The 55,551-nt window shown below is 70.5% G+C and carries 52 protein-coding genes (1 of these 52 only partly in view); 28 read left to right on the forward strand and 24 right to left on the reverse strand.

What is annotated here, in order from left to right; all coding sequences use genetic code 11:
• On the reverse strand, positions 1–265 hold a 265-nt coding region (locus C9F13_RS16910; protein ID WP_114446922.1), incomplete at its 3' end, for an aldehyde dehydrogenase family protein.
• 15 nt (positions 266–280) lie between these two features.
• Positions 281–1,519, reverse strand: coding sequence for a M20 family metallo-hydrolase (locus tag C9F13_RS16915; RefSeq protein WP_108447423.1), 1,239 nt, complete (start codon positions 1,517–1,519; stop codon positions 281–283).
• Between the two features lie 358 nt (positions 1,520–1,877).
• On the opposite strand from C9F13_RS16915, the gene C9F13_RS16920 reads away from it, so the two are divergent.
• The 3 genes from C9F13_RS16920 to aguA all read left to right on the forward strand — a co-directional run bounded on the left by C9F13_RS16920 (position 1,878) and on the right by aguA (position 6,013).
• On the forward strand, positions 1,878–3,302 hold the full coding sequence (locus tag C9F13_RS16920) for an aminotransferase (RefSeq protein WP_108447424.1): 1,425 nt from the start codon (positions 1,878–1,880) through the stop codon (positions 3,300–3,302).
• A 114-nt stretch (positions 3,303–3,416) separates the two neighbouring features.
• On the forward strand, positions 3,417–4,883 hold the full coding sequence (locus C9F13_RS16925) for a Na+/H+ antiporter NhaC family protein (RefSeq protein WP_108447488.1): 1,467 nt from the start codon (positions 3,417–3,419) through the stop codon (positions 4,881–4,883).
• A gap of 8 nt (positions 4,884–4,891) precedes the next feature.
• Positions 4,892–6,013: an agmatine deiminase gene (aguA, locus tag C9F13_RS16930; protein ID WP_108447425.1), complete on the forward strand. Its 1,122-nt coding sequence runs from the start codon at positions 4,892–4,894 to the stop codon at positions 6,011–6,013.
• Positions 6,014–6,176: 163 nt separating this feature from the next.
• Here aguA and C9F13_RS16935 read toward each other — a convergent pair whose 3' ends face one another.
• Positions 6,177–6,884 carry an extensin-like domain-containing protein gene (locus C9F13_RS16935; protein ID WP_108447426.1) on the reverse strand — a complete coding sequence of 236 codons (708 nt, stop codon included), beginning with the start codon at positions 6,882–6,884 and terminating at the stop codon, positions 6,177–6,179.
• Between the two features lie 43 nt (positions 6,885–6,927).
• Positions 6,928–7,104: a hypothetical protein gene (locus C9F13_RS17605; RefSeq protein ID WP_170121163.1), complete on the reverse strand. Its 177-nt coding sequence runs from the start codon at positions 7,102–7,104 to the stop codon at positions 6,928–6,930.
• Positions 7,105–7,236: 132 nt separating this feature from the next.
• Between C9F13_RS17605 and C9F13_RS16940 the strand changes: the two genes are divergently transcribed.
• Positions 7,237–8,232: an LLM class flavin-dependent oxidoreductase gene (locus tag C9F13_RS16940; protein WP_108447427.1), complete on the forward strand. Its 996-nt coding sequence runs from the start codon at positions 7,237–7,239 to the stop codon at positions 8,230–8,232.
• 150 nt (positions 8,233–8,382) lie between these two features.
• Positions 8,383–8,796, forward strand: a complete 414-nt coding sequence (locus C9F13_RS16945) for a hypothetical protein (RefSeq protein WP_108447428.1) — start codon at positions 8,383–8,385, stop codon at positions 8,794–8,796.
• 14 nt (positions 8,797–8,810) lie between these two features.
• Here C9F13_RS16945 and C9F13_RS16950 read toward each other — a convergent pair whose 3' ends face one another.
• The 7 genes from C9F13_RS16950 to C9F13_RS16980 all read right to left on the reverse strand — a co-directional run bounded on the left by C9F13_RS16950 (position 8,811) and on the right by C9F13_RS16980 (position 15,788).
• Positions 8,811–9,608 (reverse strand): M48 family metallopeptidase, encoded by a 798-nt coding sequence (locus C9F13_RS16950; protein WP_108447429.1) that lies wholly within the window; start codon positions 9,606–9,608, stop codon positions 8,811–8,813.
• 14 nt (positions 9,609–9,622) lie between these two features.
• Positions 9,623–10,054, reverse strand: coding sequence for a type II 3-dehydroquinate dehydratase (aroQ, locus tag C9F13_RS16955; protein WP_108447430.1), 432 nt, complete (start codon positions 10,052–10,054; stop codon positions 9,623–9,625).
• A 62-nt stretch (positions 10,055–10,116) separates the two neighbouring features.
• Positions 10,117–13,095 carry a bifunctional [glutamate--ammonia ligase]-adenylyl-L-tyrosine phosphorylase/[glutamate--ammonia-ligase] adenylyltransferase gene (gene glnE / locus C9F13_RS16960; RefSeq protein ID WP_108447431.1) on the reverse strand — a complete coding sequence of 993 codons (2,979 nt, stop codon included), beginning with the start codon at positions 13,093–13,095 and terminating at the stop codon, positions 10,117–10,119.
• Between the two features lie 76 nt (positions 13,096–13,171).
• Positions 13,172–13,543, reverse strand: a complete 372-nt coding sequence (locus C9F13_RS16965) for a diacylglycerol kinase (protein ID WP_108447432.1) — start codon at positions 13,541–13,543, stop codon at positions 13,172–13,174.
• 19 nt (positions 13,544–13,562) lie between these two features.
• Complete coding sequence (gene dacB / locus C9F13_RS16970; protein ID WP_108447433.1) at positions 13,563–15,011, reverse strand: D-alanyl-D-alanine carboxypeptidase/D-alanyl-D-alanine endopeptidase; 1,449 nt, start codon at positions 15,009–15,011, stop codon at positions 13,563–13,565.
• A 31-nt stretch (positions 15,012–15,042) separates the two neighbouring features.
• Entirely contained in the window at positions 15,043–15,372 is a 330-nt protein-coding gene (locus C9F13_RS16975; RefSeq protein WP_108447434.1) for a DMT family transporter, read from the reverse strand.
• Positions 15,369–15,788 (reverse strand): PACE efflux transporter, encoded by a 420-nt coding sequence (locus C9F13_RS16980; protein ID WP_108447435.1) that lies wholly within the window; start codon positions 15,786–15,788, stop codon positions 15,369–15,371. The genes C9F13_RS16975 and C9F13_RS16980 overlap by 4 nt, the downstream gene beginning before the upstream one ends.
• Before the next feature lie 117 nt (positions 15,789–15,905).
• On the opposite strand from C9F13_RS16980, the gene C9F13_RS16985 reads away from it, so the two are divergent.
• Positions 15,906–16,799, forward strand: a complete 894-nt coding sequence (locus C9F13_RS16985) for a LysR family transcriptional regulator (RefSeq protein ID WP_108447436.1) — start codon at positions 15,906–15,908, stop codon at positions 16,797–16,799.
• 5 nt (positions 16,800–16,804) lie between these two features.
• Here C9F13_RS16985 and trmB read toward each other — a convergent pair whose 3' ends face one another.
• Positions 16,805–17,494, reverse strand: a complete 690-nt coding sequence (gene trmB, locus C9F13_RS16990) for a tRNA (guanine(46)-N(7))-methyltransferase TrmB (protein ID WP_108447437.1) — start codon at positions 17,492–17,494, stop codon at positions 16,805–16,807.
• 201 nt (positions 17,495–17,695) lie between these two features.
• Between trmB and C9F13_RS16995 the strand changes: the two genes are divergently transcribed.
• From C9F13_RS16995 to C9F13_RS17035, 9 genes are all read left to right on the forward strand, one after another.
• Entirely contained in the window at positions 17,696–19,588 is a 1,893-nt protein-coding gene (locus C9F13_RS16995) for a beta-ketoacyl synthase (protein WP_108447489.1), read from the forward strand.
• Complete coding sequence (gene coaD, locus C9F13_RS17000; RefSeq protein ID WP_108447438.1) at positions 19,585–20,064, forward strand: pantetheine-phosphate adenylyltransferase; 480 nt, start codon at positions 19,585–19,587, stop codon at positions 20,062–20,064. Before C9F13_RS16995 ends, coaD begins: the two co-directional genes overlap by 4 nt.
• A 62-nt stretch (positions 20,065–20,126) precedes the next feature.
• Complete coding sequence (locus C9F13_RS17005) at positions 20,127–20,375, forward strand: YfhL family 4Fe-4S dicluster ferredoxin (RefSeq protein WP_108447439.1); 249 nt, start codon at positions 20,127–20,129, stop codon at positions 20,373–20,375.
• Between the two features lie 984 nt (positions 20,376–21,359).
• Positions 21,360–24,131, forward strand: a complete 2,772-nt coding sequence (gene clrA, locus C9F13_RS17010) for a chlorate reductase subunit alpha (RefSeq protein ID WP_245888820.1) — start codon at positions 21,360–21,362, stop codon at positions 24,129–24,131.
• Between the two features lie 12 nt (positions 24,132–24,143).
• Complete coding sequence (clrB, locus tag C9F13_RS17015; protein WP_108447441.1) at positions 24,144–25,124, forward strand: chlorate reductase subunit beta; 981 nt, start codon at positions 24,144–24,146, stop codon at positions 25,122–25,124.
• Positions 25,125–25,140: 16 nt separating this feature from the next.
• The gene (locus C9F13_RS17020; RefSeq protein ID WP_108447442.1) at positions 25,141–25,878 is read left to right on the forward strand and encodes a molecular chaperone TorD family protein; all 738 of its coding nucleotides are present in this window, start codon (positions 25,141–25,143) and stop codon (positions 25,876–25,878) included.
• A 29-nt stretch (positions 25,879–25,907) separates the two neighbouring features.
• Positions 25,908–26,702 (forward strand): DOMON domain-containing protein, encoded by a 795-nt coding sequence (locus C9F13_RS17025; protein WP_108447443.1) that lies wholly within the window; start codon positions 25,908–25,910, stop codon positions 26,700–26,702.
• A 12-nt stretch (positions 26,703–26,714) separates the two neighbouring features.
• Positions 26,715–27,839 carry an Mrp/NBP35 family ATP-binding protein gene (locus C9F13_RS17030; protein ID WP_108447444.1) on the forward strand — a complete coding sequence of 375 codons (1,125 nt, stop codon included), beginning with the start codon at positions 26,715–26,717 and terminating at the stop codon, positions 27,837–27,839.
• Positions 27,840–27,880: 41 nt separating this feature from the next.
• Positions 27,881–29,764, forward strand: a complete 1,884-nt coding sequence (locus C9F13_RS17035) for a WD40/YVTN/BNR-like repeat-containing protein (RefSeq protein ID WP_211310994.1) — start codon at positions 27,881–27,883, stop codon at positions 29,762–29,764.
• Between the two features lie 36 nt (positions 29,765–29,800).
• Here the strand turns inward: C9F13_RS17035 and C9F13_RS17040 are convergent, their stop codons facing one another.
• Positions 29,801–30,124, reverse strand: a complete 324-nt coding sequence (locus tag C9F13_RS17040) for a hypothetical protein (RefSeq protein WP_245888821.1) — start codon at positions 30,122–30,124, stop codon at positions 29,801–29,803.
• A gap of 200 nt (positions 30,125–30,324) precedes the next feature.
• Here C9F13_RS17040 and C9F13_RS17045 point away from each other — a divergent pair, with 200 nt between their 5' ends.
• From C9F13_RS17045 to C9F13_RS17060, 4 genes are all read left to right on the forward strand, one after another.
• Complete coding sequence (locus C9F13_RS17045) at positions 30,325–30,936, forward strand: porin family protein (protein ID WP_157955219.1); 612 nt, start codon at positions 30,325–30,327, stop codon at positions 30,934–30,936.
• A gap of 101 nt (positions 30,937–31,037) precedes the next feature.
• Complete coding sequence (locus C9F13_RS17050; RefSeq protein ID WP_108447492.1) at positions 31,038–32,402, forward strand: MATE family efflux transporter; 1,365 nt, start codon at positions 31,038–31,040, stop codon at positions 32,400–32,402.
• A gap of 70 nt (positions 32,403–32,472) precedes the next feature.
• Positions 32,473–33,783, forward strand: coding sequence for a short-chain fatty acid transporter (locus C9F13_RS17055; protein WP_108447446.1), 1,311 nt, complete (start codon positions 32,473–32,475; stop codon positions 33,781–33,783).
• Positions 33,784–33,875: 92 nt separating this feature from the next.
• On the forward strand, positions 33,876–34,379 hold the full coding sequence (locus tag C9F13_RS17060) for an acyl-CoA thioesterase (RefSeq protein ID WP_108447447.1): 504 nt from the start codon (positions 33,876–33,878) through the stop codon (positions 34,377–34,379).
• A 17-nt stretch (positions 34,380–34,396) separates the two neighbouring features.
• Here the strand turns inward: C9F13_RS17060 and C9F13_RS17065 are convergent, their stop codons facing one another.
• The 3 genes from C9F13_RS17065 to C9F13_RS17075 form a co-directional block, all read right to left on the reverse strand.
• Entirely contained in the window at positions 34,397–34,717 is a 321-nt protein-coding gene (locus tag C9F13_RS17065) for an I78 family peptidase inhibitor (protein WP_108447448.1), read from the reverse strand.
• A gap of 75 nt (positions 34,718–34,792) precedes the next feature.
• On the reverse strand, positions 34,793–34,924 hold the full coding sequence (locus C9F13_RS17070; protein ID WP_108447449.1) for an entericidin A/B family lipoprotein: 132 nt from the start codon (positions 34,922–34,924) through the stop codon (positions 34,793–34,795).
• Between the two features lie 84 nt (positions 34,925–35,008).
• On the reverse strand, positions 35,009–35,755 hold the full coding sequence (locus C9F13_RS17075) for a sulfite exporter TauE/SafE family protein (RefSeq protein ID WP_108447450.1): 747 nt from the start codon (positions 35,753–35,755) through the stop codon (positions 35,009–35,011).
• Between the two features lie 132 nt (positions 35,756–35,887).
• Here C9F13_RS17075 and C9F13_RS17080 point away from each other — a divergent pair, with 132 nt between their 5' ends.
• A complete protein-coding gene (locus tag C9F13_RS17080; RefSeq protein ID WP_108447451.1) occupies positions 35,888–36,325 on the forward strand; it encodes an HIT domain-containing protein in 438 nt (145 codons plus the stop codon).
• A 39-nt stretch (positions 36,326–36,364) separates the two neighbouring features.
• Here C9F13_RS17080 and C9F13_RS17085 read toward each other — a convergent pair whose 3' ends face one another.
• A complete protein-coding gene (locus C9F13_RS17085; RefSeq protein ID WP_245888822.1) occupies positions 36,365–36,721 on the reverse strand; it encodes a hypothetical protein in 357 nt (118 codons plus the stop codon).
• Positions 36,721–37,257 carry a hypothetical protein gene (locus tag C9F13_RS17090; protein WP_108447453.1) on the reverse strand — a complete coding sequence of 179 codons (537 nt, stop codon included), beginning with the start codon at positions 37,255–37,257 and terminating at the stop codon, positions 36,721–36,723. Before C9F13_RS17090 ends, C9F13_RS17085 begins: the two co-directional genes overlap by 1 nt.
• A 187-nt stretch (positions 37,258–37,444) precedes the next feature.
• Here C9F13_RS17090 and C9F13_RS17095 point away from each other — a divergent pair, with 187 nt between their 5' ends.
• Positions 37,445–37,918: a Dps family protein gene (locus C9F13_RS17095; RefSeq protein WP_108447454.1), complete on the forward strand. Its 474-nt coding sequence runs from the start codon at positions 37,445–37,447 to the stop codon at positions 37,916–37,918.
• Between the two features lie 86 nt (positions 37,919–38,004).
• On the opposite strand, the gene C9F13_RS17100 is transcribed toward C9F13_RS17095, so the two are convergent.
• From C9F13_RS17100 to C9F13_RS17110, 3 genes are read right to left on the reverse strand one after another with little or no spacing between them, the layout of a single operon-like run.
• A complete protein-coding gene (locus C9F13_RS17100) occupies positions 38,005–39,471 on the reverse strand; it encodes a DNA recombination protein RmuC (protein ID WP_108447455.1) in 1,467 nt (488 codons plus the stop codon).
• A complete protein-coding gene (locus tag C9F13_RS17105; protein WP_108447456.1) occupies positions 39,468–40,973 on the reverse strand; it encodes an aminoacyl-histidine dipeptidase in 1,506 nt (501 codons plus the stop codon). The genes C9F13_RS17100 and C9F13_RS17105 overlap by 4 nt, the downstream gene beginning before the upstream one ends.
• Positions 40,974–41,005: 32 nt before the next feature.
• Positions 41,006–43,261, reverse strand: a complete 2,256-nt coding sequence (locus tag C9F13_RS17110; RefSeq protein ID WP_108447457.1) for a tRNA(Met) cytidine acetyltransferase TmcA — start codon at positions 43,259–43,261, stop codon at positions 41,006–41,008.
• A gap of 388 nt (positions 43,262–43,649) precedes the next feature.
• On the opposite strand from C9F13_RS17110, the gene dctP reads away from it, so the two are divergent.
• The 4 genes from dctP to C9F13_RS17130 all read left to right on the forward strand — a co-directional run bounded on the left by dctP (position 43,650) and on the right by C9F13_RS17130 (position 48,536).
• Positions 43,650–44,759 carry a TRAP transporter substrate-binding protein DctP gene (gene dctP, locus C9F13_RS17115; RefSeq protein WP_108447458.1) on the forward strand — a complete coding sequence of 370 codons (1,110 nt, stop codon included), beginning with the start codon at positions 43,650–43,652 and terminating at the stop codon, positions 44,757–44,759.
• A 93-nt stretch (positions 44,760–44,852) separates the two neighbouring features.
• The gene (locus C9F13_RS17120) at positions 44,853–45,356 is read left to right on the forward strand and encodes a TRAP transporter small permease subunit (RefSeq protein ID WP_108447459.1); all 504 of its coding nucleotides are present in this window, start codon (positions 44,853–44,855) and stop codon (positions 45,354–45,356) included.
• Positions 45,353–46,681 (forward strand): TRAP transporter large permease, encoded by a 1,329-nt coding sequence (locus C9F13_RS17125; protein WP_108447460.1) that lies wholly within the window; start codon positions 45,353–45,355, stop codon positions 46,679–46,681. Before C9F13_RS17120 ends, C9F13_RS17125 begins: the two co-directional genes overlap by 4 nt.
• Before the next feature lie 220 nt (positions 46,682–46,901).
• The gene (locus C9F13_RS17130; RefSeq protein WP_425432897.1) at positions 46,902–48,536 is read left to right on the forward strand and encodes an ABC transporter permease; all 1,635 of its coding nucleotides are present in this window, start codon (positions 46,902–46,904) and stop codon (positions 48,534–48,536) included.
• Here C9F13_RS17130 and C9F13_RS17135 read toward each other — a convergent pair.
• Positions 48,456–49,640, reverse strand: coding sequence for an ABC transporter ATP-binding protein (locus tag C9F13_RS17135; RefSeq protein ID WP_108447462.1), 1,185 nt, complete (start codon positions 49,638–49,640; stop codon positions 48,456–48,458). The genes C9F13_RS17130 and C9F13_RS17135 overlap by 81 nt on opposite strands.
• A gap of 235 nt (positions 49,641–49,875) precedes the next feature.
• On the opposite strand from C9F13_RS17135, the gene C9F13_RS17140 reads away from it, so the two are divergent.
• Positions 49,876–50,907, forward strand: a complete 1,032-nt coding sequence (locus C9F13_RS17140) for a Fe(3+) ABC transporter substrate-binding protein (RefSeq protein WP_108447463.1) — start codon at positions 49,876–49,878, stop codon at positions 50,905–50,907.
• A 106-nt stretch (positions 50,908–51,013) separates the two neighbouring features.
• Here C9F13_RS17140 and C9F13_RS17145 read toward each other — a convergent pair whose 3' ends face one another.
• Together C9F13_RS17145 and polA are read right to left on the reverse strand one after the other, a co-directional pair.
• Complete coding sequence (locus C9F13_RS17145; protein WP_157955220.1) at positions 51,014–51,523, reverse strand: hypothetical protein; 510 nt, start codon at positions 51,521–51,523, stop codon at positions 51,014–51,016.
• Positions 51,524–51,638: 115 nt separating this feature from the next.
• Positions 51,639–54,431 (reverse strand): DNA polymerase I, encoded by a 2,793-nt coding sequence (polA, locus tag C9F13_RS17150; RefSeq protein ID WP_108447465.1) that lies wholly within the window; start codon positions 54,429–54,431, stop codon positions 51,639–51,641.
• Between the two features lie 185 nt (positions 54,432–54,616).
• Between polA and C9F13_RS17155 the strand changes: the two genes are divergently transcribed.
• Both C9F13_RS17155 and C9F13_RS17160 read left to right on the forward strand, forming a co-directional pair.
• Positions 54,617–54,928, forward strand: a complete 312-nt coding sequence (locus C9F13_RS17155; RefSeq protein WP_108447493.1) for a DUF2782 domain-containing protein — start codon at positions 54,617–54,619, stop codon at positions 54,926–54,928.
• A 122-nt stretch (positions 54,929–55,050) separates the two neighbouring features.
• Positions 55,051–55,551: the 5' portion of a homoserine kinase gene (locus C9F13_RS17160; protein WP_108447466.1), read on the forward strand. 459 nt of this gene lie beyond the right edge of the window; only the first 501 of its 960 coding nucleotides appear in the window; its start codon is at positions 55,051–55,053; its stop codon lies beyond the right edge, outside the window.

Genomic DNA, 55,551 nt, shown 5'->3' on the forward strand with positions numbered 1-55,551 from the left:
GGGCGAGGCGCGACCAGGCGCCGCCGTCGACGGCGGCCCGGGCGGCCGCCACGGCGACCTCGGCATCGGCGGCGTCGCAGCTCGCCACCTCGGCCAGTGTCTCGCCGGTGGCCGGGTTGACGGTGGCCAGGGTCGCACCGCTCCGGGCCTCGACGAAGGCGTCGTCGATATAGGCGCGGGTCTCGAGGCCGCGCTTGCCGCACAGCTCGGCGGCCAGCGCCTGCCAGTCGTCGCGGGTGCGGGGGAATTTGTGGTGTTCGGTCATCGGGGGCTCCTGGGGTCAGGCCGGACGGTTCGCGCGGGCGAGCAGGGCATCGCAGAGCACCTGGGCGCCCAGGGCGCAGTGCTCCGGCGTGGCGTACTCGGCCTCGTTGTGACTGATGCCGTCGCGGCAGGGGACGAAGATCATCGCGGTGGGGGCGACGCGGGCGACATAGACGGCGTCGTGGCCGGCGCCGCTCATCATGCGCCGATGGGCCACGCCCTGGGCCCGGGTCGCGCCCTCCACCGCGGCGATGCACTCGGCATCGAAGGCCACCACCGGCGAGGCCCAGAGCTGCTCCGATGACACGGCCACGCCGAAGGCTTCGCCGGCGGCGGCGAGCTCACGCTCGAAGCGCGCCTGGAGGGCGTCGAGCTCGGCCTCCGCCAAGTGGCGCAGGTCGACGGTGAGGCGTACCTCGCCGGGGATGACGTTGCGCGAGGCCGCCGCGATCTCCAGGCAGCCGCAGGTCACCTTGGTGTCGCCGCTCTCGTCGGCCAGGGCATGGGCCTGCAGGCGGTCGATCAGGCGCGCCGCCGCGGCCAGGGCGTCGTGGCGCAGCCGCATCGGGGTGGGGCCGGCATGGGCCGAGCGGCCGGTGAAGGTGACGTCGAACCAGCGCATGCCCTGCACGCCGGTGACCACGCCGATGGCCTCCCGGGCGTCCTCGAGGACCGGCCCCTGCTCGATATGCAGCTCCAGGTAGCCGTCGAGCCGCGGCTCGCCCACCGGCAGGTCCCCGGCGAAGCCGCAGGCCGTCAGGGCCTCGCCGAGGGTCACGCCGTCGGCGTCCCGGCGGCCCAGGGTCTCGTCGACGGTGAAGGCGCCGGCATAGGTGCCCGAGGCGACCATCGCCGGGGCGAAGCGGCTGCCCTCCTCGTTGGTCCAGACCACCAGCTCCAGGGGACGCTCGGTGACGATGCCCGCCTCGTGCAGGGTGCGGAACACCTCGAGCCCGGCCAGCACGCCGAGGATGCCGTCGAAGCGCCCGCCCTTGGGCTGGGTATCCAGGTGGCTGCCGGTGGCCACGGGCTCGAGGTCGTCGCGCTTGCCGGCACGGCGAATGAACAGGTTGCCGACCCGGTCGACGCGCCAGGTGCAGCCGAGCGTCTCGCACCAGTCGAGCAGCAGGCGCCGGCCGGCGGCGTCCTCGGGGGTCAGGGCCAGGCGGCAGCTGCCGCCGTTGGCGGTGGGGCCGATCTCGGCCATGGCCATCAGGGTGTTCCACAGCCGCTGGCCGTCGATGGGAGTCGTCATGGTGCGCCTCGTTGGTCGTTGTTCGTGGGTCGTTGTTCGGGCAGGGCAGTCACCGCTGTAGGTGCCGGGGCGCCAGGGACGGGGCGAAGAGGAGATCTTTTGCCAGGGATGGCAAAAGTAGCGCCCAGGGAAGGGTTCACAGCGCCTCCTCGCAGCCCCGTCGACGGATCAGCCCCGGGCGACCTGTCCCCGGCGCCCCTCGATGCGTTGCCCGCCACGGGCCTCGGTCATTCGGGCGTTGTCTGCCGTGAGATCACCTTACGAGGGCGGCGCGAGCCCCCGATATACCCCAATCAGGATATGTCGCGGCGCTACCGGGGCTGGCTAGGCTGACCTCCACTCGACAGGAGGGAATGCCATGACCACAACGACAACCACCGCCCGCCCCACCGCCACGCCGCCCGTCCTCGATGCCCAGGCGCTGTGGCAGAAGGACAAGGATCACTTCATCCACCCCTTCACCGACTTCAGCGTCTTCCACGAGCAGGGCTGCGACCTGATCACCGACAGCGACGGCATCTACGTCCAGGACGCCAAGGGCAACCGCTTCATCGACGGCATCGCCGGCCTGTGGTGCGTCAACGTCGGCCACGGCCGCGCCGAGATCGGCCAGGCGATGGCCGACCAGGCCACCCGCATGGCCTACTTCTCGACCTTCAACAACCTCTCCAACGCGCCGGCCGCGGAGCTCGCCGCCAAGCTCGCCGAACTGGCGCCCGCGCACCTCAATCACGTCTTCTACACCTGTGGCGGTTCAACGGCCAACGACGCCACCGTTCGCCTGGTGCACTACTACTTCAACCGCCTGGGCAAGCCGGCCAAGAAGCGCATCCTCTCGCGCAACAATGCCTACCATGGCACCACCTACCTGGCCGCCAGCCTGACCGGCATCGCGAGCAACAACTGGGACTTCGACACCCTCGACCACCTGGTCACCCACCTCGACGAGGCCAACTGCTATCGCCGTCCCGAGGGCATGAGCGAGGCCGAGTACTGCGATCATCTGGTGCAGGAGTTCGAGGACACCGTCGCGGAGATCGGCGCCGATAACATCGCCGCCTTCATCGCCGAGCCGATCATGGGCGCCGGCGGCGTGCTGGTCGCGCCGGCGGGCTACCACAAGCGCATGCAGGCGGTGTGCCGCGCCCACGAGATCCTCTTCATCGCCGACGAGGTGGTCACCGGTTTCGGCCGCCTGGGGCACTTCTTCGCCTCCGAGGCGGTGTTCGAGACCCAACCGGACATCATCAACTGCGCCAAGGGACTCTCCTCGGGCTATGCGCCGCTGGGCGCGACCCTGATCTCCGACGAGATCTACGAGGTGCTCGGCACCCCGCAGCGCAAGGGCGGGGTGCTGAGCACCGGCTTCACCTACTCCGGGCATCCGGTGAGCTGCGCGGCGGCGCTCAAGAACATCGAGATCCTCGAGCGCGAGCGCATCTGCGAGAACGTCCGCGAGGTGGGTCCCTACCTGGAGCAGCGGCTCAAGACCCTGTCCCGCCATGAAACCGTCGGTGACGTGCGCGGCAGCCACTTCATGATGTGTCTGGAGAACGTGGCCGACAAGGCGACCAAGGCGCTGCTGCCGGTGGAGGCCCGGGTCGGCGACCGGGTCGCCGCCGAGGCCCAGAAGCGCGGCCTGATCATCCGTCCGGTGGGCCACCTGAACATCGTCTCGCCGCCGCTGATCTGGACCCGCGAGACCGTCGACCGGGTGGTCGCCATCCTCGATGAGGCCTTCACCGCCACCACGGCATCGCTACGCCAGGACGGTTACCTGTAAGCGGTTACCGCCAACCCGCCGGCAACCGCCGCCTGCGTCACTCGGCATTTCCCGGCGGGTCGAGCCACGGCGCAATGATCAACCACAACAATTCAACAACAAAGGTTAATGACCATGTCACACTCTCCTTTGGGCTCGAAGGCCCGCCCCATAGGCGTCGGTAGCGCCACCAAGGGTGGCCTGATCGTTCTCGTTGTCGTGCTGATTGCCAGCCTCAGCAACGTCGCGCTCGTCGACGGCGACGACTATGGCCTCTACAGCCTGCTACCCACCGCCGTGGTACTGGGCATGGCCATCCTCACCCGACGCACCATCGAATCGCTGCTGGCCGGCACCCTGGTCGGCCTGCTGATGATCGACCCGACCTCGGTCATCACCCAGGGCTCGGACATCTTGCTGGGCGTGCTCGGCAACGACACCGTCACCTGGATCATCCTGGTCTGCGGCCTGTTCGGTAGCCTGATCGCCCTGCTGGTCAAGACCGGCGGCGTGCTCAGCTTCGGCGACACCATGACCAAACGCATCCACACCAAGCAGCAGAGCCTGCTGACCACCTGGCTGCTGGGCCTGATCATCTTCGTCGACGACTACCTGAATGCCCTGACCATCAGCGCCTCGATGAAGAAGATCACCGACCGCTTCAACATCTCCCGGGAGAAGCTCGCCTACATCGTCGACTCCACCGCGGCACCGATCTGCATCCTGGTGCCCTTCTCCACCTGGGCGGTGTTCTTCGGCGGCCTGCTGGAGGAGAACGACGTCACCGGCAACGGCATGAGCCTCTACATCGAGGCCATCCCCTACATGTTCTATGCCTGGGTGGCGGCGGCCATCGTGCCGCTGGTGGCGCTGGGCTGGATGCCCGACATCGGCCCGATGCGCACCGCCGAGGCCCGGGCCGCGGGCGGCCAGAGTATGCCTGCGGGGGTCGACGACGGCGCCCTGGAGGTGGACGAGGAGCAGCCGCGCCCCCACCTGCTGAACTTCCTGCTGCCCATCGCCACCCTGATCTTCTTCACCTGGTACTTCGAGATCGACATCCTGCGCGGCGTGATCGTGGCGCTGGCCGTGACCCTGGTGCTGATCGGTGCCCAGCGACTGCTGAGCTTCCACGACACCTTCGACACGGCCCTGGACGGCTTCAAGGCCATGATCATGCCCCTCGGCACCCTGGTGGCCGGCTTCACCCTGAAGGAGGTCAACGACCTGCTGGGGCTGACCGACTTCGTCATCGCCACGGTGCAGCCGCTGATGACCGCGGGGATGCTGCCGGCGGTGGTCTTCGTGACCATGGCCTTCCTGGCCTTCGCCACCGCCTCGTTCTGGGGGCTGTTCGCCGTGGCCATGCCCATCGTGCTGCCGCTCGCCGTGAGCATCGACGCCAACATGCCGCTGGTGATAGGCGCGCTGATCTCCGCCAGCGCCTTCGGCAGCCACGCCTGCTTCTACGGCGACTCCACGGTGCTGTCGGCCCAGGGCAGTGGCTGCACCCCCATGGCCCATGCCCTGACCCAGCTGCCCTACGTGCTGATTGCCGCGGCCATCGCCACTGTTGTATTCCTGACCGTCGGCCACCTGTGAGAACTGCCATGACGACCCACCATCACCCCGGCGCCCCGACGGGCGCCTCCCCCGGGACCCCGGCCGCCCAGGGCTTCGCCATGCCGGCCGAGTTCGCCCCCCACGACGCCTGCTGGATGCTCTGGCCGCAGCGCCCCGACACCTGGCGTTACGGCGCCAAGCCCGCCCAGCAGGCCTTCGTCGAGGTGGCGACGGCAATCGCCGAGAGCGAGACGGTGTTCGTCGGCGTCAACGACGACCAGTACGAGAACGCCCGCGTCCAGCTGCCCGACCAGGTGCGGGTGGTGGAGCTCTCCAGCAACGACGCCTGGATGCGTGACGTGGGGCCCACCTTCCTGACGCACCCGGACGGCCGCCTGGCCATGGTGGACTGGGAGTTCAATGCCTGGGGGGGCCTCGACGGCGGCCTCTACTTTCCCTGGGACAAGGATCGGCGGATCCGCGCCAAGATCGCCGAGATGCTCGGCGTGACGCGCTTCACGGTGCCGGTCATGCTCGAGGGCGGCGCCATCCACGTGGACGGCGAGGGCACGCTGATCACCACCGAGGAGTGCCTGCTCAACCCCAACCGCAACCCCGACCTGACCCGGGCCGACATGGAGCGGGTCCTGCGCGACACCCTGGGGGTCACGACCGTCGTCTGGCTGCCGCGGGGCTGCTACCGGGACGAGACCGACGGCCACGTCGACAACCTCTGCTGCTTCGTGGCCCCCGGCGAGGTGGCCCTGAGCTGGTGCGACGACCCGCAAGACCCCCAGTACGCCATCTCCCGGGAGGCGCTGGCGGTGCTGGAGACGGCGGTGGACGCCCGGGGCCGGAGGCTCAAGGTGCACAAGCTGCTCCAGCCGGGGCCGCTCCATATCGCCGAGGACGAGGCCAACGGCATCGATCGCCTGCGCCATTCGCACCCGCGCCGGCCGGGCGACCGCATGGCCGCCTCCTACGTCAACTTCTACATCGGCAATGCCGTGGTGGTGATGCCGCTGCTCGACCCGGCCCGCGACGAGGCGGCCCGGCAGACCCTGCAGGCCCTCTTCCCGACGCGGCGCGTGATCGGCGTGCCGGCCCGGGAGATCCTGCTCGGGGGCGGCAACATCCACTGCATAACCCAGCAGCAGCCCCGTCCCTGAACCGAGCCCACGCCACGCTTGCGACGCGGCGTGGGGCTCTAGCGCGGCTCATGGCGTCCCGGTCGCGTGAGGGGCACTGACACTCGAGGGCGAGAGCGCCCTCCCATGCAAGGAAGTCGACGGCTCGCGACGGGACGACATCAGCGTCGCGCGCTGAACGCGCTCAGCGGCAGACCCGATGGCCGCGCATGCCGAGATGGAAGTGATCGGCGTGGGCGGCGTTATAGTCCGGGCCCAGCACGGTGCCGAAGAGATCACAGGCTCCCTGCCGGGCCCGTTTCAGAAATTCGCCCTCGACATCGTCATCGCCCCAGTCGCCGGACAGCGCGATGCGCTGGCCGCTGGCGAGCCGATAGGCGGCCACGTCCAGCGCCTCCGCCGTGGCATGCTGGCTGCGGCGGGCGTCCTCGCGGCCGTAGACGTTGCGGCAGGCGAAGCTGCCGTAGTGTTCCACCGAGGCGACGGGCTCGCCGAACAGCGCGCGGGCGGCGGGCTGCAGGCGATGGCGCTCGTAGCGTAGCCAAGCCACCGTCCAGGGACAGGTGGCCACGAAGCTCGAGCTGAACGTCACGCCCGCGCGCTCGAGCCGCACCACGTTCTCGAGCGGGCAGCCCGCCACCGGCTCATGATCGGCCAGCGGCGTGTAGGCCAGCGCCGGTTCGGCGCTGCGCTCCAGCACCTCCCGGCACGCCTCGGGATCGTCCTGGAGACGGCCGAGCTTCCAGCGGGTCACCGGCGTCGGCGGGTCCGACACCGACAGCGGCCCCCAGGGATTCCAGCCGGCGGGAAGCGTCAACGCGCCCTTGTCGAAGGCGATGCCGACGCCCACCAAGACCATCCCCAGCAGCAGGATCAGGGTCCGTCCGCGCATGCCGCTCTCTCTCGTCGTGCTCCCGCCATGGCCGGGGCTAGGCTCAGAGGATCAGGCTGAGGATCAGCGCCGAGCCCCCCACTACCAGGGCGGTGAGCACGGCCAGGATGACCAGGCGATCCAGCCAGCGATCGAAGACCGCCCAGTCGATGCGGCGCGACCGGCGATGCGGAGTGGCTCCGCGCCGGCGTGACGGGGAGCCCGAGGTCCTGGGCGACATGAGCAAGCATCCTTGTGCATCCTGTCCTCTGAGCTTAAGGGGAGCCAGGAAGCGAAGCCAGCGGCGGCCGCCATTGTGACGCGCGGCGAACGCCCCCATATAACGTTGAGCAAGCTAACGACTGGAGTCCCTATGCCCCGCCTCAACGAGATTCCGCTCTCCGTGCTCGACCTGGCCCCGATCCGCGAGGGTGGCAGCATCGCCGACACCTTCCGCGAGAGCGTGGCCCTGGCCCGGCACGTCGAGGGGCTCGGCTACACCCGCTACTGGCTCGCCGAGCACCACGGCATCGAGGGGATCGCCAGCGCGGCCACCGCGGTGCTGATCGGCCATGTCGCCGGGGCGACCCACAGCATCCGGGTAGGCAGCGGCGGCATCATGCTGCCCAACCATCCGCCGCTGGTGATTGCCGAACAGTTCAGCACCCTGGAGACCCTCTATCCCGGCCGCATCGACCTGGGGCTGGGGCGTGCGCCGGGCTCCGACGGCCCCACCATGGCCGCGCTGCGTCGCGATCCCCACGCCGGGATCGACGACTTCCCTCAGCGGCTGGCCGAGCTCGAAGGCTTCCTCGACGAGGCGCGGCCGGACCAGCGCGTGCGCGCCGTGCCCGGCCAGGGCTCTCGCGTGCCGCGCTGGCTGCTCGGCTCCAGCGATTTCAGTGCGCGATTGGCCGCCCGCGAGGGGCTGCCCTTCGCCTTCGCCGCCCAGTTCGCTCCGGCCCGGCTGCAGGAGGCGCTGAGGCTCTATCGCGACAATTTCCGGCCCTCGGCGGTGCTGGAACGGCCCTACGCCATGGTCGGCCTGCCGGTGATCGCCGCCGACAACGACCTGCATGCCGAGTACCTCGCCTCCACGGCGCGCCAGAAGTTCCTGGCACTGATTCGCGGCGCGCCCACCCGCGCCCTGCCGCCCATCGAGACGCTGGACTGGTCACCCAGGGAGCAGGCCCAGGTGGAGCAGTTCCTGGGGGCCGCGGTGATCGGCGGTCCCGAAACGGTTCGCGACGGCCTGGAACGCGTCCTGGCCGAGACCGGCGCCGACGAACTGATGCTCCACACCGACGTCTATGCCGCCGAGGACCGCCTGCGCAGCTACGAACTGGTGGCCGAGGCGTGGCGCGCATAATCTACACCGAATGCCCAACCGCGCCCTTTCCCACGCACCTCCGTGCACGGCGGGCGCGGCGGGAACGATTGCCCCGCCCCGACCTCCAAGGGGCAGCCATTCACGACGTGCCGGCATCGCCGGCACGCGTCATCGATGCCGGAGCCCCGCATGCCCGATTCCCGTGACCCCCGCCAAAACCCCGCCTGGCGCGCCGCCCAGCAGTGGCAGGAACGTGCCCGTCAGACCCGCCCGGGCGGTCCCCTGGGAGGCCTGAAGCTGCTGTTCACTTGGCTGCTGTTCGGCGTGATGATGATCGTCGCCATGGTGCTGGGGCTGTTCTTCCTGCTCGTGGGCTGGGCGATGATGCCCTTCCTGCGCCACCGCATGAAGAAGCGCATGGAGCAGATGCGCGCCGACCAGGCCGAGGACGTGGGCGGCGGCACCCACTATCGCGAGACGGTCTACCGCGAGACGCGCTATCGCGAGAGCCGCCGCGGCCAGGGCGGCGCCCACGAGCAGCAGGTGCTCGAGGGCGACTACGAGGTCAGGGACGACGAGCGCGCGGAGCGCTCCCGCGACTAGGGACGCGACGCCGACTAGCCGGCGCAGCGTGCCCGGGAGGCGTCGCGGTAGGCCGTAAGGGCCTCGTCCATGCGCCCCTCGAGGGCTTCGATGCGCGAGCCGTGGGCCGGGTGGGTCGAGAGGAACTCCGGCGGCTGATCGCCGCCCGCCTTCGCCATGTTGCGCCACAGGGCCACGCTCTGGCGCGGGTCGAAGCCGGCCGTCGCCATGAGGGCGAGCCCCATCTGGTCGGCCTCCTCCTCGTGGGCGCGACTGAACGGCAGGGCGATGCCGAGGCGCGCCCCGATGCCCAGCGCCTGCCGGAGCCCCTCCCCGGCCAGCTCCCCCTCGCCGACGAGCCCCACCACCAGCAGCACGGCCTTGATGCCGAGCTGTTGGGTGACGCGCTCGTTACCGTGGTCGGCCAGCACGTGGGCGACCTCGTGGCCGATCACCGCGGCCAGCTGGGCGGGGGTCTCGGCGACCCGCAGAAGGCCGGTGTGCACGCCGATGCGCCCGCCCGGCAGGGCGAAGGCGTTGGGGCTGGGGTCGTCGAACACCACCACCTCCCACGCCTCGGGCATCTCCACCTCGGGATAGCGCGCCTCGGCGGCGGCGACCAGCTCCCGCGCCACGCACTGCACCAGCCGGTTGGCGGCGGGGTCGCGGGCGATGGGGCGCGTGCGGCGCATCTCGGCGAAGGCGTCGCCGCCCATCTCGGCCATCAGCCCCTCGGGCACCAGCGCCAGCTGGGAGCGGCCGGTGGGCGTCTCGCCGCAGCCGGCCAGCGCCAGCAGGGTCACCAGGGCGGCGAGGCCGAAGCGTCTCTTCATGCGCCACATCGGTCCTACCCCGCCATCACCGCGTCCAGGGCGGCCCGGTAGCCCTGGCTGCCGAGCCCGGCGATCACCCCGTCGGCGCGCAGCGAGACGTAGGAGTGATGGCGGAAGGCCTCGCGCTTGTGGACGTTGGAGAGGTGCACCTCGATCACCCGCCCGTCGAAGGCGTTCAGGGCGTCGAGGATCGCCACCGAGGTGTGGGTGTAGGCGGCGGGATTGATGATGATGGCCGCCGTGCCGTCGAGGCGCGCGGCCTGGATGAGGTCGATCAGCTCGCCCTCGTGGTTGCTCTGCCGGCAGGTGATCTCCCAGCCGCCCAGGGCCGCCTGCTCGTAGAGGCCGTTGTCGATGTCCTCCAGGGTCTCGTGGCCGTAGACCTCGGGCTGCCGGGTGCCGAGCAGGTTGAGGTTGGGGCCGTGCAGGACCAGTACCTTGTGCATGTCGTCGCCTTCCTTGAGGGTGATGTCGGCTTGAGGGGGAATGTCGGCGTTTGGGGTCGCGATCACGCCGGCTCGAGCAGGCGCCGCCAGAGCGCGATGACGGCGTCGCGGTGCGCCTGGAAGTCGGCGTTGCGCCCGCGCGCGGGCTCGCCGGTCAGGGCCGCGCGATGGGCGGCGGTACGGCAGGCCAGGTAGGCCTCGCGCAGGCGCCGGCACTCCTCGGCAGGCAGCCGTCCGGTCGCCTCGAGGGTCTCGAGGATGCGCATGTTGTCGCTGTAGGCCAGCAGGTCGGGGGTCTCATGGCCCATGGAGAGCACCGCGAACTGGCAGAGGAACTCGATATCCACCATCCCGCCGGGGTCGTGCTTGAGATCGAAGTCGTCGCCCTGGCCCTTGCTGCCCAGGTGGTCGCGCATCTTGTGGCGCATCTTCACCACCTCCTCGCGCAGGGCCGCGAGGTCGCGCTCGCGGCCGAGGATCTCGCGGCGCAACGCGTCGAAGCGCTCGGCGAGCGCCTGGTCGCCGGCCACCACCCGGGCGCGCACCAGCGCCTGGTGCTCCCAGGTCCAGGCCTGCTCGCGCTGGTAGTCGGCGAAGGCGTCCAGGGTCGAGACCAAAAGCCCCGAGTTGCCCGAGGGCCGCAGGCGCATGTCGACCTCGTAGAGGCTGCCCGCCGGGGTCACGGCGGTGAGCAGGTGGATGATGCGCTGGCCCAGCCGCGTGAAGAAGACGGCGTTGTCGATGGGCCGGGCCCCGTCGGTGCTGCCCTGGGTGGCGCCGTCGTGGAGGAACACCAGGTCCAGGTCGGAGCCGTAGCCGAGCTCGATGCCGCCGAGCTTGCCGTAGCCGACCACCAGGAACTCCGGCGCGCGGCCGCAGCGCCCCTCGCCGCGGCGCTCCGGGAAGCCGTGCTTGCGGGTCAGGTGCTGCCAGGCCATGGCCACCACCGCCTCCAGCACCACCTCGGCGATGTAGGTGAGGTAGTCGCTGACCTTCATCAGGTGGCGGGTGCCGGCGATGTCGGAGGCCGCCACGTGCAGCACCTGGGCGTGCTTGAAGACCCGCAGGGCCTCGAGCTGGGCCTCCTCGTCGTCCTCGGGAAGCCGCCCCAGGGCCTGGCGCAGCTCGTCGGCCAGGCGCGCCTTGTCGGCGGGAGTGTAGAGGGTCTCGGGGGTCAGCAGCTCGTCGAGCAGGATGGGGTGGCGCGCCAGCTGGTCGGCGATCCAGGGGCTGGCGCTGCACAGCTTCATCAGGTGGCCGAGGGCCTCCGGATTCTCGCGCAAGAGCGCCAGGTAGGCGGTGCGGCGCAGCACCGCCTCGACCAGCGGCAGCACCCGCTCCAGGGCGATATCCGGGGCGTCGCTTTCGGCCACGGCATCGAGCAGCAGCGGCATCAGGGCGTCGAGGCGCTCGAAGCCGATGCGCTGCATGGCCTTCACCGGGCGGGCGTGGCGCAGGGTGCGCAGCCGTCGCACGGCGACCTCGGGCTCGGCGAGGCCGGCCTCCTCGAGCAGCGTCCGGGCCTCGTCGTCGTCCAGCTCGCCGCGCCACAGCGCCCGCCACTCCTCGAGGCTCGCGACGTCCGTGGCCGCGGGCGCGTCGGGCTCCTCGACCTCCTCCTCGGGCTCGGCGATGACGGCGTCGAAGTGGCGGCGCACCCGCTCGCGCACCTCGTCGAGCCGCGCCATCAGCGCCGGCCAGTCCTCCATGTCCAGCGCCAGGGCGACCCGCTCGCGGTCGACGTCGCCCTCGGGCAGGGTCTGGGTCTGGCGATCCTCCAGGGCCTGCAGCACGTGCTCCAGGTCGCGCAGGAAGACGTAGTCGGGGGTCAGCTCGTCGACCACCTCGCGGGGCAGCAGGCCGAGCTCGGGCAGACGCGCCAGGGCGGTCTGGAGCGAGGTGACCTGCAGCTCGGTGTCGCGGCCGCCGCGGATCAGCTGGAAGGCCTGGACCACGAACTCCACCTCGCGGATGCCGCCGGGACCAAGCTTGATGTTGCCCTGCATGCCGCGGCGGCGCACCTCGCGGTTGATCATCGCCTTGAGCTCGCGCAGCGACTCGATGGCGCCGAAGTCGAGGTACTTGCGGTAGACGAAGGGGCGCAGGCTCGCCAGCAGCTCGGCGCCGGCCTCCAGGTCGCCGGCCACCGGGCGCGCCTTGAGCATGGCGTAGCGCTCCCACTCGCGACCCTGGTCCTGGTAGTAGCCGGAAAGCGAGGCGAAGCCGCCCACCAGCGGCCCGCCGTCGCCCAGCGGGCGCAGGCGCATGTCGACGCGGAAGGCGAAGCCGTCGGCGGTCACGGCGTCCAGGGCGGCGATCAGCTTCTGGCCGAGCTTGGTGAAGTACTCCTGGTGCTCCAGGGACTTGCGCCCGCCCTCGGTCTCGCCCTTCTCGGGGAAGGCGAAGATCAGGTCGATGTCGGAGGAGAGATTGAGCTCGCCGGCGCCGAGCTTGCCCATGCCCAGCACCACCAGGCGCTGCTCGCTGCCGTCGCGGCGCGGGGCGGGACGCCCCCAGCGCGGCGCAAAATGGGCCTCCAGCCAGCCGAGTGCTCCCTCCAGGCAGGTCTCGGCGAGACGCGACACGATCGCCGCGGTGCCCCACATGTCCAGACCCGCCGGGCGGGTCAGGTCGCGCCACACGATGCCCAGCATGCGCGCGCGGCGAAAGCGGCGGATGGCGGCGTGCAGCGCCGCCTCGTCCTCGGCGGCCTCGAGCCGCTCGTCGAGCCACTGGCGCAGCGCCTCCGTCGTGGGCGGCTCGTCGAGCTCGCCGCTGGCGTCCAGGTGCAGCAGCCACTCGGGATCGCGCACCAGGGTCTCGGCGACGAACGACGAGATGGCCAGCACCCGGGCGAGCTGGGCGCGCCGAGCGTCCGACAGCGACAGCCAGTCCTCCAGCGGGGAGTCGCCCCCGGTCATCCCGGCCAGGTTGTCGGCCTGCTCGAGCGCGCTCGCCAGCCGCTCGCGGGTGTGCGCCAGGGGAGCCTTCAGCGGTTCGGGAATGTCATCCAGCGGCAGGAAGTCGTCGGGCAGGGCCATGGGCGTCTCGCATCCGGTTCTCGAATGCCTTCAGCATAAGCGAAGCCGCCCCCGCCCCATAACCCGGCCGGAGGCCTCAGGCGAGGAATTTCTGCCAGGCCAGCAGGCCCCAGGTCAGCCCGGCGAGGGCGAGTGCCAGCATCACCGCCGCCGAGCCGATGTCCTTGGCCCGTCCGGCGAGCTCGTGGCGCTCGGGGCCGATGCGATCCACGGCGCACTCCACGGCGCTGTTGAGCAGCTCGACGATCAGCACCAGCAGGCAGCTGCCGGCCAGCAGGATCCACTCCACCGGCCCCTCGCCGATCCACGCCGCCAGAGGCAGCAGCAGCAGGCAGGCCACGACCTCCTGGCGGAACGCCGCCTCGTGGCGAAAGGCCGCGGAGAGCCCCTTGAGCGAGTAGCGGGTCGAGTGGATCAGGTGGCGCCAGCCGGTGTATCCAGGCTTCATGTCGGTCGCTCCGGTGGGCTCAGTGGGCATCGATCATCGTCTCGAGGTCGGCGGCCAGGGGGTCGAGCACCTGGCGCCAGCCGAGCCACGGCGTGGTAGCGGTGCCGTTGACCAGGGCGCTGAACACGCCCCACTGCCCGGAGCGGGTGCGGAAGTAGCCGCCCACGGCGCGCACCGCCACCGGCTGGTTGAGGGTGCCGGTCTTGAGCATGACGTGGTGCTGGAAGGTGGGCGAGCCGCGCCGCAGGAAGCGCATCACGCCGTTGCCCGGCGACTGCAGGGCGGCGACGAAGCTCGGGAACAGCGCCGGGCGATGGTACATGCGCTCCAGCAGGGCCGTCACTCCGGCGGCCGAGGTGCGGTTCTCGGGGGTCAGGCCGCTGCCGCTGCGCAGGGTGACGGGGCCGTGGCCGGGGATCTCGGCCGCGAAGGCCTCGAGCGCCGCCCCGCCCTGCTCGAGGCTGGCCCGCGGCGTCTCGACCAGGTTCAGGGCCAGCACGTCGGCCATGAAGTTGTTGGAGTAGTTCAGCGTCCTCAGCAGCAGCTCCTGCAGCGGCTCGCCCTCCACGGCGGCCAGCCGCCGCGCCTCGGCGGGCGGCTCGCTGGCCACCACCGCGACGCCCTCGCCAAGCGTGATGCCTGCCTGCTCGAGCATCGCCTGCAGGGTGTGGGCGGTCTGGCGCGCCGGGTCGGAGCTCGCCCGGTAGACCTGGCGCGGCAGGGCATTGGTGGAGATCTGTCCGCTGAGCACCATGACGTCGCCGCCGTCGCGCAGCACCCGCTCGGCGTTGAGCTCGGTGCCGCTGTCGTCCGGCCTGGTCTCGACGCGGTTGTCGATCTCGACGATCGGCGAGCGGCTGTCGCAGCTGTGGATGCGCGCCGGCTGGCCAGGCGTGGCGGCGGGCGCCACGGCGACGCACCAGCTGCCGAAGTTGACCCCCGCCGAGGAGAGCAGCGCGCTGTAGGCGTTGGCCACCCGGGAGTGCGCCTGGCAGCGGTCGGTGGTCAGGCACTCGACCGGCCCGTAGCGCCACTGGCTGACCACCAGCCGGCCGTCGACGCGCCGCACCCCGGCCTGATGCAGGCGCTGCACCAGGCGCCACAGGTCCTCGCTGGTCAGGGCGGGATCGCCGCCGCCGTCGAAGATCAGGTCGCCCGCCAGCACGCCCTCGGCGTCGGGGGTGGCCGTGCTCACCAGCCGGCTGGTGAAGCGGTGCTGGGGGCCGAAGCGCTCCAGCGCCGCCGCCGCCACGTAGACCTTGGAGACCGAGGCCGGCGAGAGCTGGCGCTCGGGCTCGATGGCCCCCAGGCGCTCGCCGCTGTCGAGCAGCCGCGCCTCGGCGCCGACAAGGAAGCCCTGCTCGGTGAGCTCACTCAGGCGTGCGAAACCGTGCGACTCGGCGACGTGCGCCTCGGCGAGCAGGGGCAGCAGCGCCAGCAGCGCGCAGTAGAGCGATCGACGGAACATGAGACCTCCAGGGGCATGAGAGGGGCCAAGCTTAATGGGCGGAGACGGAAGAGAACACCTGTATCACCACCACGCCGCCAACGATCATCGCCAGGCCCAGCAGCGCCGGCAGGTCCGGCTTCTCGCCGTAGACCAGGATGCCTACCAGGGTCACCAGCACGATGCCGAGCCCCGCCCAGAAGGCGTAGGCGATGCCCACCGGCAGGGTCTTCAGCACCAGGGCGAGCAGGTAGAAGGCGAGCCCGTAGCCGACCAGCACCACCAGGCTGGGCCACAGCCGCGTGAAGCCGGCCGAGGACTTCAGCGCGCTGGTGGCGACCACCTCGGCGACGATGGCGAGCGCCAGATAGAGATAGGTCATGCGGCCTCCTGACGTGCCAGCCGGCGACGCATCACGCGATCGAACGCCGTGTTGAAGACCAGGGCGTAGCCCAGGAAGAAGAGCATGAAGCCCAGATCCAGCCAGAAGGCCTCGACCAGGCCGATCCCGAGCCACCAGGCCACCACCGGCAGGGTGGCGATGAGCAGGCCCAGCTCGAAGCCCAGCGCCTGGGCGACGCGCTGGGCCAGGCTGCGACGCCGGGTGGGCACCCAGCGATCGAACAGCCGGTTCCAGACCAGGTTCCAGAGCATCGCGGCGCTGGCGAGCCCCACCGCCAGCACGCCGAGGGCCCCGGTGTCGTGGCCGCTGAGCACGCTGCTCAGCGGAATCACGATGGCGAGCCCGATCGTCTCGAACAGCACCATGTGGGTCACACGCTCTTTCCAGGAACGCATCATGCACCTCCTCACCCGTGAACGGCCGAGGCCCGTGGCCTCGACGATGGCTCGCATTCTAGCCATGATGGAGATGGATGCGAGTTAGAAACCATCAGAAAATCAGATAGGTCACCCATGCGCTGGAGCCTCGATCAGCTGGAGATCCTCATCGCCTGCGCCGAGCGGGGCTCCTTCTCCGCCGCCGCGCGCCACCTGGGGCGCGCCCAGTCGGCGATCAGCACCGCCATCGCCCACCTGGAGGTCGACCTCGACTGTCCGCTGTTCGATCGCAGCGCCCGGCTGCCCCGCCTGACCCCCGCCGGCGAGGCGCTGCTCCACGAGGCGCGGGCGGTGATCCGCCAGTGCCAGCGGCTGGACGCCCGCGCCCAGGCCATCGCCCAGGGCGAGGAGGCCCGGCTGGTGCTGGCCATCGACGAGGCCCTGGTGGAGATGCCGCCGGTGGACGAGACCCTGGAGGCGCTGGCGCGCCACTACCCCGCCCTGCAGCTGACCCTGCTCTACGGCGCCCAGGGCGACATCGCCGGCTGGGTGGAGGATCGCACCGCCGACCTCGGCATCCTGCTGCGCCAGCAGGGCCAGGGCCCGGTGCTGGAGGGCATCCGCATCGCCCACCTGCAGCAGGCGCTGGTGGTGGCCCGCCACCACCCGCTGGCCGCGCTTGCCGCGCCGAGCCTCGGCGACCTCGCCGCTCATCGCCAGCTGCTGATCGCATCAAGGGGCGAGCGCGACGGCCAGACGCCGCTCGCCACCCGCTTCTGGCGCCTCAACAGCTTCTACTCCATGGCCGAGCTCGCCACCCGGGGGCTCGGCTGGGCGCTGGTGCCGCGCCATATCGCCCGCTACCCGCCCTTTCGCGACGACCTGGTGGAGCTCACGGGGGAGGGACTCGGCACGGCGCCGGTGATCGAGGTGGAGACGGTCTCGCGGCGCGACGGCGCCGATGGCCCCATCGCCCGCTGGCTGCGCCATACCCTCGGCGAGCGCTTCCGCGACCGCCGGGGGCGCTGACGCCCTCAGCCGGCGGGCACCAGGCCCGGATCGTGGGGCAGCTCGACCACCAGTCGCCACAGCGCCTGACCGCTGGCGTGGTACTTCTGCTCGAAGGGCGTCAGGCACTCGGGCCCCGGCGCGAAGGGCTCGGCCGCGGCCGCCACGCCGGTGGCCTGGGTCACCGCCAGGGCGAACTCCTCCACGTAGATCCGCCAGTTGGAGCGCAGCTCCAGGCGGCCGCCCAGCGCCAGGATCGCCGGCAGCACCGGGTGCCCCTGCCAGCGCATCTTGAGGTGCGCGGCCTTGGGGTAGGGGTTCGGGTAGAGCAGGTAGTGGCGGTGCGGGCGCCAGCCGGCGTCCAGGGCCAGGCGCCACAGGTCCACCAGGTCGGCGCGCACCAGCAGGGCGTTGTCCGGCAGCCGGCCGTGGTCCCGGGAGAGGCGATCGGCGCTGCGATCCACGCCGATCACCGAGCAGTCGGGGAAGCGCTCGGCCAGCCGACGGGTCGAGAGCCCCACCCCGCAGCCCGCATCGAGGATCAGCGCCGCCTCGCCGCGCCCGCCGAGCCAGTCGCCGGCCGCGGCGAAGGCCTCGCGGGTGTGGGCGGCGAACGGCTTGCGCAGGGGGTTCGCCAGGGCGCGGGCCACGCGGCGCGAGAGGTCGTCGTGGGGACCGGCCTGGGGGCTATCGATGGATCTCGAACGGGCAGTCATGGCAGCGGGCTCGGGGGCGGCAGAGGGGCGGCGTATTCTACCAGCCGCGCGTGACAGATCCATGGACGCGCGCCGCGCCCCGGGCGCCCGGCATGACGCCACCGCGGGCCGGGTGCTATCATCGATGGCCTGACATTGCAGCCACGACATCAACCGCACAACGAGGAATCCGGCTTGCCACACTTACCGGTGATCGTCGGCATGGGCGGCGTGAATCCCGCCGGCCGAACCTCGGGCCACCAGGCATTTCGCCGCACCGTGCTCGATGCCCTGCCCGACGACGTTCAGGCCCGCACCCTGCTCGGCCTCGCGGCCATGATGCGCCTGGCCGACGGCCAGGCAGACGGCGCCTGGCACGACGCCCACGGCCAGGTCCTGGATGCCGCCGAGATCGTCGAGCAGACCCGCCAGCAGGTGCTCGACCATACCCTGATCCGGCGCATCGAGGACGCCCGCTTCAACGAGGAGGGGCTGCCGGCCAACCGCAAGGCGAGCCTCGCCCTCGACGCGCCCCTGACCTTCCGCATCCGCCGCCGCCAGCTCCCCGACGACCTGCCGGCCACCTGGCAGGTGCGCGAGCTCGACCGCCAGAATCTGGAGGTCACCGTGCCCGCCGGCAGCATGGACGTGATGCTGCCCGAGACGCGCCAGGCCCAGGTGCGCGCCGCCGGTCAGCTGCCGACCGGGTTCGAGCCGAGCCGCCTCTATCGCAGCGTGCACCACCCCCGCGGCCTGGCGATGACGGTCTTTGCCGCCAGCGACTGCCTGGGCGACAGCGGCCTGGAGTGGGACGAGCTGCGCGACCGCCTCGATCCCGACGAGATCGCCGTCTACGCCGGCAACTCCATCGGCCAGCTCGACGACGAGGGCTGGGGCGGCCTGCTCAAGAGCTTCGCCACCGGCAAGCGCGCCACCTCCAAGCAGATGCCGCTGGGCTACGGCCAGATGCCCGCCGACTTCCTCAACGCCTACGTGCTCGGCAGCGTAGGCGGCACCGGGGCGGCGCTGGGCGCCTGCGCCAGCTTCCTCTACAACCTGCGCCTGGGCGTGGACGACATCCGCGCCGGCCGCCGGCGGGTGGTGATGGTCGGCACCGCCGACGCGCCGATCACCCCCGAGATCATCGAGGGCTTTCGCAGCATGGGGGCGCTGGCCGACGACGACGGCCTCAAGGCGCTGGATGCCCTGGAGCTGCTCACCGACGCCGACTACCAGCGCGCCTGCCGGCCCTTCGCCCGCAACTGCGGCTTCACCATGGGCGAGTCCAGCCAGTTCGTGATGCTGATGGACGACGCCCTGGCGCTGGAGACCGGCGCCGACATCCTCGGCAGCGTGCCGGGCGTGTTCGTCAACGCCGACGGCTGGAAGCGCTCGATCTCGGCGCCGGGCATCGGCAACTACATCTCGCTGGCCAAGGCGGCCGCGCTGGTGCGCGACATGCTCGGCGAGACCGCCCTGCGCGAGCGCACCTTCCTGCACGCCCACGGCACCAGCACGCCCAAGAACCGCATCACCGAGTCCCACGTCTTCGATCGGGTGGCCCGCGCCCACGGCATCACCGACTGGCCGGTGGTGGCGGTGAAGGCCTTCGTCGGCCACTCCCAGGGCAGCGCCGCCGGCGACCAGCTGACCAGCGCCCTGGGCAGCTTCGCCCACGGCCTGCTGCCCGGCATCTTCACCCTGGACGCCGTGGCCGACGACGTGCACGCCGAGCACCTGCGGCTGTTCCGCGACCCGCTGCCCTTCACCGCGGACGCCGCCTTCATCAACGCCAAGGGCTTCGGCGGCAACAACGCCACCGGCGTGGTGCTCTCCCCCGCGGTCACCGAGCGGCTGATGGCCAAGCGCCACGGCGAGGCCGCGATGAGCGACTGGCGGGCGCGCCGCGAGGCCACCCGCGAGGCCGCTGCGGCCTACCACGAGAGCGCCGACCGCGGCCACTTCCAGGCCCGCTACCGCTTCGGCGAGGGCGTGCTGGAGGGCCCGGAGCTCGAGGTCGGCCGCGACCGGATCCACATCCCCGGCTATGCCCGCTCGGTGTCGCTGGCCGTGGACAACCCCTTCGGACGCCTGGAAGACGAGGGCGACTCATGACCACCGCCGTCTACCCGGGGACCTTCGACCCCATCACCAACGGCCACCTCGACCTGATCGAGCGCGCGGCCCGACTCTTCGACCGGGTAGTGGTGGCCATCGCCACCAGCCCCGGCAAGGGGCCGGCCCTGGACCTCGACACCCGCATCCGCCTGGCCCGGGAGGTCGTCGCCGGCCTCGACAACGTCGAGGTGGTCGGCTTCTCGGGGCTGATGACCGAGTTCATGAAGCAGCAGCAGGCCCGCGTGCTGCTGCGCGGCCTGCGCGCGGTCTCCGACTTCGAGTACGAGCTGCAGCTGGCCAACATGAACCGCGCCCAGATGCCGGAGCTCGAGACCGTCTTCCTGACGCCCGAGGTCGAGAACTCCTACATCTCCTCCACGCTGGTCCGCGAGATCGCCCGCCTCGGCGGCGACGTCTCCAAGCACGTGCACCCCAGGGTCGCCGAGACGCTGAACAGCCATTACAATACCTGACTCTGACGCTCGGGATTGTGCCCGAGCTCGCTTGCCGGCCAGCGACTTCCGTGAGGTACCCCATGGCCCTGATGATCACCGACGAGTGCATCAACTGCGACGTCTGCGAACCCGAATGCCCCAACGGCGCCATCTCGCCGGGGGAAGAGATCTACGTCATCGACCCCAACCTGTGCACCGAGTGCGTCGGCCACTACGACGAGCCGCAGTGCCAGCAGGTCTGCCCGGTGGACTGCATCCCCCTCGACCCGGAGCGCGCCGAGAGCCGTGACGAGCTGATGGAGAAGTACCACCGCATCACCGCCGCCTGAGGCGCCGCCTGAGGCGCCGGCGGGGCCGCCCGGCCCATCGGCGCGCCCCGCCGCCTGCGCCTGCCCGGGCAGGCACCCACGACCGGCCTCCCCTCACCGGCCCCTTCCGCGAGGGGCGACGCCCGCCCCGACCTCCCCGGTATTGGCTCGCTGGCCACCGTCAGCCGTGCTTTCACGGACTGTTTCACGGCGTCACGCAACTGAATCAATACTCACTTAATTAAAAATTAATACGACAGGAACGCGTCACCGGCATGCTCGATGCACTGCCTTACTTTACCGTGCGCGTTTATCCGGTTATTACGACTCACCGTTATTCAAGTGGCGCTAACGCATCACCCACTTGATGGCAACTCGCCATTCTCAATTTCCGGGAGACATAAAAAGTAACGACACGATTTACTGTGCCAACTCAAGTTTCCTAAATCGCCTACTTTAGTGGATTAACTCCCGGCGCTATAACGCTCCCTCGCCCGCGTCCATGCGCCATGTCATACGGACGCCGGATGCCGCGCCGTCATAACACTCTCCAATGGCCCGCGGAGCCCGCCGCAGGCGGCTTTTCCCGGGCTTCGCGACGTCCTCTCCCCGTGCATCCCGAGCGCTCCCCCGGGGGCCGCCGAGTTTTCTTGATACATATCAAACGACAACTCAAAACCGCTGAGTGAGCAACTTTCTTTCTGTCCATCAAGATTTGGCGAGTGCTACGCTTAAACCCGTTAACCGCGCTCGACCGACATCGTAGTGAAGGATTCTTCACGGCTCGCGTACGACACCCTGACATTCCCGTGCACTCCTGAAGATCACGTTCAATAAATAAGAACAGCCAGTATTAGCCGGAATCCATTAATCACGGTCTTGACGTCGCGGTTACACATCACGTCCACCCGGCAACACAGACGACGCGCAGGGCATGCGCGTCGTACACACACCGGCGCCGATCGGGTCGATCGACAGGCGGCGGCTGTTGATGAGGAGAGAACCATGGGAATGTGGAAGCTGAGGCGTCGCGATTTCCTGAAGGGGCTGGGGCTGACGAGCACCGGCGCCCTGCTCAGCGGCAACGTTTGGGCACTGAATCGCCTGGAGCCGATCGGTGACACCCTGGCCAGCGAGTACCCCTACCGCAGCTGGGAAGATCTGTATCGCAACGAGTGGACCTGGGACAGCGTGGGCCACGCCGCCCACTGCATCAACTGCATGGGCAACTGCGCCTGGAACGTCTACGTGAAGGACGGCATCGTCATTCGCGAGGAGCAGATCGCCAAGTACCCCCAGGTCAATCCCAACGTCCCCGACGCCAACCCGCGCGGCTGTCAGAAGGGCGCCATCCACTCCACTGCCATGTACGAGGCCGATCGCCTGCGCTACCCGCTCAAGCGCGCCGGCGAGCGCGGCGAGGGCAAGTGGCAGCGCATCTCCTGGGACCAGGCCACCGAGGAGATCGCCGACAAGATCATCGACATTTTCGAGAAGTACGGCCCCGGCAAGCTCAAGACGCACCAGGGCTCGGGCAACCAGACCATGGTGCGCCAGTCGGCGCCCAACCGCTTCGCCTCGCTGGTGGGCGGCATCCAGCTCGACGGCTTCACCGTGGTGGGCGACCTCAACACCGGCGCCCACCTCGCCTACGGCAACCCGCTGGAAAGCTTCACCTCCGACGCCTGGTTCGACGCCGACTACATCCTGCTCGGCATGATCAACCCCAACGCCACCCGGATCCCCGATGCCCACTACATCTGGGAGGCCAAGTACAACGGCGCGCGCATCACCAGCACCGCCCCGGACTACAACCCCAGCTCCATCCATACCGACCTGTGGATGCCCATCAAGCAGGGCTCCGACCCCTTCCTGGCGATGTCCTTCGTCAACGTGATCATCGAGGAGCGCCTCTTCAAGCCCGCCTTCATGAAGGAGCAGACCGACCTGCCGATGCTGGTGCGCATCGACAACGGCAAGCTGCTGCGCGAGGCGGACCTGGTCGAGGGCGGCTCCGACGAGGTCTTCTACCACTGGGATCTGACCCGCGGCGAGGCGGTCCGGGCCAAGGGCTCGATGGGCGACGATGACAAGACCCTCAAGCTCGGCGACGTCGACCCGGCGCTGGAGGGCGAGTTCGAGGTCGAGGGCATCAAAGTCACCACGGTCTTCGAGCAGGTCAAGCAGGAGGCGGCCAAGTACACCCCCGAGAGCACCTTCGAGTACACCAACATCCACCCGGACGTGGTGCGCCAGGAGGCGCGGCACCTGGCCGCCGCCCGCAAGGCGATCGTGATGCTCGGCTACATCACCTCGAGCTACTCCAACTGCCTCTACATCGGCTGGGGCTACGCCCTGGCGCTGGCGCTGACCGGCCACGGCGGCCGCACCGGCGGGCTCGACACCTCCTGGGTGGTGTGGAACCACCCGAAGTGGACCGAGCTTGCCACCTTCGACGGCAAGAAGTCGGCCCGCTACGAGCCGGGCGGCCTCGGTGAAGTGCTGCGCGGCGGCATGATGGACGGCATCCGCCGCCACTTCGACAACGCCAAGCTCAAGGAGCGCACCGGCTTCGATGTCGACGAGATGGAAGCCATGATGCAGGAGTCCATCGACGAGGGCTGGATGCCCTACTACGGCGAGATCAAGGGCATGATCTCGATCGCCGACAACACCTTCCGCCGCAACAAGATCGCCGAGACCTACCGCGAGGAGCACCTGCGCCAGGCCAGCGAGCTCTACGTCAACATCAACGTGCGCATGGACTCCACCGCCGAGTGGGCCGACTACGTGCTGCCGGCGGCCAGCCACTACGAGGCCTGGGACCTGCGCACCCAGGGCTACCACCGCTTCTGCAACGTCTTCACCCAATCGGTACCGCCGGTGGGCGAGTGCAAGCCCGACTGGGACATCATGACGCTGCTGACTAGGAAGATTCAGGAGCGCGCCATCGCCCGGGGCATCGGCCCGATCCAGGACGGCGAGGTGACCCGCGACCTGCACACCATCCACGACGACTTCACCCGCAACGGCGAGCTCAACACCGATTACGACGTCTTCCGCTACATCGTCGAGAACTCGCCGGAGTTCGGCGGCGTGAGCGTGGAGGAGGCGGCCGAGCGCGGCTTCATCGTGATGAACGAGCAGGCCGGCCTGAACCAGCCGCTGGAGAAGGACCAGCCCTACAACCCCTTCACCGCCCAGACCGACGGCAAGCAGCCCTACGAGACCCTCACCGGGCGCATCACCTTCTACTGCGACCACCCGCGCTTCGTGAAGCTGAAGTCCACGGTGCCCACGGCGCGGCTCTACGCCGGCCCCGAGGCGTCGAAGTATCCGCTGCACTTCTACTCGCCCCACGCCCGCTGGGGGATCCACTCCAACTGGCGCAGCAACAAGTACCTGCTGCGGCTGCAGCGCGGCGAGCCCAACATCTACATCAATCCGAAGCTCGCCGCGGAGCGCGGCATCCGGGACGGCGACCGGGTCAAGCTGTTCAACGCCAACGGCGAGTTCTTCGCCCAGGCCAAGTTCTACCCGAGCATTCCGGCCGACTCGATCATGATGGAGCACGGCTGGGAGCCGCATCAGTACATCCATCGCAAGCCGATGAACAACTCCCACGCCACCCTGCTGCAGCCGCTGGAGCTGGTCGGGGGCTGGGGCCACCTGCAGTTCATCTACGCCAAGTGGAACGCCAACCAGGTGATCCACGAGAGCAGCTACGACATCGCGCTGGCCACAGCCGACGAAATCGCCGATCCGCGGGCCGTTTAAGAGGAGATTGCCATGGCTGTCAAACGCCAACTCAGCATGGTGCTGGATCTGAACAAGTGCATCGGCTGCCAGACCTGCACCGCGGCCTGCAAGCTGATGTGGACCAACCGCAACGGGCGCGAGTTCATGTACTGGAACAACGTGGAGACCCAGCCGGGGCTCGGCTATCCGCGCGACTACCAGAACATGGGCGGCGGCTTCGACGCCGACGGCGCGCTGCGCCTGGGCCGCCAGCCGAGCCAGGAGGACTACGGCATCCCGTGGGAGTACAACTACGAGGAGGCGCTGATGACCGGCACCGACCCGTGGCTGCGCCCCCACGTGAAGCCCACCTGGGGCGCCAACTGGGACGAGGACCAGGGCGAGGGCGACTACCCCAACAGCTACTACTTCTACCTGCCGCGGCTGTGCAACCACTGCGCCAATCCCGGCTGCCTGGCGGCCTGCACGCGCAACGCCATCTACAAGCGCCAGGAAGACGGCATCGTGCTGGTCGACCAGGAACGCTGCCGGGGCTATCGCTACTGCGTCAACGCCTGCCCCTACAAGAAGGTCTACTTCAACGAGCAGATCTCCAAGTCCGAGAAGTGCATCTTCTGCTACCCGCGCATCGAGAAGGGGCTGGCCACCGCCTGCGCCCAGCAGTGCGTCGGCCGCATCCGCTGGATCGGCTACCGCGACGACGAGGAGGGCCCGATCCACCAGCTGGTGGACAAGTACCAGGTGGCGCTGCCGCTGCACCCCGAGTGGGGCACCCAGCCCAACGTCTTCTACGTGCCGCCGCTGTCGCCCTCCAAGTACGCCGCCGACGGCCGGGAGCTGGACGAGCCGCGCATCCCGCTGGCGTACCTGGAGAGCCTGTTCGGGCCGCGCGTCGGCGAGGTGCTCGACACCCTGCAGGCCGAGCGCCAGGCCAAGGCCGAGGGCCGCGAGAGCGAGCTGATGGATACCCTGATCGGCTACAAGCACGCCGAGATGTTCAAGCTCAGCTGAGCCGGGAGAGACGACCATGACCGCAGCGCACGCCCTTCCGTCCTCCGCCGTCGCCCGCGCCGAGGCGCGGGGCGCCGTCTACCGCCTGGCCGCCGCGGCGCTCGGCTACCCGCTGGCCGAGACCCAGCAGGCCTTCGCCGACGGGCGCTTCCACGCGAGCCTCGACGAGGCCTGGCAGCTGCTTGCCGGCGAGCCCTGGCCGCGACTGGCGCCGAGCGCCAGCCTCGCCGACCTGGAGGTGGGCTACATGGCCACCTTCGTGCACGGCGAGCGGGGCAAGCCCCGGGTGCCCCTGGTGGCCAACGCCTACCCCGACCTGCTGGCCGGGCTCTCGCCCGGCAGCTACCTGCTCAACGTCCAGGCCTTCTATCGCCACTTCGGCCTGACCGCGGCGCTGGGTGACGAGGGGCACACCGACGAGCCGGACCACCTGGTGGCGATGCTCGAGTTCTGCGCCCTGCTCTGCCACCTGGAGCGCCGCGCCCTGGCCGGCGACGCCGACCCCGCGCCCTATCGCCGGGCCCAGCGGGACTTCCTGGCGCGCTGCCTCGGCCCGCTGCTGCACGCCGTGCGTGAGCACTACGCCCGGCAGCGCGACCTGGGGCTCGACGCCACCCTCGAGCGGCTGATCCAGACCCTGCCCGACTGGGCCGACCGCCAGCGCCTGACGCTCGAGGCCGAGGTCGGGCCCTGCCCCGGCCCGAGCGACGCCCGACCGACGCCCGACACCGCACGCCAGGCCCTCTGGGACTGAACGCGACCCGACCGACGAGGAACCACGTCATGACACTGCGTGACCTTCTGCCCGGCTCCCTGGCACTCGCGATGGCCCTGACCACCGCCGGCGCCTTTGCCGATCACACCGAGCTCAACCCCAACGTCAACGAGATCCAGCCCGGCGACACCGTCACGGTCTCCGAGCTGCCCGAGGACATCTACCTGCGCGTCCAGAACGATCCCGACGACCTGATCTGGGATCGCCTGCCGATGTACCGCACCACCCTGCTGGCCGCCCCACCGGTGCATGAGTCGGTCCAGCTGCGCTTCGACGAGGACGCGACCCGGGGCAAGCACCTCTACTTCCAGGTCGCGCGCTCCAGCGAGCGCTTCTACATCCGCCTGAAGTGGAAGGACGACAGCGAGAACCGCACCACCACGGTGGACGACTTCCGCGACGGCGTGGCCGTGCAGTACGCCCTGGGCGACGTCGACACCTCCTACATGATGGGCTCCGGCCCGGACGCCCCCGTCAACATCTGGTACTGGCGCGCCGACCACGAGCAGCGCATCGAGAACCTCGCCGCCGGCGGCTACGGCAGCACCACCCGGCTGCCCGAGCAGCGCGTCTCCGGCGCCAGCGACTACCACCCGGAGGCGATCCCCCAGGACAGCGAGTGGCACGTGGTGATGTCGCGCCCGCTGGCGGCCGAGGGCGAGCACGAGGTGAGCTTCGATCGCGACCGGGTGCCGATGGCCTTCGCCCTCTGGGAGGGCAGCGACAACGAGCGCGACGGCGACAAGCGCGTCACCCACACCTGGATCCTGCTGGACCCCGGTGCCGGCGACACCCAAGGCTGAGGAGGCATCACGATGTCGGTATCCCACTTTTCCCCCCGCGACCCCGGCCCCGCCCGCGACCCGCTGGCGCTGGCCCCCGAGGACTGCGGTCGCGGCCACGCCTGCCAGTTCTGCCCTCAGGAGGAAACGTGCGGCCTCGAGAAGGGCCACCACGAGAAGCGGCTGATCGAGTCGCGCCTGGCCGGGATCGGCCAGATCATCATGGTGATGGCCAACAAGGGCGGCGTCGGCAAGAGCACCGTCTCGGCCAACCTGGCCGCGGGACTCGCCGCGCGGGGCTATCGCGTGGGGGTGGCCGATGCCGACATCCACGGCCCCAACCAGAGCCGCTTCTTCGGCTGCGTCGGGGAGCGCGTGCGCCTCGGCGAGCAGGGGCTCGCGCCCCGGGCCTTCGCGGCCGACGGCATCGCGCACCCGCTGCGGGTCGGCTCGCTGGCCTTCATGATGGAGCGCGACGACACCCCCATCGTGTGGCGCGACGCCTACAAGCACGACTTCATGCACCACCTGATCGGCTCCTTCGACTGGGGGCCGCTCGATTTCCTGGTGATCGACATGCCGCCGGGCACCGGCAACGAGCTGATCACCCTGGCCGATCTGCTCGAGGGGCACGACGTGGCCGCCCTGCTCGCCACCACCCCCCAGGAGGTGGCACTGATGGACAGCCTCAAGGCGGTGCGCTTCTGCCAGGAGCGCCAGCTGCCGCTGCTCGGGGTGGTGGAGAACATGGCCGGCGTCACCTGCCCCCACTGCGGCGGCGAGTTCCACCTCTTCCCGCGGGCGCATCTCGCCGCGGCGCTGGCCGAGGTCGAGGTCGACTCCCTGGCGCAGATCCCGCTCTCGCCGGCGCTGGCCAGCGGCTCCGACCGCGGCCAGCCGATCGTGCTGGCGGCCCCCGAGGGCCCCGAGGCGCAGGCCTTCGCCCCGGTGGTGGAGGCCTGCGTGGCCCACGCCCGCCAGGGCTTCGCCGAGGCCGCGGCGCACTCGCTGCAGGCGCTGGCGAGCGAGGCCGGCGACGCGCTGGAGGCGGCCCTGGCCCAGGCCCCCGCCGAGCAGCGCGACGAGCTCGAGGCGCAGCTCGCCGACCTGCTCAATGATGCGCCCCGGCCCCCCGATCCCGACGCCGCCACCCGCTGATCCACCGCCTTCACTGGCCGCTTTTGACAGGACGCCACGCCATGACCCAGACCCGCCATGCCGGCTCGCCCCAGGCCGATCGCCGCCGTTTCTTCCGCCAGCTGCTCGACGGCGGCAATGCCAACCGACCCCAGCGCGCCCCCTGGCGCCGTGTGCCCGAGGTGGGCGCCGGCGACGGCGACGTGCTCTGGTCGGGCTGGGCCGGCGACGGCGAGGTGTTCGTGGTCGGCGACGAGGGCATGGTGCTGCGCTACACCGGCGCCCCCGACGACGCCGGCCAGCAGTGGCAGCGCATGCAAGTGCCCACCAACCTGCCCCTCCACGGCCTCTGGGGGACCGCACGGGACCAGCTCATCGCGGTGGGCTGGATGGGCACCGTGCTGCACTTCGACGGCCGCGCCTGGCAGGCGGTGCGCGGCGGCGTGATCGACGAGGAGAGCGGCCGCTTCGCCCCCTGCGTGGAGAACACGCCGCTGTTCGCCATCGACGGCACCGCCCGCGGCGAGGCCTGGGCGGTGGGCGACGACGGGATGATCCTGCACTTCGACGGCGCCCAGTGGCGCACGGAGGAGAGCCCCACCCAGGTCAACCTGCGCGCCGTCGCCTGCACGCCGGGCGGGCGGGTCTATGCCGCCGGCGGCGAGGGCACGGTGCTCGAGCGCAGCCATGACGGGCGCTGGACGCGGCTCGACTGCCCACTGGGCTCGGGCTTTCACGCCCTGCTGGCGGTCGGCGACGACGAGCTGCTGCTCGGCGGCGGGCGCTACTTCATCGACCAGGGGGGCTTTCGCGGCGAGCTGGTGCGCTACCGGAACGGCGAGTTCCAGGCGCTGACCTTCGAGACGCCGCTGCGGCGCCTGCGGGCGCTGAAGGCCTACAAGGATGGCGTGCTGATCGTCGGCGACCAGGGGCACCTCTACTACCTGAAGGACCTGCGCCTGGACCGCCTGGAGAGCAACAGCCGACACGACCTGATGGACATCGTGCCCCTGCCCACCGGCGAGGCCCTGGCGGTGGGCGACTTCGGCACCATCATGACCGCCGCCCCCGACTTCACCGAGGCCCTGGCGCCGCCGCCCGCGGCGGTGCGCCCCAAGGCCTGGGAGGCCATGGCCTCGCCCACCGACCGCCAGCTGTGGGGGCTGTGGGAGGCGCCGGACGGCACCTGCTACGCCTGCGGCGAGGCCGGCACCGTGCTGCGCCTGGCGGGCGAGGCCTGGGAGCTCTTGCCGGCGCCCAGCGAGCTGGCCGTGCACTGCGTCTGGGACGCCGGCCACGGCGGGCTCTTCGCCGCCGGCCAGCTGGGGCGCATCTACCGCTTCGACGGCGAGCGCTGGCAACTGCACTTCGACCTGCACCTGGACCTGACGATCCTGGCGATGTGGGGCACCGGCCCCGACTCGCTCTACGCGGTGGGCGACGAGGGCCTGGTGCTGCACTTCGACGGCCTGGGCTGGCGGCGCATGCCGAGCGGCACCGCCTCGGCCCTCTACGGGCTCTGGGGGCTGGACGACGAGCACCTGCTGGCGGTGGGGGACTTCGGCCTGGTGCTGCGCTACAACGGCCGCGAGTGGGCCGAGTTCAACGTCGGCACCGAGAGCTTCCTCTACGGCGTGTGGGGGCGTGCCCTGGACGACATCTACGCCGTGGGCCTCTCCGGGGCCCTGGCGCACTTCAACGGCCAGCGCTGGCAGCTCGAGCCGACGCGCCTGCGCGACGACCTGCTCGGCATCTCAGGCTCGCCGGCCGCCGGGGTCAGCGCCGTGGGCACCCGCGGGTGCGCCCTGCGCCTCACCGAGGGCCAGTGGCTGAGCGAGGAGACCGGCACCGAGGCCGGCCTGCGCGCGGTGTGCGCCACCCGCGGCGGCGCCACCTACGCGGTGGGGGATCGCGGCACCATCATGCGCCGCCGCCCCGAGGCCTGAACCGCGCCGGCGGCGGATGCCAGGTCTCGCCGCGCGCTAGCGCTCGTCGGCGCGGCGGCTCACGCTGCAGCCCAGGCAGCGCCGGAACGTCGCCTCGGCCGGGGTCTTGATCAGCGTCTCCGCGGCGGCATCGACGTTGCCGCCCAGCGCCGAAAAGGGCAGCGACACCAGAAAGACCGCCGTGCCGCCCAGGGTGGCCACCGCCAGCAGCGGCCGGGCGATGACGGCATCGGCGATCATCGCCCCGCCGCTCGGCCGGATCCTCTCGTCGTTGCCGACGGCCATGGACGGCAGGCTGCCCAGCAGCAGCCCCATGGCCAGCAGGCCGACGATCATGCGCTTGCCCAGTCGCTTCATCATGCTCACTCCTTATGCGGATTCCTGGCCCTCACCGGGGTGTCCCTGCCCCTCCGGCCCTGGCCTGTGCGTGGCGCACCCTCAGACCAGCGCCTAGACTCACGAGAGTTACACAAGTTCACAGGGTTTCCTAACAGGGTAGCTGGCTTTTGCCCCCTGCCCAGTACCGCGGGCGCCGCCCGCTCCATGCAAAGGAGCGCATGATGAAACGCCTGATCGCCACCGCCGCGCTGGCCACTCTCGTCGCCGGCCCCGCCTTCGCCCAGGACCCTTGGGTCGGCCCGCATGAGGGCCCCTACCTGGGAGCCGGCATCGGCCACGCCACCCTGGACAACGAGACCCTCGACTGGCTCGAGCGCATCGGCGCGAACACCGATGACAGCGATACGGGGTACAAGCTGTTTGCCGGCTACCAGTTCAACCCCAACGTGGCCGTCGAGGCCGGCTACGTGGACCTCGGCGAGGCGTCCGCCAGCGGGGCCAGCGGGGGCGACCGGGCCAGGCTGACGCTTGGCATGGAGGGCGTCACGGCAGCGCTGGTCGGCAAGCTGCCCATCGCGAATGGGTTCAGCGTGCATGGCAAGCTCGGAATGATCGCCTATGACGCGGACCTCGACCTCGACGCCGAGATCGACGGCCAATCCTATGACGTCAGCGCCGACGAGGACGGCACCGACCCCTTCTACGGGATCGGCGCCGAGTACGCGATCCAGCGCCTCCTGATCCGCGGCGAGTACGAGCGCTACGACATCAGCGAGAGCGGTGAGGACTTCGAGATCGACCTCTTCTCCGCCAGCGTCGGCTACCACTTCTGATCGCCATCGGCGCACCCTGACGGCCCCGCTTCCCGGCGGGGCCGTTGCGTTACGGGACGGGACACGACACTCTGGCGCGTTTGACCATCGAGGGACCCGCCGTGACGTCGACCAAGACCGCCGGGACGCCGACGCGCATCTGGGCGCTGGCCTGGCCGATCATTCTCTCCAACATCACCGTGCCGCTGCTCGGGCTCGTCGATACCGCCGTGGTCGGCCACCTGCCCGACTCGCGCTATCTCGCCGGGGTGACCCTGGGGGCGACGCTGTTCAGCTTCCTCTACTGGGGCTTCGGCTTCCTGCGCATGGGCACCACCGGCCTCACCTCCCAGGCGGTGGGACGCGAGGCGGATGGCGAGGTGCGCAACCTGCTCGGCCAGTCGCTGCTGCTCGCCATGGGGATCGGCCTCACGCTGATCCTGGCCGGCGAGCCGCTGGTGCGGCTCGGGCTGTGGCTGCTCGACGGCAGCGCGGCGGCCACCGAACTCGCCGCGGAGTATGCCCGCATCCGCCTGCTCTCGGCCCCGGCGGTGCTGGCCAACTACGCCATCCTCGGCTGGTTCCTCGGTCAGCAGAACTCGCGGGTGACGCTGGCCATCCTGGTGCTGACCAACAGCGTCAACATCGCCCTGGACCTGCTGTTCGTGGTGGGGCTCGGCATGACCAGCGACGGCGTGGCCTGGGCCACGGTGATCGCCGACTACACGGCGCTGGCCTTCGGCCTGTGGCTGGTGTCGCGCCAGCTCCGGGGGCTCGCGGGGCGCTTCCTGCGCAGCCGGATCCTGCGGCTTGCCGCCTACGGCGAGCTCTTCCGGGTCAACGCCAACCTCTTCGTGCGCACCCTGGGCCTGCTCTTCGCCATGGCCTTCTTCACCTCCCGCGGCGCCGCCCAGGGCGACACCGTGCTGGCCGCCAACGCCGTGCTGCTGCAGTTCATCATGCTGACCAGCTACGCCCTGGACGGTTTCGCCCATGCCGCCGAGGCGCTGGCCGGGCGCGCCGTGGGCCGCCGGCGCTTCGACGAGTTCGGCGACGTGGTAAAGAGCGCCGCGCGCTTCTCGCTGATCACCGCCGGCACGGCCGCGCTGGCCTTCGCCCTGGGCGGCGAGGGGCTGATCGCGCTGCTCACCGGCCTGCCGGAGGTGCGGGAGACGGCCGGGGCCTACCTGCCCTGGATGGTCGTCATGCCGCTGGTGGCGGTGTGGAGCTACTTGCTGGACGGCGTCTTCATCGGCGCGACCGCGATCCGCGAGATGCGCAACAGCATCTTCGCCGGCCTCGCCGTCTACCTGCCGCTCTGGTGGCTCACCCATGGGCTCGGCAATCACGGCCTGTGGCTCGCCTTCCTGGCCTTCGCCGCGGTGCGTTCGGGGGTGCTCGCCGCCTACTACCGCCACCATCGCCGCACCCGCTGGTGCCATCACGCGACGGCCGCCCGCGTTGACGACGCGCCCCGTCCCGGGTAGCACAAGCCTCTGAGATTGCGCTACTTTCTGTCGGGTACGCCATACAAGACAACAGAACAAGGGAACTCTCATGCTCAAGGCTCTATCGCGGCCGGCCGTCAAGCTGGTCGAGAGGTATCTGCCCGACCCCTACATCTTCGTGCTGCTGCTGACGGTCATCGCCGCCGCCGCGGCGATCGCCGTGGAGCGCCAGACCCCGCTGGCGGTGCTGCGTTTCTGGGGCGACGGCTTCTGGAACCTGCTGACCTTCTCGATGCAGATGCTGCTGGTGCTGGTCACCGGCTTCATGCTGGCCAGCTCACCCCCCGTCAGCCGCCTGCTGCAGAGACTCGCCGGCCTGGCCAACAACGCCGGCGCCGCCATCCTGCTGGTGACCCTGGTCTCGCTGGCCGCCAGCTGGATCAACTGGGGGTTCGGCCTGGTGGTCGGCGCGCTGTTCGCCAAGGAGCTGGCCCGCCAGATCAAGGTCGACTATCGCCTGCTGGTGGCCAGCGCCTACTCCGGCTTCGTGGTCTGGCACGGCGGGCTGGCTGGCTCCGTGCCGCTGGTGATCGCCACCGAGGGGCACTTCGCCGTCGAGCAGATCGGCGTGATCGGCACCGGCGAGACCATCTTCTCGCTGTTCAACGTCGCCATCGTGCTCTGCCTGTTCGTGGCGGTGCCGCTGGTCAACCGGATGATGCTCCCGGACGAGAAGGACAGCGTCTACATCGACCCCGCGCTGCTCGGCGAGACCGAGACGAAGCGGCCGCGCATCACCCGCCCGGCCGAGCGCCTCGAGAACAGCACCACCCTCGCCTGGCTGGTCGGCATCCCCGGCCTGCTGTTCCTGTTCGACCACTTCGTGCTCCAGGGCGGCGGCCTCAACCTGAACGTGGTGAACTTCCTGTTCCTGTTCCTGGCCATCGTGCTGCACCGCACGCCCCAGAGCCTGCTCAACAGCCTGCACGAGGCGATCAAGGGCGGCGCCGGCATCGTCATCCAGTTCCCCTTCTACGCCGGGATCATGGCGATCATGGTGCAGTCCGGGCTCGCCGAGACGCTGTCCGGCGCGCTGATCTCCTTCGCCACCGAGGCGACCCTGCCCTTCTGGTCCTTCATCAGCGCCGGCATCGTCAACATCTTCGTGCCCTCCGGCGGCGGCCAGTGGGCCGTGCAGGCGCCGGTGATGCTGCCGGCCGCCCAGGCGCTGGGCGTGGACATCCCCCGGGTGGCCATGGCCGTGGCCTGGGGCGACGCCTGGACCAACCTGCTGCAGCCCTTCTGGGCGCTGCCGGTGCTCGGCATCGCCGGCCTCAAGGCCAAGGACATCATGGGCTTCTGCCTGATCCAGCTGCTGATCACCGGCATCATCATCGCCGTCGGCCTGACCTGGTTCTGACCCGGCCCGCCCGAGCGCGATCCGCCGACGCCTCGCTCCCGCTTGCGGGGGCGAGGCGTTATGCTTCATGAAACCTTCACGGGACCCAAGCGATGGACGACCAGACCCTCCCCGGCCAGCACGAACTCTCGATGACCGTGCTGATGACCCCGGACATGGCCAACTTCAGCGGCAAGGTGCACGGCGGCGCCATCCTGAAGAAGCTCGACGAGGTGGCCTACGCCTGCGCCAGCCGCTACGCCGGCCACTACGTGGTGACGCTCTCCGTCGATCAGGTGCTGTTCAAGCAGCCGATCCACGTCGGCGAGCTGGTCACCTTCCTGGCCTGCGTCAACCACGTGGGCAGCTCCTCCATGGAGATCGGCATCAAGGTGGTGGCCGAGGACATCCGCCACAAGATGATCCGCCACACCAACAGCTGCTACCTGACCATGGTCGCCGTCGACGACCACGGCAAGCCGGCGCGGGTGCCGCCGCTACGGCTGGAGACCCGGCTGCAGAAGCTGCGCTTCGAGAAGGCGGCCCTGCGCAAGAAGCTGCGCAAGCAGGCCGAGGAGGAGGAGCGCCGCACCCTGGCGGAGCACGGCGAGCCCTAGGAGGGCGGCGGTGACGCTCAGCCGCAGTCGATGGCGGTGATGATATCGCGCTCGTCCAGGCGCACGTTGAGGCGATCCTGGCGGTAGTCGAGGGTCGCGACGGTCCCGGGGTGCAGCACCCTGAGGGTGGCCGCGCCGCTCTCGGCCTGCAGCGCCTCGCCGAGGGCGGCGGTGAAGCGCTGCCCGAGCCGATCCTGAAGCGAGGTGGCATCGCAGTCGCTGCCGGCGGTCACCTCGGGCGGAGGCGGCGCGGGCGCCGGATCGGGAGTGGTCGATCCGCCGGCGCAGCCGGCCAGCAGCAGGGCGGCGGCGATCGGCGCGAGGGCCTTAGAGCGCATGGTCTTCTCCTCTTCCATGGTGGAGGGCCCGGAACGATCGGTCACCGTTCCGGCGGGTCGCCCCCCATACGCTGATCAGTAGCTGGATTTCTGGATGGCCTCACCACCCTCCTCGATGTCCTGGCCGGCGCCGCGGATGGTGTTGCAGCCGCTAAGCAGCGACACGGCGAACAGCGCGACGAGTCCCAGTGCGAGTGTCCGTTTCATGCTTGCCTCCTCGAGCTTTCCGATGTGCAGTCAATCGATCATGCCCTTTGAATCTAGCACGCGACCGCCGCCATCATCGAACGGCTATCCCAGCAGCAGGCGCAGGATGATCGCCGCGATGACCGCGAGGGTCAGCCACTTGACGATCAGGGCCCCGCGCGGGCTCATGTTGACCTTCACCGCCAGCCAGGCGCCCAGCATGCTGCCCGCCGCCAGCATCAGGCCGTAGCCCCAGCGCACCTGGTCGTTGACCAGGAAGATCGCCAGGGCCGGCAGGGTATAGACCAGCACGATCAGCACCTTGAAGACGTTCACCTGGGCCAGGTCGATCTTCAGCATGCGGTAGAGCACCACGATGAAGAGGATCCCCACCCCGATCTGGATGAAGCCGCCATAGAGGCCGATGGCGAACATCGCCAGGTAGACGGCGGGGGTGAGGCGCTCGGCGGTGAGCGGGCGGGTCTCCACCCGCGGCTGAGGGAGCAGCATCAGCACCGCCGAGCCCGCCATCACCGCGATCAGGATCGCCTCGAACAGGGCGTCGTCGGTCTGCAGGGCCAGCCAGGCGCCGAGCAGCGAGCCGGCGACCGCCGGCACCGACAGCCGCAGGGAGAGCCCCAGGTAGGAGGCGCCGGCGCGCAGGAAGCTGGTGACCGCCGAGACGCTCTGAAAAGCCACGGAGACCCGGTTGGTGCCGTTGGCCGCCTGGGGCGGCAGCCCCAGGAACATCAGCAGCGGCAGCGTCAGCATCGAGCCCCCCGCGGCGAGCACGTTGATGAAACCGGCCAGGGTGCCGATGGTCAGCAGGGCGAGGGCCTCGAGCAGCGTCATGATGGCGTCCGTGCGTAGCGAGTCGAAGGCCGTCCAGCATACCGGCCCCGCCCGGCCGGGGGAATCTGACCGCCCGGCCCCGCTGTGCCATCATGGGCGCCACAGGGATGCCCTGGCGAAAGGAGAGCAGCGATGCAGGATTTCGAACCCGATGCCCGCCTGGTGGCGGACACCTACCCGATCACCGAGCTGCCGCTGTGCCAGCTGCGGCTGATGGACGACGCGCGCTTTCCCTGGCTGGTGCTGGTGCCGCGCCGCCAGGCGGTCAGCGAGGTGTTCGACCTCGACGAGGCCGACCAGCGTCAGCTGTGGCGGGAGGCCACCGCGGTCGGCCGGGCCCTGCTCGAGGCGCTGGAGGGCGACAAGCTCAATCTCGCGAGCCTCGGCAACGTGGTCGCCCAGCTGCACGTGCACGCCGTGGTGCGTCGCCGCGAGGACGCCGCCTGGCCGGCGCCGGTGTGGGGCCACGGCCAGGCCGAGCCCTACGACCCGGACGCCCTGGCCGACATGCGCGCCCGCATCCTGGCCGAGCTGGAGCGGCTGGACCTGGACGCCGGCGAACGAGGCTGAGGAGACCGGGGCCGAGGCCACAGGAACGCGGCGTCGGCCTCAGGGGGAAGGCCGCAGTCGCGCCTCGAGGTCGGCGAGCCAGGGAGCCAGCAGGTCGGGCGGCAGCGCCCGGCCGCCCCGGGTGGCGAGGGCCTCGATCCGGCTTCCTCCCTCGACGCCCGGCGAGACGCGAAGCGCAATGCCATAGCCCGGCATGCGGGCCAGCACGGCGTCCAGCCGCCCCAGATCAATGTCGGCATGGCGAATCACGTAGCCACGCTCCATCAGCAGCGCCATCGCCTCGCGCAGGGTCGCCTCGGGCGTGGCCGCCAGACGTCGCTCGACCGGCGCGCCGGGGGGCGAGGCGGCACAGCCGGCGAGCCAGGCGATCAGCAGCAGGGGGAGCAGCGCGCGCATCATGACTTCCCCCCGGCCGGCACGGCCCGGATGGCGTTACGCAGGTCGCGGCAGAAGTCGGCGTCGCTGGCACTGCGCGATTCGCGCAGGTCGCCCCGCCAGTCGATCAGGCGAATGTCGCGGCTCACGCGCACCGCTTGCTCGTCGACCACCACCGAGACCCGCTCGGCGCGGGTGGCCTCGTCGATGCCCGGCCCGAAGCCGCCGCCCATGCCGAGCATCACGCCCGTGCCGATGTGCCCCCCGCTGCCGCCGCGCACGAAGCCGCCGATGTGCGGCAGGCGTTCGACGCCGTTGTCGTGGTAGATGGTGGTGCGGGCCCGGTCGGCGCTGACCAGCCCCAGCGAGGCATCGGTGTGGCGCACCACGAACCCCTCCGCCTCCAGGGCCGTGATCACCCGGGGCAGGTCATCGCCGGACGCCGCGGTCCAGCGGCACTCGGCGGCGGGGGCGGGCTCGGCCACCGGCAGGGTCGTCGGCGTCATCTGGCAGCCGGCCAGCACGCCCGGCAGCAGCCATATCAGCCATGCACGCATCGGGTCGTCTCCAGAAACGGTTGCCTTCAGTCTAGGCCGCACGCCGCGGCGACGACACGCCGGCCTTGAATCTCGCCGCCGCCGCCCGCACCTCGTTGGCATCGGCTATGGCGGCCATGAAGAGAATCGACTTACCCGCAGCCGCCGACCGCAGTACGCTGTCCACAAGCGATCAAGGAGGCATTGCATGAGCGACACCAACACCATCGGCCTGCACGAATCCAGCGCCAGCCAGCTCGCCGAAAAGCTCAACGAGCTGCTGGCCAACTACCAGATCTTCTACATGAACGTGCGCGGCTATCACTGGAACGTGAAGGGCCCGCAGTTCTTCCAGCTCCACGAGAAGTTCGAGGAGTTCTACACCGACCTGCTGATCAAGGTCGACGAGGTCGCCGAGCGCATCCTGACCCTGGGCCACACCCCGGTCCACGCCTACAGCGACTACGTGAAGATCGCCCGGATCCAGGAGGACAAGGACGTTCACGACGGCGAGGCCTGCGTGCGCGGCGTGCTCCAGGGCTACCAGACGCTGATCGAGCTGCAGCGCGAGCTGCTCTCCCTGGCCTCCGACGCCGACGACGAGGGCACCGCCGCCCAGGCCGGCGACTACATCCGCGAGCAGGAGAAGACCGTGTGGATGCTGGGCGCCTACCTCGGCTGATCGCCCCGCCCCGCGCATGAACCCGGAACGCCGCCCTCGGGCGGCGTTCTGTCGTCTGGCGGTCGCGTTCTGAGCTTAAGAGCAGCTCAGGCGCGATTCGACGCCGGTGACTCGTCTCCGCCCGGCTCGCCCTCTCTGTCGGACGGGTCTTCTTCCCCTTCCTCGCCTTGGTCGCCGGTGGCGGCACGCACCAGCTCGGCGGGCAGCGGCTTTCGCATGCGCACGCCCAGACGCTCGAGCTCGGTGGCCTGGGCCACCAGGCTGCCCTGGCCGCTGGAGAGGCGCCCCATGGCCCGGCGCTGGCTGTCGCTCGCCCGCTCCAGGTGGCGCCCCACCTCCTCCAGGCTCTCGACGAAGCCGGAGAACTTGGCCAGCAGCTTCTCGGCCCGCTCGCCGATCAGCCGCGCGTTCTCGTTCTGGCGCTCCAGGCTCCACAGGCCCGCCACGGTGCGCAGGCTCGCCAGCAGGGTGGTCGGGGTGACCACCACCACCTGGCGGTCGAAGGCCTCCTGGAAGAGCGAGGGGTCGCGCTCGAAGGCGGCGGCGAAGGCCGGTTCCACCGGCACGAAGAGGAACACGAAGTCCGGCGAGTTGAGCCCCGGCAGGGCCGGGTAGTCCTTGCCCGAGAGGCCCGCCACGTGGCTGCGCAGCGACTGCAGGTGCGCCTTCATGGCCGCCTCGCGTTCGTCCTGTGCCTCGGCGTTGACCACCCGGGTCCAGGCGACCAGCGACACCTTGGCATCGACGATCAGGTGGCGGTCGTCGGGCAGGTAGATCACCGCATCGGGGCGCTGGCGCCCCTGGTCGCCCTGCAGCGAGACCTCGCGACGGTACTCGATGTCGCGACGCAGGCCGCTGCGCTCGAGCACGGTCTCGAGCATCAGCTCGCCCCAGTGGCCCTGGGCCTTCTGGTCGCCCTTGAGTGCCCGGGCGAGCCCCGCGGCCTCCTCGCCGAGGCGGGCGTTGAGCCCGGCCAGCTGCTCGAGCTGGGCCTTGAGGGAGCCGCTGTCGCGGCTCTGCTGGCCGTGGAGCTCCTCGACCCGGCGGCGGAACTGGTCGACCTGCTCGCGGAAGGGCTTGAGCGTCGCCTCGAGGCCATCGCGGCTCTGGGCGGAGAAGGCCTGCTGGCGCTCCTCGAAGATGCGCCCGGCCAGCTGGTGGAACTCCTCCTTGAGCCGCTCGCGGGCCTCCTCGAGCAGGGCCAGCTGCTCGCGGTGGCGCAGCGCCATCTGTTCGCGCTCGGTCTCGAGCCGGGTGGCGCGCTCGCGCTGCTCGGCGAGCCGGTCGCGGGTACCGGCGAGCTCGGCCTCGAGGGCCGCCAGGCGCTCGCGGCTGCTGTCCAGCTGGGCGTCGCTCTGGGCCAGCTCCTGCTCGAGGCGCCGCACGCCGGCCTCGCGCTCGTGCTCGGCCTGCTCCCGGGCGGCGAGCGCCGCCTCGGCGGCCGCCAGGCGGCGCCGCCAGCCCAGCGCCAGCAGGGCGGTCACGGCGAGCAGCCCCGCCAGCGCCACCGCGACCCCGCCGGCCGAGCCGGCCGCCTGCCACCAGGCGGTCATCGCCGCCCCGAGGCGCCATCGGCGCCGGCCGGCGCCTCCCCGTCCACCGCGGCCAGCTCCTCCACCAGTGCACGCAGCAGCGACCAGAACTCCTCCACCGAGGCGAGCTCCACCCGCTCGTCCGGCGAGTGGGCGCCGCGGATCTGCGGGCCGAAGGAGATCATGTCGAGCCCTGGATACTTGCCGCCGAGGATGCCGCACTCGAGGCCCGCATGGATCACCTTCACCTCGGGGTCCTGGCCCAGCCGCTCGGCATGCAGGCGGCGAAAGCGCGCCAGCAGCGGGCTTGCCGGGTTCGGCGTCCAGCCGGGATAGGCGTTCTCGACCCGGGTACGGGCGCCGATCAGCTCGAAGAGCGCACGGAAGCGATCGGCGATGTCCGCCGTGGCGCTGTCGCGCAGCGAGCGCACCAGGGCGCAGAGGTGGAAACGCCCGGCGGAGAGGCTGACCACCCCGAGGTTGTTGGAGGTCTCCACCACTCCGGGCAGCGCAACGCTCATCCGCTCTACGCCGCAGGGCGCCACGTGCAGGGCCCGCACCAGCAGGTGGCTGGCCTCGGCGGTCAGGGCCTCGTCCGGCGGCGCGTCGGCGGGCGTGAGGGAGAGCGCGAGCCCCTCGTCGACGCCGGCGAGCTCGGCGCGCAGCTCGTCCGCGAGCGCCGCCACCCGCGCCCGGGCATCGGCGAGCTCCTCCTTTGGCAGCAGCAGGGTGGCGAAGGCCTCACGGGGCAGGGCGTTGCGCAGGGTGCCTCCGTGGTAGTCGGCCAGCCGCGCCCCGAGGGGCTCCAGGGCGCGCAGCGCCCTGACCAGCAGCCGGTTGGCGTTGCCGCGCCCCTTGTGGATATCGATGCCGGAGTGGCCGCCGGAGAGCCCGGTGAGCGCGAGTGAGAACGCCGCCTCGCCGTCCGCCGGCGGCGCGGTGGGCAGCTGGGCGTCGACGATGACGTCGGCGCCGCCGGCGCAGCCGACGTAGACCTGGCCACGATCCTCGGAGTCCAGGTTGAGCAGCACCCGGCCCTCGAGCCATCCCTCGGCCAGGTTCAGGGCGCCGCCCATGGAGGACTCCTCCTCCAGGGTGAAGAGGGCCTCCAGCGGGCCGTGCACCAGGCTGTCGTCCTCGAGGATCGCCAGCGCCGCCGCCACGCCGAGGCCGTTGTCGGCGCCCAGGGTGGTGTGGCGGGCGTGCAGCCAACCGTCGACCACGTGGGTGTCGATGGGATCGCGGGTGAAGTCGTGGGGATGGTCGGCGTTGGCCTGGGCCACCATGTCCAGGTGCCCCTGCAGGATCACGCCGGGGGCGTGCTCGTGGCCGGGGGTGGCGGGCTTGCGGATGCGCAGGTTGCCGAAGGCGTCGCGATCGTGGGCCAGGCCCAGGCCGTCGGCCCAGCGCTCGAGGGTCGCCACCAGGGCGGCCTCATGGCCGGAGGGGCGAGGCGTGTTGCACAGGGTCCGGAAATGGCGCCACAGGGGCCGGGGCGAGAGCTGCTCGAGATGTGCGTTCATGGGGCCTCTGTCCGACAGGGAATGCGGGCACTCTACCGCCCGGTCTCGGCGGGGGAAAGTCCGCCGTCGCGTTGGTGAAGGCGCGCCACGGCCTCGCGCAGCCAGGCCTGGACGCCCTTCCTGCCGGTGACGCCCAGGCGCGGCGCCAGCCAGCTCGCCTCGCGCCCCTGGAAGGCCCAGGCCGCCAGCGCCTCCAGCGTCTCGTCGCCCTCTTCTTCAGGTCCCTCTTCGTGGGCCCTGGCGCGGCGCCTCACCAGCGCCTGGATCGCCGGGCGCGCGAGGGCCGGCTCGCGATGGCCGAAGGCCACGTCCTCGAGATCGCGCCGGTCCGCCTCGTCGAGGGGGCCCGCCGGGCCCTCGGCGAGCAGGGCGAGCGCCACCGCGGGCTCGAGCGCGGCCAGCTCGAAGGCCAGCAGGCCGGGCAGCTGGCGCTGGAAGCGCGCCGTAAGCCTCTCGGCGAGCGCCTCGCCGGCCGCGCTGGTGGGCCGCACCACCATCAGCGCGTGCTCGCCGGTGGCGGTCTCCCGGGTCAGTCCCAGGCGCACCGCGCGAAAGCCTGCCGCGCGCCAGAACGCCAGCAGGCCCGGCTCGGCGCCGAAGCTCGCCCCCAGCAGGTCGATGCCCTCGTTCCGGGCCCGCACGAGGGCATCGTCGAGCAGGCGCCGCCCGCCGCCCCGGCGGCGCCGGCCGGCGGGCACGGCGATGCGCAGCACCCGCCGCAGGCGCGCGGTCAGCGCCTCGCGCTCCCCGGCATGGGCGGCCAGCGACTGGGCCAGCAGGTGGCCGCGCGGGCGACGCTCGCCCCGGGCCACCCGCTCGGCGAGCTCGGCCGGAAAGCCCCCTTCGTCGCCGCACACCGCCACCCCCTGCAGGACCGGGCCCGCCTCGAGGGTGGTGATGGTCACCCCCGGGCCGTCCAGCAGCCGGCGCAGGTCGGCGGGGGTGGTGCGGTAGTGGGCCTGCACCAGCAGACCGAACAGCGCCCGCAGCCGCGGCTCATCATGGGCCAGGGCGTCGCGGTCCAGGCGCGCCACGACGGGCGCCGCGTCGCCGGGGCGGGCCGCGTCCGGCTCGGCGTCCAGCAGCAGCAGCCGGGCGGTGAGCGCCTCCAGGGGATCGTCCGGCGCCCAGCGGATCGGCGCGGCCAGGTGGCACTCGCGAAAGTCGGGCGTCTGGCGCTCGAGGCGTTCGCGAAAGCGCAGCGCGAAGCCGCGCCCCGAGCCCTCGTAGCCGTGCACGGTGGTGGCGAAGGCGATTCGCGGGAAGGCCTCGAGCCAGCGCCCCAGCAGGGGGGCGGGGATCGCCGCCGCCTCGTCCACCAGCAGCAGTCGCCCGGGGCCGCCGAGCTCGCCCTGCTCGGCCAGGCGGGCCAGCTCGTCGGGCGCCAGGAAGCGCACCCGCCCCCCGGGAGCCTCGAAGGCCTGGCCGTGGCGCCTGCCCTCGGGGCAGAGCGCCGCCAGGCGCTCGAAGAGCCCGGCCACCGCCGCCGGGCGCGGGGCGGTGACCAGGATCTCGGCCTCCGCGGCTCCGGACCCTGTCTCAGTCCCGGCCGCCAGCAGCCGCGCGCAGGCGATGCCCAGCGCCGCGGTCTTGCCGCGGCCGCGATCGGCGGTCAGCACCAGGGGGCGGCGGCGACGCAGCCGGGTCAGCCGGGTCACCGCCTCGGCCTGGTCGCGGGTCAGGCAGGCGTCATCGTCGGTGGCGGGCGAGGCCTCGTGCGGCGCCTCGGGCAGCTCCGGCAGTCGCGGCGCCTCCCCCGCCGTCCAGCGGATCACCCGCGCCTCCTCGGACAGCAGCCGGGCGAGGCGCGCCAGGTAGCGGGCGGTGAGCCGCTCCACCCGCCAGGGATGGTCGGCCAGGCGGACGTAGTCGGCATCGGGGCGCCGCCCCCAGTCGGCGGGGGTCATCAGCACCAGCAGGCCGCCGGCGGTGAGCGTGCCGGAGAGCGCCCCGAAGGCCTCGGGGTCGAAGCCGTCCTCGGCCGAGACGGTATCGATCACCACCAGGTCCTGCTCGCCGCCCAGCCGCGTGCGGGCCTTGGCCGGCGGCAGCCAGGCCGGGGCCGCGAGGCCCTCGGGGCGCGCGGCGGCGACCCACAGGGGCGCGCCCCAGCCGCCCGCATGCCACAGGCCCAGCGCCTCGCGCCGACAGGCCTCGGCCTCGCCGGTCAGCCACACCAGGCCGCGCCAGCGGCACTGCGCGAGGCGTCTCGCCTGGGCCAGCAGGGCGCCGGTCGCGCCCGCCTGCCGGTCGTTGCTGTCCCTCTCGCTGTCTACTCTGCCGCTCATGGCGTTGCCTCCTGTCGCCGCTGCCCTGCCTGAGGTGCCTTTCTCGGCGCCCTCACCTACCACTTTGGTCCTATGTCAGCGCCGCGTTCAACGCTGCATGCTCTCCATGAGCGTCCGTTTACGTTAACGTAAACACAAAGCAACCCCTTGATTATCATGCCATAGCTTACCGCCCAGGCGGGCCGACACGCCGCGGATCGCGCCCCCTGTCGCCGGCAGCACGCTTCGTCATCTTCACATCAGCGCGATCGAATCCTGCAGGGACGACGTGCTAGCTTGAGGCGAGCGCCGCGACGCCGTCGGAGCGACGGGGTCGCGGCGGGTGGACCGGCTTGGCCAACGCGGTGCCTATCGGCATCGCCGCTCGAACCAACAAAAGGGACAAAAAATGACAGCACTGCGCACCTTCACCCTCACCGGCATCGCCGCCGGCGTCGCCCTCGCCGCCCTGAGCACCACCGCCCAGGCCCAGGAAACCTGGACCATGACCACCACCTGGCCGGACAACCTGGACCTGATCCAGATCGACCGCCACTGGGCCGAGCTGGTCAACACCCTGGCCGGTGACGAGCTGACCATCAACTTCCGCGCCGGCGGCACCCTGATGCCCGGCACCGAGGTGTTCGACGCCACCCAGACCGGCGCCATCCAGGCGGCCGGCGACTGGCCCGGCTACTGGGCCGGCCTGAGCCCGGCCTTCTCGCCGCTGGCCACCACCACCAGCCTGTTCAACGGCGTGGACTACCTGAACTGGATCAACCAGTGGGGCGGCTTCGAGCTCTACCAGGAGGTCTACGGCGACTACAACATGGTCTACCTGCCCTACGGCATCACCAACAACGAGTCCGGCTTCCGCGGCGGCACGCCCATCGAGAGCATCGCCGACCTGGAGGGCAAGCGCCTGCGCCTCTCCGGTCGCGACCAGGGCCGGGTGCTCGAGCAGCTCGGCGGCTCCCAGGTGACCCTGGCCGGCGGCGAGATCTACCAGGCGATCGAGCGCGGCGTGGTCGACGGCGCCGAGTTCTCCACCCCGGGCGTGGACTACAAGGCCGGCTTCTCCGAGGTCGCCGACTACTGGTCCGTGCCGGGCTGGCACCAGTCCGCCAGCGTGTTCGGCGTGATGATCAACCAGGACGCCTGGGACGCCCTCTCCGAGGAGACCCAGGAGAAGCTGAAGATCGCCGCCCAGGCGACCATGGCCTGGTCACTGGCCTGGTCCGAGCGCGAGTCCACCGAGGGCACGGTGAAGTTCATCGAGGACGGCACCGAGATCAACCAGCTCTCCGAGGAGGACCTCGCCGAGATCCAGCGCATCACCAACGAGGTGATCGTCCAGGGCGCCTGCGAGGACCCGATGCACGCCAAGGTCTATCACTCCATGATCAGCTACCTGCAGCACTACGCCAACTGGCGTGACATCTCGGTGCCCTACAACATGAGCCGCGTCACCGACGACCTGCCGTCCCTCGAGGAGATCGAGGCCTGCATGAACCAGTAAGCGGCCCGGGCCGGCCCCGTCGGGGCCGGCCTCCATGCCCCGGGTTTCACCGCTCCCTCCCGAACGCTTCGCCCGATGCCGAGAGCTCCCACCATGAACGCCATTGCCAGGGCCATCGACGCCCTCAACGAGGGCTTCGGACGCCTGATCGCGCCGCTGCTCGCCGTGATCACGCTGATCGTGATCTATGACATCGCCATGCGCTTCTTCATCGGACGCCCCAGCGACTGGGCCTTCGACGTGACGAAGATGCTGTTCGGCGCCCATTTCATGCTGATGGCCGCCTTCGGGCTGCGCCATCATGCCCACGTCGAGGTCGACGTGCTCAAGCGCCTGCTCTCGCGCCGCAAGCAGGCGGCCCTCGAACTCCTCGGCTACCTGATCTTCTTCGTGCCCTTCATCTGGATGCTGCTGACCCTCGGCTGGGCGTTCTTCGAACGCTCCTTCAGCCGCGGCGAGACCACCTACGGCATGATGGCCATCCCGGTCTATCCGGTGAAGGGCGTGATCGTGGTCGCCGCCGCCCTGCTGCTGCTGCAGGCCATCGCCATCGTCATCCGCGCCGTGCAGGCGCTGGGCAAGGAGACCCCCGCATGAGCGCCGAGATGCTCACCCTGTTCATGTTCGGCGGCCTGCTGGTCGGCCTCTTCATGGGCCACCCGCTGGCCTTCGTGCTCGGCGGCGTCGCCGTGCTCGGCGCCTGGTTCGGGCCCGGCGCCAATACGCTGGGCATCCTGATCAACAACATCTACGGCAACGCCATGGACAACTACGTCCTGGTGGCCATCCCGCTGTTCATCCTGATGGCGCGCTTCCTCAACGACTCCGGCGTCACCGAGAAGATGTTCGAGTCGATGCGCCTGCTGCTGGCCAACCTGCGCGGCGGCCTGGCCCTCACGGTCGTCGTGGTCTCGGTGCTGCTGGCCGCCACCACCGGCATCGTCGGCGCCTCCATCGCGGTGATGGGCATGATCGCCCTGGTGCCGATGCTGAACTACGGCTACAACAAGCAGCTCAGCACCGGCGTGATCATGGCCAGCGGCTGCCTCGGCATCCTGATCCCGCCGAGCATCATGCTGATCCTGATGGCCAGCTACTCGCCGGTCTCGGTGGGCGCGCTGTTCGCCGGCGCCCTGGTGCCGGGCCTGCTGCTCGGCGCGATGTACGCCCTCTACGTGCTGGTGATCTGCCACCTCAAGCCGGAGTACGGCCCCCTGGTGCCGGCCGAGGAGCGTGCCGAGGTCTCCACCGGCGAGCTTCTGAAGATGCTGGGCAAGTACGTGCTGCCGCCGATGGCGCTGATCCTCGGCGTGCTCGGCTCGCTGTTCACCGGCATCGCCACCGCCACCGAGGCCTCGGCCATCGGCGTCTTCATCGCCTTCCTGCTGTTCCTGATCTTCGGTGATCGCAAGGCGTCCACCTGCTACCGCACCCTGATCGAGGCCAGCAAGACCACCACCATGGTGATGCTGGTGCTGGTGGGGGCCACCGCCTTCACCGGGGTGTTCTCCATCGGTGGCGGCATGGAGGTGATCCACGAGGTGGTGATGGCGATGCCCGGCGGCACCACCGGAGCGCTGATCCTGATGCTCTTCCTGGTCTTCATCCTGGGCATGTTCCTGGACTGGACCGGCATCGTGCTGCTGAGCTTCCCGATCATGCTGCCGATCGTCGAGAGCATGGGCATCGACGTGCTGTGGTTCGTGGTGATGGTGGCCGTGGTGCTGCAGACTTCGTTCCTCACGCCACCCTTCGGCTACGCGCTCTTCTACCTCAAGGGCGTGGCCCCCAAGGGGGTCGAGACCCTCGACCTCTACAAGGCGGTGATCCCCTTCGTGGCGCTGATCGTGCTGGCCTGCCTGCTGATGGCCGTCTTCCCGAGCCTGGTGACCGGCCTGCCGTCGCTGCTGATCGGCTACTGAGCCGTCCCCTTCCCACCCCGGGCTCGGCCCTCGACGCCCGCCGCTTCCCGAGCGGCGGGCGTCCTGCTTGATCGGCGTCATGCCGAGCGTGGCTGCAGTCGTGACGGCCGGCTGATACAATTCTCAGCCGCAAGTTTCTCGCATCCCTGTAGCCCTCCCGGCACGGAAGGAGACTCCGTTGACCAGTCCGGCCAGTTCCCGCGCCCGCACGCCTTCCCGCCTGTCGCTGCCCCTGAACCTCTGGAACGCACTGACCATCGGCATCGCCCTGATCGTGGCGCTGCCGGTCCTCGTGGTGCTGACGCACCTGTTCATGCCCACCGACGGCATCTGGCAGCACCTGGGCAGCACCGTGCTGCCCCGCTACCTCGGCAACACCCTCTTCCTGGTGGTGACCGTGGGGCTTGGCACCTTCGTCATCGGCACCGGCACCGCCTGGCTGGTGGTGATGTGCCGCTTCCCGGGACGCCGGCTCTTCGAGTGGGGGCTGCTGCTGCCGCTGGCGGTGCCGACCTACGTGATCGCCTACGCCTACACCGACTTCCTGCAGTACGCCGGTCCCATCCAGACCTGGCTGCGCGAGACCTTCGGCTGGTCGGCGGGCGACTACTTCTTCCCGGACATCCGCTCGCTGTGGGGCGCCGCGACCCTGATCACCCTGGTGCTCTACCCCTACGTCTACATGCTGGCGCGGGCGGCCTTCCTGGAGCAGTCGGTGTGCGTGCTGGACGTGGGGCGCACCCTGGGCCGCGGGCCCTGGCGGCTGTTCACCAGCGTGGCCCTGCCGCTGGCGCGCCCGGCGATCGTCGGCGGGGTGTCGCTGGCGCTGATGGAGACCCTCAACGAGTTCGGCGCGGTGCAGTACTTCGGCGTCGACACCTTCACCACCGGCATCTATCGCACCTGGTTCGGCATGGGCGAGCAGGTGGCCGCGGCCCAGCTCGCCGCCTGCCTGCTGGCCTTCGTCATCGCCCTGGTGCTGCTCGAGCGCTGGTCCCGGGGCAAGCGGCGCTACTTCCACACCACCGGCCGCTACCAGCAGATGCCCGAGTTCGCGCTCCACGGCGGACGCGCCTGGGCCGCGACCCTGGCCTGCCTCACCCCGGTGCTGCTCGGCTTCCTGATCCCCAGCGGCCTGCTGGGCTACCTCTCCGTCCAGGGCGGCGACGCGCTGTTCGGCGCCGCCTTCCTGGAGTTCGCCGGCAACAGCCTGCTGCTGGCGGCGCTCGCATCAATAGTGGCCGTGAGCCTGGCGCTGCTGCTCAGCTACGGGGCGCGGCTCAACCCCGGGCGCATCACACGGGTGGCCACGCGGGTGGCGGCCATGGGCTATGCGGTGCCGGGCTCGGTGGTGGCGGTGGGCATCCTGATCCCCTTCGTGTGGCTGGATCACCAGATCAACGACTTCATGAAGGGGCAGTTCGGCATGGTGGTGGGGCTGCTGCTCAGCGGCTCGGCGTTCATCCTGATCTACGCCTACCTGGTGCGCTTCCTGGCGGTCTCCTTCAACGCCATCGAGGCGAGCCTCGGCAAGGTGACGCCGAGCATGGACGCGGCCTCGCGGACCCTGGGTCAGACGGCGGGCGGCACCCTGCGCAAGGTGCACACGCCGATCATGCGCGGCAGCCTGATCGCCGCCGGCATCCTGGTCTTCGTCGACGTGATGAAGGAGCTGCCGGCCACGGTGATCCTGCGCCCCTTCAACTTCGACACCCTGGCCATCCGCGCCCACAGCCTGGCCGCCGACGAGCGCCTGGCCGAGGCCTCGACCTCGTCACTGGCCATCGTGGCAGTAGGCATCATCCCGGTGATCCTGCTCAGCGTCGCCATGCGCCGCTCCCGCCCCGGCAGCTGAGGCCTCCTCGACGGGGAAGACGAACACCTGGGAGTCGTCCAGGCCGATCATGATCGGCTGGCCCTCCCGGGGCAGGAAGACCCCCGGAGCCCGGGCGTGCAGGTGGGCCTCCTCGCCGTCGGCGGTATGGGCGCAGATGTGCAGCAGGCTGGTGCGGCCCAGCAGCTTGGCCATGATGATATGGCTGTGGTGATGCTCGGGCGGCTCGTTGAGCGGCACGACCCGCAGCGCCTCGGGACGGATCATCACCCGCACCAGGCTGCCGTCGGGCAGCCCGCCCGCGGAGACGTCGCCCACCGGGGTCGCCACCTGGCCATCCTGCACCCGCCCCTCGAGCTCGTTGACCTCGCCGAAGAAGGTGACCACGAAGGGGTCGGCCGGGGTGCAGTAGAGCTCCAGCGGGGTGCCGGCCTGGACCACCCGCCCCTCGCGCATCAGCACGATGCGATCGGCCATGAACATGGCCTCCTCGGGGTCGTGGGTGACCAGCAGCACGCCGGTGCCCACCTTCTTCAGCACGTGCAGGGTGTCGTCGCGGATGCGATCGCGCAGGCGGGCATCGAGGCTCGAGAAGGGCTCGTCGAGCAGCATCAGCTGCGGCGAGGGCGCCAGGGCTCGGGCCAGGGCGATGCGCTGCTGCTGGCCGCCCGAGAGCATGTGCGGGAAGACCCGCGCGTAGCGCTCCATGCCGAGCAGCTCGAGCAGCTCGTAGGCCCGGCGCCGGCGCTGCTGGGCGGGCAGCGACTCGAGGCCGAAGGCCACATTGTCGAGCACCGAGAGGTGCGGGAAGAGCGCCGAGTCCTGGAAGGCCAGGCCGACGTTGCGCTTCTCCGGCGGCACGTGGCTGCGCCCCTCGCCCATCGACTCGCCGCCCAGCGCCACGCGCCCCTGCTGCACCCGCTCGAGCCCCGCGGCGATGCGCAGCAGGGTGGACTTGCCGCAGCCCGAGGGGCCCAGCAGGCAGACGATCTCGCCCGGCTTGACGTCGAGAGAGACGTCCTCGACGGCCAGGTGCTGCTGGTAGGCATGGCGGATCTGGTGCATGGCGAGCACCGGGGCGGTGCCGGCCGGCGCGTCTGGCGTGTGGGTCGATTGGCTGGTCATGGGGTCTCGACTGCCGATTGAGAGTGTCTGGCCAACATGGTAACGCGAAAGCCTCCCGAATGCGTTGTACTATCGCTCGCATCCCGACGCCAGCCTCCCGGGGGTTACTCGCCACCTGATCTGGATCAGATCTCCCGCACCCCGGGCTTGACGGCGGATGACGGAGGGGCTTCAATGGCGAAAGTTTAATGTTAAGCATTATCATTTCAGACCACGCCATCCACGAGGATCCCCCATGTCGCTGCATCGTCGTACCGCCCTGCCCCTCGCCGCCCTGGTGGCCGGCTCCGCTCTGGCCACCCAGGCCACCGCCGCCGAGGAGCTCAACATCTACTCGGCCCGCCACTACGACTCCGACGCGGCGCTCTACGCGGCCTTCACCGAGGAGACCGGCATCGAGGTCAACGTGCTGGAGGGCGACTCCGACCAGCTGATCCAGCGCCTCAAGCTCGAGGGCGAGGCGGGCCCCGCCGACGTGCTGATCACCGTCGACGCCGGCCGCCTGTGGCGCGGCGAGCACGAGGACGTCTTCAAAAGCGTCGAGTCCGAGGTGCTCAACGAGCGTCTGCCGGCCCACATGCGCCACCCCGAGGGCAAGTGGTTCGGCTTCAGCCAGCGCGTGCGGGCGCTGTTCATCGACCCCACCGCGGTGGATGCCGATGAGGTCAGCCGCTACGAGGACCTGGCCGACCCGGCCCTCGAGGGCGAGGTGTGCATCCGCTCCTCGAACAACATCTACAACCAGTCGCTGCTGGCCTCGATGATCGCCCATCACGGCGAGGAAGAGGCCGAGGCGTGGGCCGAAGGCGTGGTCGCCAACTTCGCGCGCGACCCCGAGGGCGGCGACACCGACCAGATCCGCGGCGTGGCCAGCGGCGAGTGCAGCGTCGCCGTGGCCAACCACTACTACTACGTGCGCCTGCTCAACTCCGACAACGAGGCCGACCGCGAGGTCGCCGAGAAGGTCGAGATCGTCTTCCCCAACCAGGACGATCGCGGCGCGCACATCAACGTGGGCGGTGCCGGCGTGGTGAAGGGCGCGCCCAACGAGGAGAACGCCGTGCGCTTCCTCGAGTTCCTCGCCTCCGACGAGGCCCAGGCCCTGTTCGCCACCGGCAACTACGAGTTCCCGGCGGTCGAAAGCGCCGAGCTCGACGGCGTCCTCGCCTCCTGGGGCGACTTCAAGAAGGACGACCTGAACGTCAGCGTGCTGGGCGAGAACAACCCGGAAGCGGTGCGCATCTTCGATCGGGCCGGCTGGCGCTAAGCCTCCCCCGTCACGGCGCTACGCAGGCAACATAGCCGGCGCCGAAAACGACAAAGGCCCGCGGCACTGCCGCGGGCCTTTGTCGTTGTGCCGGAGAAGACCGGGCTCAGGCGTCGTCGGGGCGCGGCGCGGCGTCCGCGGCGTTCTGGAAGACGCCGAGGGTGCCCATGCGCCGCCCGCGGTCGTTGAGGAAGGTCTCCAGGGTCACCACCGCGTCCTGCCCCTCGCGGGTGAACTCGAGGCGATCGGCCGTGGTGCGCCGCGACTGCCAGCCCTCGCCGAGGCACTGGACCACCGCCTCGCCGCCCTTGACCAGGGCGCCGCGGGGATCGTCGCTCTCCAGCGGGCCAAAGCAGAGGTAGTGGTCGGGCCGCCGGGCCGAGGTGATCACGCAGGCGTCATGGAAGGCCTGGGTATCGGTCTGCCAGGTGCGGGTCAGGCGGGTGGTCTCCAGGCGCCCCTTGATCGCGTCGAAGCCGCCCTCGGCGCTCGCCACCGCGCGGTTCAGGGCCCCGCAGTCGAACAGCTCCGCCGCGGGCGGCGTCGCCTGGCTCGCACACCCGGCGAGCAGCAGCACCCCCGCGCCCGCCAGCCAACTCCTCATCGTCCTTCGCATCCTCGTCTCCTTGATGGATTCGGGCCGATCCGGCCCGGATACAGGCACCATAGCACTCCGCGGCCGCGCCCTCTCGCCGGCGCGGGGTGCTCCGATGCCGGCGCCCCAGGCGCCGTCAGTGCGCCTCGTCCCAGTTGATGCCGCTCTCGGCCTCGACGATCAGCGCCACGTCGAGCTCGGCGGCCGCCTGCATGCGCGCCTTCACCTCGTCGATGAAGGCCTCGACCTGCGCCTCGGCCACCTCGAAGACCAGCTCGTCGTGGACCTGCATCACCATCACGGCGTCGAAGGCCTCGCCGGCGAGCCAGGCGTCCACGTCGATCATGGCGCGCTTGATGATGTCCGCCGCGGTGCCCTGCATGGGCGCATTGATGGCGGTGCGCTCGGCGCCCTGGCGACGCGCGCGGTTCTGGGAGTGGATCTCCGGCAGGTAGAGGCGTCGGCCGAACACCGTCTCGACGAAGCCGTCCTCGGCAGCCTGGGCGCGGATGCGCTCCATGTAGCGGGCGACGCCCGGGTAGCGGTCGAAGTAGCGGTCGATGTAGGTCCTGGCCTGGCTCTGCTCGATGTTGAGCTGGCGGCCGAGCCCCCAGGCGCTCATGCCGTAGATCAGCCCGAAGTTGATCGCCTTGGCGCTGCGACGCTGATCGCCGGTGACCTTCTCCAGCGCCACGCCGAACACCTCGGCGGCGGTGGCGGCGTGGATGTCGCGACCCTCGGCGAAGGCCTCGAGCAGCCCCTTGTCGCCGGAGAGGTGCGCCATGATGCGCAGCTCGATCTGGGAGTAGTCGGCGGCGACGATGCGATAGCCCGGCCGGGCCACGAAGGCCTGGCGGATGCGCCGCCCCTCCTCGGTGCGGATGGGGATGTTCTGCAGGTTGGGGTCCGACGAGGAGAGCCGGCCGGTGGCCGTGACGGCCTGGTGGTAGCTGGTGTGCAGGCGCCCGGTGGCCTTGTTGACCAGCCGCGGCAGCTTGTCGGTGTAGGTGGACTTCAGCTTGGCGAGCCCGCGGTGCTCGATGATCACCTTGGGCAGCGGGTAGTCCAGCGCCAGCTCCTCGAGCACCGCCTCGGCGGTGGAGGGCGCCCCCTTGGGCGTCTTCTTGATCACCGGGATCTTCTGCTCCTCGAAGAGGATCTGGCCGAGCTGCTTGGGCGAGCCGAGGTTGAACTCGCGACCGGCGAGTTCGTGGGCGCGGCGCTCCAGCTCGCCGATGCGAGTCTCGAGCTCCTGGCTCTGAGCGTGCAGCCGCTCGGGGTCGAGCGCCACGCCGGTGCGCTCCATGCGCGAGAGCACCGGGATCAGCGGCCGCTCGAGGGTGTCGAGGACCTCGGCCAGGCGCCCCTCGGCCTCGAGGCGCGGCCGCAGCAGCCGGTGCAGGCGCAGGGTGATGTCGACGTCCTCGCAGGCGTAGGGCGCGGCCTGCTCCAGGGCGATCTGGTTGAAGGTGAGCTGCTTGGCCCCCTTGCCGGCGATCTCCTCGAAGGAGATCGTCTTCTCGCCCAGGTACTTCAGCGCCAGCGAGTCCATGTCGTGGCGGGTCGCGGTGGAGTCGAGCACGTAGGAGGCCAGCATGGTGTCCTCCAGCGGCCCGGCCACCGTGATGCCGACATTGGCCAGCACCGAGATGTCGTACTTGAGGTTCTGGCCGATCTTGGTGCGCCGCTCGTCTTCCCAGAGCGGGCGCAGGGCCTCGAGGACGGCGTCGCGGTCGAGCTGCGCCGGGGCGTCGAGGTAGTCGTGGGCGAGCGGGATATAGGCCGCCTCGCCCGGCTCGAGGGCGAGCCCCACGCCGACCACCTGGGCCTCCATGTAGTTGAGGCTGGTGGTCTCCAGGTCGAAGCAGAAGGCGTCGCTCGCCGTCAGGCGCTCGAGCCAGGCATCGAGCTCGGCCTGCTCGAGGATGACGTGATCCTCGCGCCGGGCGCCCTCGCTTGCCGCGCCCTCGCCGCCCTCACCGCCCTCGTCGCTCTCACCGCCCTTGGCCGGCGCCGGCGTGCCGCCGGCGACATCGTCGACGCCCTCGTGCCGACCCTCCAGCAGCTCCGAGAGCCAGCCCTGGAACTCCAGCCGGCGATAGAGTTCGACCAGCGCCTCGCGGTCGGGATGGGCGATGTCCAGGTCGTCGAGGCCCACCGGCAGCTCGCAGTCGGTCTTGATGGTGGCGAGCTCGAAGGAGAGGAAGGCCTGGTCGCGGTGCTCCTCGAGCTTCTTGGGCAGCGTCTTGGCGCCGCGAAAGCCCAGCGTCTTGACCTTCTCCAGGTCGCCGTAGACGGTCTCGAGGCCGCCCTCCATGCCCTGCAAGAGGCCCAGCGCCGTCTTCTCGCCGACGCCCGGCACGCCGGGGATGTTGTCGACCTTGTCGCCCATCAGCGCCAGGAAGTCGATGATCCGCTCCGGGGGCAGGCCGAACTTCTCCTTGACGCCGTCGACGTCCAGGGTCTCGTCCTTCATGGTGTTGACCAGCGTGATATGGGCATTGACCAGCTGGGCCATGTCCTTGTCGCCGGTGGAGATCACCGCGTCGCGGCCGGCCTCGGTGGCGCGGCGCGCCAGGGTGCCGATGACGTCGTCGGCCTCCACCCCCTCGATGCACAGCAGCGGCAGCCCCAGCGCGCGCACGCAGTCGTGCAGCGGCTTCACCTGGGAGCGCAGGTCATCGGGCATCGGCGGGCGATGGGCCTTGTACTCCTCGAACAGCTCGTCGCGGAAGGTCTTGCCGGGGGCGTCGAAGACCACCGCCATGGGGCTGTCGGGATAGTCCTTGATCAGCCGCTTGAGCATGTTGAGCACCCCCTTGATCGCCCCGGTGGGCTGCCCCTCGGAGGTGGTCAGCGGCGGCAGGGCGTGGAAGGCGCGGTAGAGATAGGAAGAACCGTCGACGAGAACGATGGGCGTGTCGGCCATGTATCGGCATCCATTGAGGCGTGGCGTGATGAGTTGCTGGCCATCCATGATACGCATTGCCGCCGCGTTTTGCCGCGCATGGTAGGCCGGGCGGCCATGAGCCCTTACACTGGAGTTACCACCGGGGCGCCCGAGGTGGAGTGATCGTGGAGGCGACCCCGATTCCTTCGGCACTGGAGGCCATCATGAAGAAGATCCTGCGCAGCGACGCGCCCGTCTCGAGACTCGCCCTGGCCCTGGCCACCGTCCTGGCGCTCTCCGTCAGTGCCGGCGCGCTCGCCCAGTCGGCCGGCGACCTCGAGCCGGACATCACCATCCGCGAGGAGGAGGATCGCACGATCCGCGAGTACCGGGTCAACGGCGAGCTCTACGCCATCGAGATCCAGCCCTTCGCCGGCCCCTCCTACTATCTCGTCGACCACGACGGCGACGGCGACTTCGAGCGCCGCGAGGGGGACCGCATCGCCGTGCCCCAGTGGGTGCTGAAGACCTTCTGATCCCTCGGCCGCCCCGCCGCCGTTTCGTGGCCTCGCCATCTCCCTCGCCGCGGCCGGGGCGCGTGCATCGAAGGGCCAAGTCGCTACAATAGGCGGCTTGGCATTTCCCGGGCGAGAGACACATGGCCGTATTCACACCGCTTACCGACCCTCAGGTCGCCGAGTTCCTCAGCCGCTTCGACGCCGGCTCGCTGGTCTCCGTCGAGGGCGTGCCCGCCGGCACCGAGAACAGCACCTTCTTCGTCACCACCGACCGGCGCGAGCTGGTGCTGACCCTGTTCGAGCAGGGCGAGCACGAGGAGCTGCCGTTCTTCGTCGATCTGCTCGACTACCTGGACGAGCACCGCCTGCCGGTCCCGGGCCCCCTCCACGATCGCGACGGCGTGGCCCTGCACACCCTGGCCGACAAGCCGGCGCTGCTGTTCCCCCGGCTGCCCGGCAAGCACCCCAAGGCGCCGAACCTCGCCCAGTGCCGCGAGCTGGGCGACGCCCTGGGGCGCATGCACGCGGTCTCCCGGCACTTCCCCGGCCACCGGCCCAACCCCCGGGACCTGCACTGGCTGCTGCCCATGCACCACAAGGTGCTGGTCTATCTGTCGCCGGAGGACCAGGCGCTGATGAAG

Origin of the sequence: Halomonas denitrificans, from assembly GCF_003056305.1 — a bacterium.
Lineage (GTDB): Bacteria > Pseudomonadota > Gammaproteobacteria > Pseudomonadales > Halomonadaceae > Halomonas > Halomonas denitrificans.

Bases quoted from the DNA above. Each gene is read 5' to 3' on its own strand.
- C9F13_RS17140 (WP_108447463.1), top strand. From the start codon at position 49,876: ATGTCGCTGCATCGTCGTACCGCCCTGCCCCTCGCCGCCCTGGTGGCC.
- C9F13_RS16915 (WP_108447423.1), bottom strand. From the start codon at position 1,519: ATGACGACTCCCATCGACGGCCAGCGGCTGTGGAACACCCTGATGGCC.
- coaD (WP_108447438.1), top strand. From the start codon at position 19,585: ATGACCACCGCCGTCTACCCGGGGACCTTCGACCCCATCACCAACGGC.
- C9F13_RS17155 (WP_108447493.1), top strand. From the start codon at position 54,617: ATGAAGAAGATCCTGCGCAGCGACGCGCCCGTCTCGAGACTCGCCCTG.
- C9F13_RS17070 (WP_108447449.1), bottom strand. From the start codon at position 34,924: ATGAAACGGACACTCGCACTGGGACTCGTCGCGCTGTTCGCCGTGTCG.
- clrB (WP_108447441.1), top strand. From the start codon at position 24,144: ATGGCTGTCAAACGCCAACTCAGCATGGTGCTGGATCTGAACAAGTGC.
- C9F13_RS16925 (WP_108447488.1), top strand. From the start codon at position 3,417: ATGTCACACTCTCCTTTGGGCTCGAAGGCCCGCCCCATAGGCGTCGGT.
- C9F13_RS17110 (WP_108447457.1), bottom strand. From the start codon at position 43,261: ATGAGCGGCAGAGTAGACAGCGAGAGGGACAGCAACGACCGGCAGGCG.
- C9F13_RS17035 (WP_211310994.1), top strand. From the start codon at position 27,881: ATGACCCAGACCCGCCATGCCGGCTCGCCCCAGGCCGATCGCCGCCGT.
- C9F13_RS16945 (WP_108447428.1), top strand. From the start codon at position 8,383: ATGCCCGATTCCCGTGACCCCCGCCAAAACCCCGCCTGGCGCGCCGCC.
- trmB (WP_108447437.1), bottom strand. From the start codon at position 17,494: ATGACTGCCCGTTCGAGATCCATCGATAGCCCCCAGGCCGGTCCCCAC.
- C9F13_RS17005 (WP_108447439.1), top strand. From the start codon at position 20,127: ATGGCCCTGATGATCACCGACGAGTGCATCAACTGCGACGTCTGCGAA.
- C9F13_RS17065 (WP_108447448.1), bottom strand. From the start codon at position 34,717: ATGCGCTCTAAGGCCCTCGCGCCGATCGCCGCCGCCCTGCTGCTGGCC.
- C9F13_RS17095 (WP_108447454.1), top strand. From the start codon at position 37,445: ATGAGCGACACCAACACCATCGGCCTGCACGAATCCAGCGCCAGCCAG.
- C9F13_RS16995 (WP_108447489.1), top strand. From the start codon at position 17,696: ATGGGCGGCGTGAATCCCGCCGGCCGAACCTCGGGCCACCAGGCATTT.
- C9F13_RS16985 (WP_108447436.1), top strand. From the start codon at position 15,906: ATGCGCTGGAGCCTCGATCAGCTGGAGATCCTCATCGCCTGCGCCGAG.
- C9F13_RS17045 (WP_157955219.1), top strand. From the start codon at position 30,325: ATGAAACGCCTGATCGCCACCGCCGCGCTGGCCACTCTCGTCGCCGGC.
- C9F13_RS16940 (WP_108447427.1), top strand. From the start codon at position 7,237: ATGCCCCGCCTCAACGAGATTCCGCTCTCCGTGCTCGACCTGGCCCCG.
- C9F13_RS17120 (WP_108447459.1), top strand. From the start codon at position 44,853: ATGAACGCCATTGCCAGGGCCATCGACGCCCTCAACGAGGGCTTCGGA.
- C9F13_RS17025 (WP_108447443.1), top strand. From the start codon at position 25,908: ATGACACTGCGTGACCTTCTGCCCGGCTCCCTGGCACTCGCGATGGCC.
- C9F13_RS16950 (WP_108447429.1), bottom strand. From the start codon at position 9,608: ATGAAGAGACGCTTCGGCCTCGCCGCCCTGGTGACCCTGCTGGCGCTG.
- C9F13_RS17040 (WP_245888821.1), bottom strand. From the start codon at position 30,124: ATGATGAAGCGACTGGGCAAGCGCATGATCGTCGGCCTGCTGGCCATG.
- aguA (WP_108447425.1), top strand. From the start codon at position 4,892: ATGACGACCCACCATCACCCCGGCGCCCCGACGGGCGCCTCCCCCGGG.
- C9F13_RS16975 (WP_108447434.1), bottom strand. From the start codon at position 15,372: ATGACCTATCTCTATCTGGCGCTCGCCATCGTCGCCGAGGTGGTCGCC.
- C9F13_RS16920 (WP_108447424.1), top strand. From the start codon at position 1,878: ATGACCACAACGACAACCACCGCCCGCCCCACCGCCACGCCGCCCGTC.
- clrA (WP_245888820.1), top strand. From the start codon at position 21,360: ATGGGAATGTGGAAGCTGAGGCGTCGCGATTTCCTGAAGGGGCTGGGG.
- polA (WP_108447465.1), bottom strand. From the start codon at position 54,431: ATGGCCGACACGCCCATCGTTCTCGTCGACGGTTCTTCCTATCTCTAC.
- aroQ (WP_108447430.1), bottom strand. From the start codon at position 10,054: ATGCACAAGGTACTGGTCCTGCACGGCCCCAACCTCAACCTGCTCGGC.
- C9F13_RS17100 (WP_108447455.1), bottom strand. From the start codon at position 39,471: ATGACCGCCTGGTGGCAGGCGGCCGGCTCGGCCGGCGGGGTCGCGGTG.
- C9F13_RS16965 (WP_108447432.1), bottom strand. From the start codon at position 13,543: ATGAAGCCTGGATACACCGGCTGGCGCCACCTGATCCACTCGACCCGC.
- C9F13_RS17605 (WP_170121163.1), bottom strand. From the start codon at position 7,104: ATGTCGCCCAGGACCTCGGGCTCCCCGTCACGCCGGCGCGGAGCCACT.
- C9F13_RS17145 (WP_157955220.1), bottom strand. From the start codon at position 51,523: ATGCGAAGGACGATGAGGAGTTGGCTGGCGGGCGCGGGGGTGCTGCTG.
- dctP (WP_108447458.1), top strand. From the start codon at position 43,650: ATGACAGCACTGCGCACCTTCACCCTCACCGGCATCGCCGCCGGCGTC.
- C9F13_RS17055 (WP_108447446.1), top strand. From the start codon at position 32,473: ATGCTCAAGGCTCTATCGCGGCCGGCCGTCAAGCTGGTCGAGAGGTAT.
- C9F13_RS17080 (WP_108447451.1), top strand. From the start codon at position 35,888: ATGCAGGATTTCGAACCCGATGCCCGCCTGGTGGCGGACACCTACCCG.
- C9F13_RS16980 (WP_108447435.1), bottom strand. From the start codon at position 15,788: ATGCGTTCCTGGAAAGAGCGTGTGACCCACATGGTGCTGTTCGAGACG.
- C9F13_RS17030 (WP_108447444.1), top strand. From the start codon at position 26,715: ATGTCGGTATCCCACTTTTCCCCCCGCGACCCCGGCCCCGCCCGCGAC.
- C9F13_RS17075 (WP_108447450.1), bottom strand. From the start codon at position 35,755: ATGACGCTGCTCGAGGCCCTCGCCCTGCTGACCATCGGCACCCTGGCC.
- C9F13_RS16935 (WP_108447426.1), bottom strand. From the start codon at position 6,884: ATGCGCGGACGGACCCTGATCCTGCTGCTGGGGATGGTCTTGGTGGGC.
- dacB (WP_108447433.1), bottom strand. From the start codon at position 15,011: ATGTTCCGTCGATCGCTCTACTGCGCGCTGCTGGCGCTGCTGCCCCTG.
- C9F13_RS17090 (WP_108447453.1), bottom strand. From the start codon at position 37,257: ATGCGTGCATGGCTGATATGGCTGCTGCCGGGCGTGCTGGCCGGCTGC.
- C9F13_RS17135 (WP_108447462.1), bottom strand. From the start codon at position 49,640: ATGACCAGCCAATCGACCCACACGCCAGACGCGCCGGCCGGCACCGCC.
- glnE (WP_108447431.1), bottom strand. From the start codon at position 13,095: ATGGCCCTGCCCGACGACTTCCTGCCGCTGGATGACATTCCCGAACCG.
- C9F13_RS17060 (WP_108447447.1), top strand. From the start codon at position 33,876: ATGGACGACCAGACCCTCCCCGGCCAGCACGAACTCTCGATGACCGTG.
- C9F13_RS17125 (WP_108447460.1), top strand. From the start codon at position 45,353: ATGAGCGCCGAGATGCTCACCCTGTTCATGTTCGGCGGCCTGCTGGTC.
- C9F13_RS17085 (WP_245888822.1), bottom strand. From the start codon at position 36,721: ATGCGCGCGCTGCTCCCCCTGCTGCTGATCGCCTGGCTCGCCGGCTGT.
- C9F13_RS17020 (WP_108447442.1), top strand. From the start codon at position 25,141: ATGACCGCAGCGCACGCCCTTCCGTCCTCCGCCGTCGCCCGCGCCGAG.
- C9F13_RS17105 (WP_108447456.1), bottom strand. From the start codon at position 40,973: ATGAACGCACATCTCGAGCAGCTCTCGCCCCGGCCCCTGTGGCGCCAT.